Origin of the sequence: Lysinibacillus sp. JNUCC 51 (assembly GCF_015999525.1) — a bacterium.
GTDB lineage: Bacteria > Bacillota > Bacilli > Bacillales_A > Planococcaceae > Lysinibacillus > Lysinibacillus xylanilyticus.
This window is the reverse complement of sequence record NZ_CP065545.1, coordinates 974,909-1,032,579: the sequence shown is the minus strand read 5'-3', so window position 1 is coordinate 1,032,579 and position 57,671 is coordinate 974,909. Positions and strand designations below refer to the sequence as shown.

Here is a 57,671-nt window from a genome sequence, read left to right as displayed (position 1 = left end):
TAGTGCCGGGCTATGAGGCTCCTTGTTATGTGGCATGGTCTGCACAAAACCGTTCACCACTTATTCGAATCCCAGCTTCACGAGGACTATCAACTCGTATCGAGCTGCGTTCAGTCGATCCAGCTGCGAACCCTTATTTAGCGATGGCCGTTATTTTAGCATCTGGGCTCGATGGTATTCGTAAAGATCTAACACCACCGGATGCTGTAAATCGCAATATTTATAAAATGTCACGAGCTGAACGTGAATTGAATAGTATTGACAGCCTCCCATCGTCATTGGAATACGCACTCCTTGAATTGGAACTGGATCATATCGTACGTGAAGCGCTTGGAGATCATATCTTTGAAAAATTCACAGCTGCTAAAGAAATTGAATGGAATAAATACCGCACACGTGTCCATAACTGGGAGCGGGAAGAATATTTAAAAATGTATTAGAAGGAGAGTGTTGGGGCAGTAGTGCTCCGACACTTTTTTAATCCCAAATATGTGGAATTGAGTGTCAAAAAGAAGGCTATCCCTATTTTTCATTTATAGGGATAGCCATTTTTAGTTAGGAAGTTTACTTTGGATAATTAATTTGTACTTTTCATTTGGTAGTTCTTGGTCATAGATGTAAACACCATTTTCAGCTGAAAATCTATAATGTAATTCTAACAAACCATCCTCAACTAATAGATGATCCTTTATCTTAAATTTTTTATAGTATCCATTATCATTGAAATATAAAAATACTTGATTATTAAAATCAGTATTAAGTTCACTTACACTAACAATATCCGAAACAACTTCTTGCATATGATTGGTTGAAGCGTCATAAAAAATTAGCTTATCATCACCAGTTGATGGTTCGTCAAATGTTAGATAAACCCATTGTTGATCATTTAGAAGCCTTGCCCAACCAATAAATTCATATGAACTCTTAAATTCTTTTATTTCTTTAGTTTTTACATCATATAAATAGATATATCCAAAATGATTTTTTTCATCAGTAAATAATATTTTTCCATCCTTTGCAGACAAAGACATATTTCTGAATGTAAAGCTATTTAAATTAAATATACTTATTGTTTTGTCTGTTTTGAGATTCTTAAGCATTACTTCCGCTTTTTCATCTTTTCTATTCATTTTAATCCAAGCTGCGAAGTCTCCAATTAGTATGGGGAAATCATTAATAACATTTTCTTCATTTTCTTTTGTCAATGGCTGAATTTCTTGCGTCTTTAAATTCATAAAATATGGATTCAGATACCCTCCGTGTTCATCGGTATCTACCCATAATAACCAAGTATCATTTAATTCTACCCCTTGAACTGATGGTAATTTGAATTTACTGTTAAAAATGGTTGTGCATTTTTGAGTCTTGCGATTATATTGAACAATCTTATTGTCAAGAGAAGGACTCTTTTGATCTACGCTCATATAAATATAGTCAGCATTCCCTCTATATGAGTTAATACTAGTAAAAGGTACCTCTACTGTTTTATTGAAATCCTTATCGATTATTTGATAATAATTTGAACTTTGGGGTTTAATCAAAGATCTATTTGACTGTACACCATTGTATACGGCTTTAAAAACAATGAATAGGAATATAGTGGCACATGATAGAATTATTGTTCTTTCTATTATTTTCAAGTGAATCTCTCCATTTAAACTACGATATTTTTATAGACTGTGTTAATGTTGTTTTTTTATGATTCTAAGGGAAAGGGTTTCCTGATCATATTTCACCTTTAATGTAGTTCATAAATGCCGCTATATGGATAAATATTTTACATAATCTTCGAACTGAGATAAATAATTCTTTAAATTATTACCCACTTCTTTCAAATCACCATATATATTTTGGTCTGCTAAATAAAAAGCATCCGATAAGTAATTCATTTCAACCTCTATCCACTTATTACTTTCCTCTAACTGTAAATGGTCAATTAATCGAAATAACATTGAAAAAACTTCTGATACGTTGTTAGTTGAAAGAAAATATTCGTTCAGCAGTCCGAGTAATATCTTAGAAGGAAGGTCGTTATTATTTAAATCTCCATTGAACAATTTTAATTTTGAACAGACATCAATTGGTTTTTTCTGTGAAGACAATGATATTTCAATTACTACATACGGCAGATTATCAAGGTGTTCAATAACATTATCAGCCCATTTAATCACATCCTGAACAGTATAAAAATCTATTAAAATCCCTAATCTATATACTTCTGCCGTTACTTTAATATCCATACTAAAACTCCTTCTTTAGCAGACCAGCTAAACATTAAATTAAGACAGACGTAGAATTTTGAAGGTATCTGTCATTTCGAACAAAAAAGTTGTAAGCAATAACTCCTTAATATTGTGTTTTATACTTTCGTTACTACGAGTCTCGACATATAAGAACCAGTTATTAAGCTCCTTAATTGCAATACCTTTTAAATGAACTCGAGGGTTTCATCTTAATGCTGAACCTAAGAAGTTGCTCAGCTTCGCTCCAATCATCTCACGTTTAAAAAGGAATTTTAAGCATATATTACCAAATATTTCGTATAATATTCTCGTGGTCTATCTACTCCTATTACGTTCTCAGCTACAACCGAAAATATTTTGTTACAAATACTTCCTATTAATCTATGATTAGAAGAAAAGGGGGAAAATGTATGACACAAGCGACCCAAGTAGTAACGATTCAAAATAATGATATTGTACAATTTGAACATGATATTAATAACGCTCTATTAGATTTAAGCGAATATTTAATAGTGGATATTAAATACAATACGTTATATATAGGGGAACATACAGTTATACATTCAGCTTTAATTATTTATAAATAATTGATTCAAAGGGGGAAATATCTTGTCAAAAATATATTGGGTATCAATTGCTAAAAAAACAGATGAAACTTCGGTGGAGCAGAATGTCATTGAAAAAATTTTTGCGAAGAAATCTGAGTTGAAGAATTTTTTAGAACAAGAAGGCTATTGTAAAGCAGCGAAAAATCAGTATATTAAAATCGATAATGAATTGATATACGAAGCGGCCGTTGAAAAAGTGTAAAAATGAAATAATCATAGTATAAGTGTTTACCCGCGGGTGAAAGGGAAATACCCGCGGAAGAAACATAAATATCCGCGATTGAGATAATGCCAAGCACTAAGCTTCTCATCATTTATTGTGGTAGGTTTATTGAAATAATGATAATAGAAATTGTCTATCTTCAGGGAAAGTTAATGTTAAACCTAGTAAATCATCTTTTGATTTCCACGCGATTTCATAAATCAATTCATCGGGATCATGTATCATCATTTGACCACCTTTAATGCTTGTTTCGAAATAACGCACTTCTATTACATCATTATTTTTATGTAATACTTCTCTGACGATGTCTACTATATATCCGGTTTCTTCATACACTTCGCGGATACAACATGCCTCAAAATTCTCAGTAGTTTTTTTCCCGCCTGAGGGTACCGCCCATGTTTTTACTTCCTCTTTAGTACCTTGCAAAACCATTAATAATTGATTATTTTCATTTAAGCAAATTCCTGCAGCTCCTTGCCATTTACTCAAAATCAAAACCTCCAATCCAATTTTTTATACTAATTTTAACCTATATTATCCAAAAATAGGTATGACTTTTGTTGATTCTATACATATAGGTTGATTGGAGTGGAGACTGGGCGACTCCGTGGGGCTCATCGGACGCCCCTAGGAAAGCGACCAGTCGGAACGGAAAACAACACCCGCTATGGTGAAAATAAAGCTTTCTTTTTAACCAGTCCAAAGTTAGCATAAAAAGACAGGTATAACTATTTCTGATGTTTTAAGCTATAAACAAGGAGTGAGAGCAATTGAGTTGGATTGAGTCGATTCAAAAAGCAATTAATTATATCGAAGAGCATTTATTAGATGACATCACAATGGAGCAAATTGCACGAGAGGTTAATTCTTCAGTCTTTCATTTTCAACGGACTTTCTCGATTTTAACGGATATGTCTATTGCAGATTATATAAGACGTAGAAGGCTAACATTAGCTGCACAGGAGTTAATAAATACAGAGCAGAAAGTAATCGATCTCGCCTACAAATATGGCTACGACTCTCCTGAAGCTTTCACAAAAGCGTTTCGGAAGCAGCATCAACTAACGCCTAGTGAAGCAAGAAAGAAGCAAGGACAACTACAATCATACAATCGCCTGGTCATCCAGGTAAGCCTGAAAGGAGCAGAACCAATGAAGTATAAAATCGTAGAAAAAGAAAAGTTTCAAGTGGTAGGGGTAAAAAGAACATATAATTCTCAAAATGGTGAGAACTTGCAAGGCATTCCTCAATTTTGGAATGAGATGAATTCGAAAAACTTCGATCATCAACTTATCCAATTAAATAATGGAAGCATCAAAGGGACGCTAGGTGTTTGTGTACCAAATACAACCCAAGGACAAAATGGTTTCATTGATTACTGGATTGCTACGGATCATGTAGGAGAAGTGGGAGAAAATCTATTAGCGATGGAGGTACCTGCATCGAAGTGGGTTGTCTTTGAGGTACATGGCCCTATGCCAGATGCTATGCAAAATACTTGGAAACAGATTTATTCAGAGTGGTTCCCATCTAATCCGTATAAACCAGCAGGAACAGCTGAACTTGAAGTTTATCCTGATGAAGATGCATATAGCGCTGATTCATACTCTGAAATTTGGATTCCTATTCAATAAAGATAAAATGGATTTGGTAAACGATTAGTTTGCCAAATCCATTTTTGTAGTGATGTTTAGCGTAACCCAACATAGTAAACATCGTATCTTATATCTAAAAGTCTCCTTTAGAGAAATTTTTTAGTGTTTCTTAACATCCATATTTTGTATAATGTGATGAAGGAGGTTGTATATGGATATAGATAGCATAATTTTCGATTTGGATGGGACACTTTGGGATTCAAGAAAAACAGTAGCGCAATCATGGACGCACGTAGTTCAGGCCTCTCCTTTCGGTAAAGGAAAGATAACCGAAGAAGATTTATCTGGAACGATGGGGTTACAAATTAAAGAAATAGCCGCTGTATTATTTGATTATCTTGATGAAGAAAAGCAAATGGAGCTTATTTTAGCATGCTGCCAGCAAGAGCAAGATGATTTATTACGCAATGGCGGTATTTTATATCCGCAGTTAGAGGAAACTTTACTAGCTCTTTCAAAAAAATACCGTTTGTTCATTGTGAGCAATTGTCAGAAGGGCTACATTGAAACATTTTATGCTTATCATAAACTAGAGAGATATTTTCTCGACTTTGAAAATCCGGGGCGTACAGGCTTGTCAAAGGGTGAAAACATTCAATTAATTATGGAAAGAAACCATATAAAAAATGCTATATATGTGGGAGATACACAGGGAGATATGCTGGCCACTAAGTTTGTAGGAATTCCCTTTGTTTTTGCTTCATATGGTTTTGGTAAGCCAGAGGAGTATGACTATATCATCGAAAAGCCAATTGATTTATTGAATATATTTTAAATAGGTTATAGTGTCTGACGTTCTCTGTACTCTTATTTATATTAATAAGCATAGGTGATTGCTTATTTGTACATACGTACTCAGACGAAGTTCTCTTAAGTCTTGATCTTAATTCTGAAATTTGGATTCCGATTAAGTAACTGAAGCAGCCAAGAATGTTAATACGATAACATTCTTGGCTATTATAATTTTAACTTTTAATTAAAGAATAAACATTAATATCATAAGAAGATTCTTTTGATTCTTCATATTCTTTAAATGTTCCTTCAAAAGTAAAATTCAATTTCTCTACTACTTTTATAGAATTTATATTACCAGGCTCAATTTTTGCTTCAATTTTATTTATGTTTAAAGTGGTGAAAGCAAGATCAATCAAAGCCGAAATACTTTCTGGCGCATAGCCTTTTCCCCAATAAGCTTTAGCAAGATCATAGCCGATTTCTGCTGAGGCATTATCTACGTTAAATGAATTAAATCCACAAGAGCCGATTATCTCATTAGATTCCTTCTCAATAATGGTAAAGCGAATAGCTTTGCGCTCCTCAGTTAATTCATCAAAAAGTTCAATCATTTCCTTTGCTTGTTCTTCATGAGTGAAATTGGCGATATTCATAAACTTTGTCACATCGGGATCTGACCAAATATTAAATAGAATATGTGCATCAGCCTTCTTCATTTTTCTTAAATATAATCTTTTGGTGTTTATTTGTTCAATCAATACTTTTACCTCCAATTTTTTAACTTCTTTCAGCAAATCACTTTTGTACCGAAAGCGTAGCAGCAGGTACAGAAGTCTCCCACCTCTTTAGGTGGAGAGATGAATGCAGATTAAAGTTACTTTTCAGCGGGTGTTCAAACACCCGCTGAAAGAAGTTAAAGCCTCCGGCGGATGTCACGGAATCGGAAAGGAGTTCTTTGTGCAGGCACAAAGCCGATTCCGGACACAATTATGCCGAGGCATAATTGATTATATTTGGATGAAAAATATTGCTATCTGCGCATAATTCAGTCCCTTCAAATTTTATGTACTCATTATACAATATTAAATATTAAACAATAACCCCAATAATTTCTATCAACGCTATAATGTAGGAAGATGTATCAAAAGAATAGGGGAAATGATAATGATCATGGTAACTGCCGAGAATTATTCGATTATCAAAGAAACAATAGAAAAGGCGCCAACATTTGTCTATAGCATACTGGATCAGGTGATAGAAGGCACTGTCTACGCCGACAATGAAAGCTTTCATTCACTACTTTTTCATACCAAGTCAGGAATATACTATGTTTATGGAGATTCGTCCAGCGAGCAAATAGTAAATAAACTTAGATCTTTACTACAAGAATCTATTGAACAAAGTAAACGTTTTACATTGTTTTCTTACTCAGATGATTGGAACACAAAAATTGAACAAAGATTAGATGGTCTTGTGAAAAAACTAGAAAGATACACTTTTAGCTTTGCTATTAATGCTTATAACGAAAGAGAAAGGCGAGAGTCACATGACTATGAATTCATTAAAATCAAGCAACATCAAATTGAACATTGTTTAGAATTTAACAATCAATATTATGAGGAATATTGGGGTTCTACAAATAATTTCCTTGAAAATGGCTTTGGTTTTTGTCTGGAGGATGGAGACAAGATTATTAGCGAAGCTGTCTCTATTTTTAAATCAGATCATTTCGCAGAGATTGATATAGTAACTGATCCGAATTATAGAGGACAAGGATTAGCAAGTTTCATTGCAGAGAAATTCATAGATTATTGCCTTTTAAATGATATACAGCCTTGTTGGGATTGTGATATTCATAACCAAGCATCTTATCATTTAGGCATTAAGCTAGGTTTTACTAATCCGCAAAAATATGCAGTGTATACAAAATCTTGACTCATAAAAAATGCTCACGGTGTAAAAACAACATCGTGAGCTTTTTTTATTGTTTAAAAGAACCCGTTACGCAAATCAAAGATATTGTAAAACAATCTAGCATCTCTAGCCATTTTAGTATTAGCGTTCATTTGTGGTCGTAAGCAGTTTTGGAACATTTCATCGCAATATCTACATCTACCATATCGAGCATAACATTCGTCGTGTAATTTGCAGCATGAATCTACGGCATTGATAGGTCTACCTGGTCCTGAACATCCTGGTCCACAGTATTTATAACCAGGGTAACAAAAACCAAATTTGCGGTGTCTGTACATCATCTATTCTCCTTTTCTAAAAGAAATAATTGTTACTATAAAATATGAAATTTTTGCTTTTAGAAGGGGATTAAAAACTAATGTAAGTGAAAAAAGCAATAACGGATGAGACATTTCTATAAATGTAAGGTTTCTGTAAGCTTTTAAAAAAACTTTTGTAAGGATGGGAGGTTATGATAGCCATAGCGCAGTAAAGTATGAAAGATAAGGAGTTTTTAAGAATGAATCCGTCTGTTACTCAAAAAGAAAGAATCGTTTCATTAGATATTATTCGTGGGCTAGCGTTATTTGGAATTTTGTTTATAAATGTAGCGGCCTACCAAGTAATAGTAGAGGGAGGACCGATGCCTGACTATAGTGGAATTAATGGTATTATTGATACGCTTATTGATATTTTTATTGAGAAGAAATTCTTTTCGATTTTTTCATTCCTCTTTGGTGTAGGTTTTTATATTTTTGCTTCACGTGCAGAAGCGCGTGGCGATAAACCAAGATGGCGTTTTGCAAGACGTTTACTAGCTTTATTATTAATTGGTATTGTCCATTTGTTTATTTTTTGGGGTTCAATCCTCGCTATCTATGCAGTATTAGGTTTTTTACTAATTCCATTCTATAATGCAAAGGTTTCAACAATTAGTAACTGGCTATTTGCTATCATTACTGTTCATGTCCTAAGCATTCTCGGGCAAATATTTATGCCAAACCAAGGAGCCTTTTCAACTGTTTTTGGATTTTTAGGAAATGATGCAGTTACTATTTTTATTATGTTTTTAACTGGCCTTTTAGTAGCAAAAGCTGATTGGATTAGTCATGTAAGTGAATACTCAAAACAAATAAAATGGATTCAATTTGTGACATTCCCACTTTTTGTAGGTATCTCTCTTTGGATTTGGTTTGCTGCTCAAGGGGAAGATCAAAATCTACAATTCATTATTGGTTTAGGGGTAATTCCAACAACGTATTTTTATTTAACTTGTCTATTTGTTATATTAGAGAATAAGAAAATTGCGAAGCTTCTTAAACCAATTGGACGAGTTGGTCAGATGGCATTTACAAACTATTTAGCTCAAAGCTTTATAGGCCTAGCTATTATGTCTTTAATGGGGCTTGAAGTTGTTTCGCCTTCTGAAGTAGTGATCATTGCAATCCTAACTTTTGTCATTCAAATTATCTTTAGTGTCATCTGGTTTAAATTCTTTAAAATGGGGCCATTTGAAAAGTTATGGCGCTTCATGACATATGGAAGAAAAGCAGTGTCGAATAAATAAACAATTTTGTGCGAAACTCCCTGATGGTGAATGATTCAAATCCATTAGGGAGTTTTTAGTGCAATAATAATATGTATGAATTTGTAAAAAATGAAACCTAAAGAAGGAGATATCCGTAAAATAGATATCGACATAAAGGAGTAATGTGATATGGCAAAACAAATGAAAAATTATATTGCAGTTACAACAGCGTCATTTATGGCTATGCAATTAGCTGCATGTGGGAATACAGAAACGCGGACTGTTGAAGAGTCTCCTGCTACAACAAATAATGTAACGCAAGAAAATGATACTACAACAGCAGGGAACGGTTTACAAAGCGTCTATGATAGCGACATGGCAAATGCATGTGATAAATGGGAAGAAAGTGATGATGGTTCGTTCGAGTGTCTAGATGAGCATTCGCCTCAATATGCACATCATTTCTTTAATGGACTTATGTATGCAACTACCGGAGCAATGCTAGGAAGCGCTATTTATAAAAGCCGCAATCTAAGAAATGGTACAGATAGAGAATATAAAAACGGTGGTTCAGCAGTACCGCGTACAACGCATAGCAATACTACAAATTCAAATGGAATCACGACGAACGGCACACAAAAACCATCTGGTACAACATCTAGTAGTTCAAATAACTCAACAACAAATAGCTCAACAAAAAATAACTCAACAACAAATAGCTCAACAAAAAATAACTCAACAACAAATAGCTCAAATTCAAATACAGACGGTACCAAGTCTTATTCGAGTGGCAAGCGTTCTTACTCAAATAGTTCAGGTTCATCGACGAATAGTTCTAATTCTTATTCAAATAACTCATCATCCAGCACAGGGAAATCAGGCTTTGGCTCAGGTGGTGCCTCTCGAGGCGGCTCTTCATCTTCGTAAAAGGAGAAAACAATATGGATAATTATTTTCAACAACGCCAAGCATTTTATTCTCAATTCCCTAATTTCTTTCCTGACTTTGAGGATCTAGAGTATGCTTTATATGATGTTCTAGATTTACCTAAAGAGAAGATTGATGAAATCAACTATGCATCTACTATACTTTGGAAAATATTTTTAAAGGTTGGGAAACAATTTAAGCATTTATCGGATGAACAACTTTTAGCATTAGGCATTCGTTCTGAAATGCTCCCATATATTCAATTAGATTATTTACAGCAACAATCGATACTAGCTCGCTTCGATTTTATTTGTACAGAGGACGGACAAATAAAATGTCTTGAACTAAATGGTGAAACGCCATTTCTTGTCCAAGAAACCTTTGAAATCAATGAAGCGCTTTGTCAGCATTTAGAATTTGATAGTCCGAATGATGTTTCAGCATTACATAAAACCTTGTCTGGAGCACTTTTTGCGGCTATGCATTATTTAAATGATTTGAAAAAACCTAAAATCGTCATTACAGGGAAAACGGCTGCAGAAGATTATGAGGAATACTGTCAGGTACAGTTTTTAAAGAAATGTATACCTTTTGATGTAGAATATGTTCCTATACAAGAGCTCATTATTTTTTCTAGCAACACTGCTAATATAGCTCCTGGCCTTTATACGCCTACAATGGAGAAAATTGATATTTTGTATCGTCCTGCACACCCAGTAGAGTTTTTAATAGATGATGTGTCTTCCGACGGTGATCGTATAGGTCTACAATTACTGGAGCTTGTAAAAGATGGGCAGCTTGCTATTATTAACGCACCCGCTGCATATGTACTGCAATCGAAAATTTTATTATGGCTGATTTGGGAGCGAAAAGATGATCCTCTTCTTTTTAATGCAGAAGAGCGAACTGCTATTCAAAAATATATGTTGCCAACGTATCTTTCAGCGGAGCCATTTGTTCAGGAAAACTTGCCGTTTGTCAAGAAACCTGTCTATTCGCGAGAAGGGAATACTGTAGAAATTTATGCAGGGGATGGTACGAAAACGAATGCCTCTGCATATACCCATTATGATGATAATTTGTTTATTTATCAGAAGTATGTGGAAATGCCATCTATAACAATAAAGCTAAAGGATGGATTACAGACAAAGAAATGGTTACTCGGCTCATTTATCGCTGATAATCGTGCATGTGGTTTATCTTGTAGAGTAGGCAATCAAATTACAGAATGGGATTCTCACTGGTTAGCCGTTGGATATAGGGAAGAAACCTAAAAAAAATCGGCGAGACTTTATAAAGTTTCGCCGATAATTATTTTACTCGTTCCAGCCTTTACAGACGTCAACCCATTCTTGATATGGAGTATAGGTTTCTAGTTCAGAAATAGTAAGCTCAATAGCGGAGTTGCTACTACCGCATGCAGGGAATACTGTTGTGAAGCGTTTAAGTGATTCATCTAAATAAATAGCCACGCCTTCATTCACACCAAAAGGACAAACACCTCCTACCTCGTGTCCAATCTTTTCAAGCACTTCATCTTTTCCAAGCATCTTTGCCTTTGTACCAAAGACTGCTTTATATTTTGCATTGTCGACTTTGGCATCGCCTGCAGCAACAATTAATATCGCTCCATCGTTCACGAGAAACGATAAGGATTTCGCAATGCGTTCAGGCTCGCACCCGAGTGCCAGTGCCGCTAGTTCAACGGTCGCTGAGCTTTCGTTTAGCTCCTGTATTTTGTGTTCCACATTCCATTGCGCTAAATGTTTACGCACTTTTTCAATTGCCATATGTAATACCTCCTTACAATACTATGTTTCATTTTAACATAATTTTCTGAATACATAGTTGTGTTATCTTCCCGAAATAACCTATTATAAAAACAGTTGGTATAAAATTACACATTTGGAGGTGGAGCCACTGATTTTGAAAGTGCTACAGTCACTTTTTGTACTGATAGGATTATTATTTTTCACTGGAGTAGTTGCGCTGTATGTAATTATTAGTGGTGGGCTACATTTTTGGGGATTACTCTTAACTGTACCGATCTGTTTATTTGTCCTATTTGTTTGTTTAATTTTTAATTGGTTGACAACAAAAAAACGGAAGATATGGTCAGCTGGAATAATGGGCATTGCGTTGTTGATAGCCTCGATTAAACCTATTCAATATTACTATAAAATGAGTATTCCAACTGTTGATGCAGAAGTTAATGTGTTAGTCTATCAACCATTTACAGAGCAAAATAAAGTAGTGAAGTCAGATTCAAAGGCTTCATTGCAATTAGTTGAGTCACTACCACGCTTAGATGGGGCGACGGCGATGTATCCACTGTATGCTGCCTTTGTAGAAGCGACATATCCAAAGGGTAACTATCCATATGATAGAAGTAGAGTGATGGTGAGTCGTACACCCGAAGCTTATCAAAATTTGATTTCAGGAGATGTTGACCTGATTTTTGTAGCAGCACCATCTGAATCACAAAAGAGGCAAGCAGAGATGAAAGGTCTTACATTTGACATGACCCCTATTGGACGAGAGGCATTTGTCTTTTTCGTCAATCATAAGAACAGCGTAGAAAATTTATCACCGGAGCAGTTCAAACAAATATACGCTGGAAAAATTACGAATTGGCATGAGGTCGGTGGTGAAAATGCTGCGATTCGTGCCTTTCAACGTCCGGCAGATAGTGGAAGCCAAACAGCACTTGAAAGTATTATGGGAGATACACCAATCATGGAAGCACCTGCTGAAAATGTTGCAACTGGTATGGGTGGTATTATTCATGAGGTATCAGAATATCGTAATTATAAAAATGCCATTGGCTACACGTTTAGATTTTACTCAACAGAAATGGTGAATAACAAAGAAATTAAATTATTGTCCTTTGATGGGATCGCGCCCACAAAGGAAAATATTCGTAATGGTACATACCCACTCGTATCTGAATTTTATGCTGTTACAGCAGGAACAGATAACCCTAATGTAAAGAAGTTTATTGACTGGATTGTATCAGATGAGGGGCAAGCACTAGTTGAAAAAGTTGGTTATGAACGGGTAGAAAATGACTGAATAGTTTGCTATACTAGTATCACAATCAAATATGATAGTTTTCTAGGGTTCCGTAGCAAATGCTAGTCTGGTCCGAGAGAAAACCACAAATTGATTTTGTGACACGGAAGGATAAAAGCCTGGGAGGTACTGTTTACAGCAGTGCTCCATAGGCTTTTTTTTTGGGCAACAGAGGGAAGGAAGTTAAAGAAAAAGGACAATTCAAGGTTTAGGTTACCGAACACTGATTGAGGGTAGGTCACCGAAACTTCTCGGGTAAGCCGAAGAAGTGCTCAGGTAGGTCACCAAACTGATTAGGTATGTCTGGGACGACTCGCTTTACTCAAAGAGAACTGCTCATAAAAGTCATTCATCCGTGTCTAACAATAAAATGGAGGGATTCGCAATGAACAAACAATGGTTAAGTGTCATAATTGCCGCTTTTTTTGAAGTCGGCTGGGTTATTGGCTTAAAGCATGCAGAAAATGCACTCGAATGGACTGGTACAGCTATTGCAATTTTTGTTAGCTTTTATTTACTAATTAAGGCTGGAGAAAGCTTACCGGTCGGCACTGTTTATGCAGTATTCGTTGGCTTGGGAACAGCGGGTACTGTGTGTGCTGATAGCTTATTGTTCGGAGAGCCATGGAAGTTAGGCAAAATTTTATGTATCGTCGTTTTACTTGCGGGCGTCGTCGGTTTAAAGCTAGTGACAGGGGAGCCTAAAGAAAAAGAGGTGAATGAATAATGGCATGGTTTGCATTAGTAGTCGCGGGGCTATGTGAGATGATGGGTGTTTATATGATTAGTAAATATAATAATGCTAAAAGTATTAAAAATTTAGTGTTATTGATTTTTGCGTTTACATTGAGCTTTGCTGGTCTTGCATATGCCATGGAAACATTACCGATGGGTACAGCCTATGCAATTTGGACAGGAATTGGAGCGGCAGGTGGTGCATTACTTGGTATGTTGTTGTTCAATGAATCTAAGGATTGGAGACGTATTGTTTGCATTGTTCTTGTTTTAGGGGCAGCGATATTTTTGAAATTATTATCTTAGTTAATAGTCATCTGGCATCGGTAATCGTTGCGGGGTGACTTTTTTATTGACCGAAAAAAACGACAGACAACATTGTCAGTTGTCCGTCGTTTGTTGAAAATTATTTCTTTACATCCTTTGTCCATTCAGCAACTTTATCTGCATTGGCTTCTACCCAATCTTTAGCAGCTTCTTTTGGGTCTTTGCCGTCCATAATTTCTAGCATAACACTCTCTAAGTCTTCTGATGTCCAGTGGAAGTTATCAAGTACAGAATATACATCTGGTTGATCTTCTTTTAAACCTTTACGAGCGAATGTGTTAATCGTTTCTTCGCCACCATAAACGCCTTTTGGATCTTCCAAGTATTTAAGATCATATTTAGCGAATTTCCAGTGAGGAGACCAGCCTGTCACGACGATGTCTTCTTTATTTTTAATTGCTTTAGCAAGAGATGTTGTCATAGCACCAGATGAAGAAGTTAATAGATTCCAATCTGCTAAATTATCATATTCATCTAAAGCTTTTTCAGTAGCAGCTGTAATCCCTGCTCCAGGTTCAATACCTGTAATTGTGTGATCTGCTTGATTTTTTAAATCCTCAATCGAATTAACGTCCATATAGCTTGGTACAACTAGACCTATTTTGGCACCAGAAAGGTTTTCGCCTAGCTCATCAAGATCGTCCTTATATTTTTCGTACTGTGGGGCATGAGTATTTGGTAACCATGCAGCTACCATACCATCTGCTTCACCTTTTGAAACAGCCTCCCACATAATTGCATTATCAAGTGGTGTTAATGTTACATTGTAGCCTAAATCCTCTAGCACCTGACCAACTACATTAGTTGAAGCAATTTCTGTATCCCATTCAACGTAGGCTAGATTGACGTCCTTTGAGTTACCATCGCTCTTACTTGAATCATCACCACTACATGCGGCTAGCAAAAAGCCAAGCCCTAAAACCATTCCTAATTTAGTTAATGTTTTCAGTTTCATCGAATCTTCCTTTCGTATATTAATAGTTTTGTCCCAAACTATAAAATGTAAATCTCAGTTGTGAAAGTGAAGAACTAAGATTTGCGTTAATCAATTGTCTTTTTTTATACGGTTTTCTTATTATTAAAGCTTTGAGTTAAGCGGTCTATTATAATGGCGAAAATTACTAGACCTAAACCAGCAACAAAGCCATTTCCAACCTGTGTACGTTGTAGTGCAGTTAATACTTCGCGTCCTAGACCAGGTGCACCGATCATTGAGGCAGTAACAACCATTGACAGTGATAGCATAACAGTCTGGTTAATCCCCGCCATTATAGTTGATTTTGCAAGTGGGATTTCTACTTTAAATAGTTTTTGATTTGAAGTACTACCATATGAATCCGCAGCTTCTACTAATTCTTTTGGTACTTGGCGAATTCCAAGGTTCGTCATACGTACAGTTGGTGGTAAGGCAAAAATAACGGATGCAAATACGCCAGGTACGATACCAATACCAAAGAAGGCAACTGCAGGAATCAAGTACACGAAGCCAGGCATTGTTTGCATGAAATCGAGTATCGGCTTAATCACATTTTCTGCTACAGTTGACTTGGACATTAGAATGCCAAGAGGAATACCTAAAATAATTGAAATGATACTTGAAAAGAGCACGAGCGTAGTTGTTTCCATAAGATGTGTCCATAAGCCTTGATTATAAATAAATAACAAACCAATTAATGAAAACGTTGCGAGCCCGAATTTTTTGCCGGTAATGAAAAAGGCAAGAATGACAACAAGTAAAATTAGAATTATCGGAGGAATGCTCACTAACAAATCAGTGACCTGATTCATGAGTAGTTTTCCATTTTTTTGAATTAAGTTAAAAAACACTGAAAAATTACTCGTCAACCAGTCCATAACTGATTCTACCCATGGTCCCAATGGTATAGCTGGGATATTGTCTAAAAATTTATTCATGTGAAACTGCCTCCTCATCGCTAGTTGAAAGTGCTTCGATGACAACGCCCCGGATGAGAACGCCAAGTAAGCGCTCATCTTTTACAACTGCAATAGGAGTAGGAGAATTATAAATCATGCCTAGAATATCCTGTAAAAGCATATCTGGTGGAACGGTTAACATATCGGATTGAACAATTGAATGTACCGTTTGTTCTTGTTTTTTAGCTGCAGCCCTAGCGTCGTCAGCAGTAATATAGCCTTTTAAATGTCGGTTTTTGTCAACAGCCATTAGTAAACTAACTGTTTCTTCACGCATTCTTTTAAGTGCTACGGTCGGTCCATCTACATCTACATTGACATATATAGGTCGAACCATGGCATTTTCAGCAGTTAATACTTTAGAGCGATCGACGTCTTCTACGAAGGTTTTAACATAATCATTTGCAGGATTTGTTAAAATTTCTTCTCCTGTACCGATTTGAATGATTGAGCCATCTTTCATAATAGCGATACGATCACCGATACGTAATGCTTCATTCAAATCGTGGGTGATAAATAAAATTGTTTTTTTCAATGTGCTTTGTAAGTCAAGTAACTCATCTTGCATTTCTTTTCGAATTAATGGATCGAGTGCAGAAAAAGCCTCATCCATTAGTAATATTTCAGGGTCATTTGCAAGTGCCCTTGCTAATCCAACACGCTGTTGCATACCACCTGATAATTGACTTGGATATTGGTCCTTATAAGCAAGTAAGCCTGCATTTTCGAGAGCCTGCTCTGCTTTTGCTTGTCGTTCTTCCTTTGAGACGCCTCTTATTTCAAGACCATATTCAGTATTTTGAAGAAGTGTACGATGGGGGAATAAACCGAAGTTTTGAAAGACCATACTCATTTTGTTTCTTCTTACATTACGTAAACTCTCTTTGCCCATTTTAGAAATATTTTCTCCATCGATGTAAATATTTCCACTTGTAGGCTCTATGAGACGGTTTAAAAGTCGGATAAGTGTCGACTTCCCACTTCCTGATAACCCCATAATAACGAAAATTTCACCTTCATTTACGGTAAAACTTGCATCGTATACACCAACTGTTGCACCTGTTTCTTTTAAGATATCAGTCTTGCTTTTTTGTTGCTTGACGAGTTCTAATGCTTGGGGAATATGTTTCCCGAAAACTTTAGAAACATGTTCCACTTTTATTTTTTCCAATAGAACCACTCCTTTTGTAGATCAATTTCGCCTTGGCGTAAGGGTGTTACTACTTACGCACAGATAATTGCCACTGGACGTGGCATTCTTTAGGCTGAGTCCCTCTATTTCAGTAGGTGTTTGGACACACACTGAATGAAGATAAATACTATTTGAGGATAATGATACCCAAATATAAACAATTAACAACTTAACCCTAACAAAGAGTTGTTACTTTTGTCAAATCGACAAAATAGAAAAAATCCGCTTAAACGCTGTTATATCAGCGTTTAAGCGGATTTTAATTTGGGTATAAAAAGCTCTGAACTCGAGCGAAACTTTCGTCATTACCGATAAAGTATATAATATCTCCTTCTTCCAAGGACACATATGGACCAGGAGATAGTAATAATTCATTTTGACGACGAATTCCGACAATCGTACAAGATGTATTTTGCCAAAAATTCAATTCCTGTACTGTTTGGTGGATACAAGGGCTTTCAGCTGTCATCTCTAATTGATAAGGAATAAACGGATTGACGGATCTGAAATGTTCAGTTCGACTAATCAGTTGTTTAGTCTTTTCCTGTAGGTTTATTAATTCTTGGTGCTGCTTTTGGATGCTAGTCATAAGCTCATGTTGCAGTTCGTGGACTGATTGAACATCATGGAATTGGCGGACAAAATGTGCAGCCTTTTCATATGAGATGATAATAACTCCACTACCTTTAGTGGCCTCAACGATTTCCAAGTCCTGTAAGACAGCGATCGCTCTTCTTGCAGTTTCCGCAGATACATTGTATTGGCTTGCTAGAGATGATCTTGAGTAAATTCTATCGCCTATTCGATATTTTCTTTCCACGATTTTTGAGGCAAGATCGACAGCAATTTGCTGGTATTTTGGCTGTTTCACCTGCACATTTTTTTCTAATTGCATTCTAAACTTCCTTTCGTCATTACAGTTCCCTCAGCTTATTATAGACTAGCCTGCACAGAAAAAATAGCATCTCCATAAGCTATTAGTATATGATAAAAACGTAATATAGCAGTTTTTTGTTTCTATTCATTTTTTATATTGAATAGGAGCTATAGTTTGACAGGACTTAGTTATTATTATAAACTAAGTTACATTATGTAAGTGTTGTGAAAATACAAGTACTCAGTTAGAACGTTTAGCTAGCTGTTAACAATAGAAGGTTGGAGAAAATATGACAATTACTACTAAAGTTTTGGATATAGTGAAAGACAAAATGACGATCGTGAAGCAATCGGAAACTGAAAGTATTTGCTTAGTTGGTCCAGTAAAATTACCGGTAAAACAGGGTGAATTTTCAGCAACATTTCAATGGTATAACTGGTTAAAAGTGGGCGCAAATTCGTCAAAAGAGGAAATTATTGATGGATTAGCATCTGCAAACTTAGCCTTTTTACAACAGTCCTCAGTGCTTGTTTATGGAGATTTTGCACATGCAGAGGATGCTTTAATTCGTATGCATAGCATTTGTCATACAGGTGATATTTTCGGAAGCCAGCGCTGTGACTGTGGTTATCAATTACATGAATCGATGAAAATGATTGTAGAGCATGGCTGTGGTGCCATTTTCTATTTAGCAGATCATGAAGGTCGTGGCATCGGGTTATTCTCGAAATCTCTTGCTTATTTATTACAAGAAGAGGGGTTAGATACGGTTGAAGCAAACCATGCTTTAGGCTTCCCTGACGATACTCGTTCTTATGAAGATGCCATTACTGTTTTAGCTGCACTTCGTTCAAAGCCAGTTACACTGATTACTAACAATCCTAAGAAGCTTGCCGCATTACAGGCACATGGTTTAGCAGCGGAAGGACATGTCCCACTATGGGGAGGATTAACGGAGACAAACCGTTTTTATTTAGACACAAAAGTAGAGAAATCTGGACATTTGCGCGAAGAGAAGTGAGTGGAGGAACGAAGATGACAATAGATGAAAAATATATGCAGTTAGCACTTGATTTAGCCGCTAGTGCAAAAGGAAATACGAATCCTAACCCACTAGTAGGGGCTGTAATCGTCAAAGACGGTGTCATTGTTGGAACAGGTTTACACAGAAAAGCAGGTGAACCACATGCGGAGGTGCATGCATTCCGTATGGCTGGAGAACATGCTAAGGGTGCGACACTTTATGTAACTCTTGAGCCGTGTTCGCATTATGGAAAAACACCTCCTTGTGCAAATTTAGTGAAGGAATTAGCAGTTAGTCGTGTAGTTGTAGCTATGCAAGATCCAAATCCTGCTGTTGCTGGACGTGGTATTCAACTGTTACGAGATGCGGGCATTGAGGTAGAGGTTGGTATTTTAGAAGCTCAAGCTCGCCGTTTAAATGAACGTTTTATTCACAATATGCTAACAAAACGACCATTTATTATTTCAAAATATGCGATGACATTAGATGGGAAAATAGCTGCCCATACAGGACATTCCAAGTGGATAACTGGTGAGGCAGCGCGTGAGGATGTTCACCATATTCGTCATGAGGTGGATGGTATTTTAGTTGGTGTTGGTACTGTTTTAGCTGACAATCCATCCTTAACGACAAGATTAAAAGAAGGTTACGGAAAAAATCCAGTGCGCATCATTATGGATAGCTCCCTTCGTACACCTGCTCATGCCAATGTTCTGAATGTAGAAGAAGCGAAAACAATTATTGTATGTAGTGAGAATGCCAGCCAAGAAAAAATAACAGCATTTGAGGAAAAAGGCGTGACTGTATTGCCAGTTCGACATGAATCTGAGGGGCTTGTTGTTGATGATATGCTTGAAAAACTATATCAATATGGTATTACGGATATTTTAGTAGAGGGTGGAAGTACAATCAACTCTTCATTTTTACAGCAAGGTGCTATTAACAAATATGTGATATACATAGCGCCAAAAATTCTCGGTGGTCGTTTGTCATTGACACCTATTGCTGGTCACAATCCATCTACTATGGATGAAGCATGGGATGTAGAATTTGCTTCGTTTGAGCAAGTAGGGCAAGATTTACGTATTATTGCTTATCCAAAGCTAGGTGAAGAAAAGTGAAATATCAAGCAGATGTTTGTATCGTAGGGGCTGGGCCAGGTGGAGCACTTCTTTCGCACTTACTTGCGAAAAAAGGACTTTCCGTGATTCTACTGGAACAAAACGCAGCACTTGGGCAGGCATTTCGTGGTGAGCATTTAAACGAAGAGGGTGAGGCTGTTTTAAAAAGTCACCAGCTTTTTAAAGCAGTTGAAGCACTCGGTATATTACGTATGGGAAAGCTTGAATATTACGCAGACGGTAGAGCAATAAAAACTATTCTTCCTGATGATGCTGTAGGGCATTTGGGAATTCATGTTCCTCAAGCAAATCTATTAAAGGGAATCTTACTAGAAACGCAGAATTTTCCGCACTTTTCTTGTTTCCTAAATACGAAGGTGACGACGCTCATAATTGATTCTTTGGGCAGATATACGGGTGTCATTGCATTAAGGGATGGGGAAACCATTGAAATTAGTAGTCAGTTAATTATCGGTGCTGACGGTCGTTACTCTACTATTCGAAAGAAAGCGCACATTGAAATTCAAAAGCATAAACATGGCTTTGATTTATTGTGGGCAAAAATTCCTGCCCCTCGGGGATGGGAGCCATCGATTAAAATGGCATTAATAGGTGATAAACAGCTATCCTTATTTACACAGGTAGGTGGGTTCATTCAAATTGGCTGGAATATTGAACAAGGCAGTTTTCCTCAGCTCAGAAAAAAAGCATTTACTCCATTTATCCAACAGCTTTCAGATCAATTTCCGGAACTATCTTATACTGTAAACGAACATATCAGATCTTGGCAAGATTTTGTCGTGCTTGATGTATTCAGTAGTCATTGTGACTGCTGGGGGACAAAGGGGCTTGTGCTATTAGGAGATGCTGTTCACACGATGACACCAACTGGAGCATTTGGGCTAAACAGTGCACTTAAGGATGCAGATTGTCTTGCGTCATTATTAAATAAAGATACGCTTGTTCATTTTAACGTACAAGATTTTCAACAAATGCGCGAGCAAGCCATTGAAGAAGTATTGGCGAAACAAATTGAAAAAGAGCAAACATTTGCGGCTAACTTCATCAACAAGGCTTCTTGAAGGGAAGAAAAACAACATGAAATTTGGCTTTGATATAGATGACACACTCATAGATTTACGAGCACATGCCTTTGCGCTCTATAATAAAAAACTTGGCAAAAATGTTGAGCTAGAAGTATTTCAAGCTTTGCAAAGAATTGAAATTCACGAACCTTTTGGATTAACAGATGCAGAAGGAGCGGCGATGTGGAATAGTTCATTAGAGGAAATTTATTTTACGGATTGTCCTTCTTTTGAGAGAGCTTTAGAGACGCTTCAAGATTTGGCACAGCAAGGACATGACATTTATTATATTACTTCACGTCCTAAACAATATTGTGAGCAAACACAAGCATGGATGAAAGCACAAGGATTTCCAATCACTGAAGGTCACTTTTTCTGCGGAATGCAGGATACAGAGAAAGTGGCGATCATCAAAGAACTAGCTTTAGATGTTTATGTAGATGATAAACCAGCTGTTTTAGAAACATTACAAGATGTGAATACAAAAGTGATTTTAAAAAATCAATCCTATAACAAGCATGTTGTACTGCCACGCTTAAATCATTGGCAAGACTTCTTAGGATTAGTAAATAATTAACTTTGCACTATAACGTGTAGTTGATTTCTGTTCCGACTGCGCTTTGTTGTTGTTGCTGTCGCTTCGCTTTCGCACAGATAAAACATTTGTTGCTGTCGCTTCGCTTTCGCACAGAGCAAAGCTTCCTGGGGGCGTTCAGTCTCCACTCAAATCAACTAATATCAAGGGTGTATTTTTAACAAATGTCATCCACAACTTTTGATGATAGCTAAATAATTAAAGCAATAAACCCGAATAGAAAGCACTTAAAAAGTGAATCTATTCGGGTTTATTCTTTTTATCAATACAATTGTTTTTCGATTTCTAATGCAACGCTTTGAATAGTTTCAATTAATAACTTTTCATCGTAGTCACTGTAGCGTACTTCTGGTATAACCAGCGTCACTGAAGCGATGATTTGTTGAGATGCATTTAAAATCGGTGCAGATACAGAGCATGCTCCACGCACACGTTCGCTATTACTTTTCGCAAACCGTTGAATATAGATATCCTTTAATTCCGTTAACAGCTGTTCTTTTGAAAGTATTGTCTTATCAGTGATACGTTCAAGACTTATATTCTCTACATATTCTTCAACATTTGGCATAAATGCGAGCAATATTTTAGATGATGCACCTGCATAAAGGGGAGAGGTGTCACCTACAAACATTTTCGTTGAAAGTGGATATGTTGAATCGTAGTTTAAAATACATCGTCTCTCCAATCCATCAATAATATTCATGGAAACACTTTCGCCGATTTCTTGGTTTAACTTTTTTAAAATAGGCTCTGCGACAATAATAAGACTTGATTCTTCTTTTACTAAATTGCCTAGATACAGAAGTGAATGACCTAGTTGATAGCGTTTAGTACGTTCATCTTTGTGTAGAAAGCCTTCGTACACAAAGGTAGAAACGAAGCGCTGTAAACTGGAAATGCTAATCCCTGTTTTTTTACTTAACTCAGTTAGGGAAAGGCTAGGTTCATCTTTTGAGAAAGCTTTTAACACTTTAATAGCTTTGTGCAGCGATGACATTGTATAGTTTTTTTCGAAAATCTCCTGATTCATCCCGTCACCTACGTAATAAAATTTTCTTCGACATCTGCCGGAGGATTTATCTTCAGATATACATGCTGTTATGCTTTTGCCAATAACAGCATTTATAAAATGAAGATAAACTGGCTAATCACCATAACGTGGGGTTGATTTCCGTTCCGACTGGGCGCTTTTATCGCTGCCGCTTCGCTTTCGCGCAGAGCAAAGCTTCCTGGGGGCGTCCGATGAGCCGCTTCACTCGCGTTGCTCGCTCCAGGGTCTCATCTGTGACGCTAATCCCCAAGGAGTCGCCCAGTCTCCACTCCAATCAACTTATCCACATGACATACTTTTTAATAAAATGTCATGCCAAACTATCAGTGATGAACCATTAAAGTACTTCTATTATAGCGTAATTTTATTTTGGTAGAGAGGACTTTTGGAATTCATTTGTATGTTCTCCAAGTATCGGTGGTGCTAATTTATATTGAATATCTAAATCAGAAAACTTTAACGGGCTTTTGATGAATCTGACTGTACCATATTGTTCGTGTTCTATCTCACCAATCATGTCGCGTGCCATAAATTGTGGTTGTTCTAGTGCTTCAGCAATCGTGTTCACACGTCCACCTGGAATTTTGTATTGTTGCAATAAGGTAATCCATTCATCCCGTGTTTTTGTCATTGTAATGTCAGTAATCATCCGAACTAGCTCCGCTTCATGTTGCTTGCGCATCGTATTTGTTATAAAGCGAGGATCATTGGCCCATTCCTCACGCTTCAACATCGTGCAAAACTTTTTAAATTGTCCATCTGTACCAACGCAAATCATTAAGGGGCCATCCCCACAGTTAAATACTTGATATGGCGCAACATTGTTATGACGATTACCTAGACGTTCTGAGATAAAGCCTGTATTTAAATAAGCACTTGCTACATTTGCTAGGCTACTCATCTGAACGTCTAATAAAGCTAAATCAATAAATTGCCCTGTATTTGATTGATCGCGCATTCGTAAAGCGGCTAAAATACTAATGACGACATAATTTGAGGTTAAAATATCTGCAATAGGGACACCAACTTTTGTCGCTTCTCCTTCAGTTGAGCCAGTAACATGCATTAAACCACTCATCGCTTGAATAACTGGATCGAAGCCTGGTTCGTGCGCAAGAGGACCAGTTTGACCGAATCCTGTAACTGCACAATATATGATTCTAGGATTCACTTTACTTAATTCCTCATAGCTGAGCCCCATACGCTCCATGTCTCCCGTTTTAAAATTTTCGAGGACAACATCAGCATCTTGGACAAGTTCTTTAAATTTTTCTCTGCCAGCTATTGTCTTTAAATCTAATGTGATCGATTTTTTATTGCGATTGGCACATAAATAATACGTACTTTGACCATTCACAAATGGCCCCCAATCACGCATACTATCAGAGCCATCTGGATGTTCTATGCGAATTACTTCTGCCCCTAAATCGGCCAACATCATGGAGCCAGCAGGAGCAGCATAAACGCGAGATAAATCTAATACTCGAATATTTTCAAGAGGTTGCATTGTTCGTCCTCCTAAACTCGTCATTTATAAACAGGCTTACGTTTTTCTACTACTGCATTTACACCCTCTTTAAAATCATCTAGCTCTGTTACAATAGCCATTTGTGACGAAATATAATCAAGGGCAGTACGTAAATCCATTCGTTGACTTTGATAAACAGCACGCTTTATGAATTGCAATGTCGTAGTCGGACGACTTGCTAATTCCTTTGCATAATTCAATGTGTATTCTTCAAGCTCATGGTCTTCTACAACAAATGTCACAACACCTTTGTCTTTTGCTTCATCAGCAGTTAATACACGAGCTGTCCAGAACATGTCCAATGCTTGATCGATACCGATTAATTTTGGTAAATAATAAGCGCCACCGTCGCCCGGCACGATCGCAACATTAATATAGCTTTCGGAAATTTTCGTAGATTTTGCAGCAATCCGTATATCGCACATTAAGGCCATATCAAGTCCTGCGCCCATTGCAAACCCATGCACCTGTGCAATAACGGGCTTATCAATCTCTTCAAGGAGAAGGGGAATACGCTGAATCTTTTTCCAAAGAGAATTTTTTCGTGCTAAACCTGTAGAAGAGATATCGTCCTCACTTTGGAAAAATCCTTCACCAGCTTGCATCGCCTTAATATCCCCGCCAGCGCAAAATGATTTTCCATTACCTTTTACGATGACAACACGTATATCCTCTGAATCACGAACAGTTTCAAGGGCTTCAATCCATTTAGCAATCATTTCTTCACTAAAAGCATTGTACGCTTTAGGTCTATTTAATGTAATTGTGGCAACATGGTCTTGCACTTCAAAAAGTAAAACAGTCATTGATAACACTCCTTATCATTCCATTAGTGGTTTGTCACAAATTAATTAATTATCCTTCCACATTGAGAAGTGGCGAGCTTCTGGTCAATTATGCCTCGGCGTAATTGCGTCCGAGGCATTAGGCCAACACGATGTTGGTCACTCAGTCGTTGCCACAGGACGTGGCGTTCTTAGACTGAGTTCCTCTATTTCAGCAGGTGTTTGGACACCCGCTGAAAAGTAACTTAAACCCTCATTCATCTCATCATCTATAGAGGTGGGGGACTTCTGTATCTGTCGCTTCGCTTTCGATACAAAAGACATCTGTACCTGCCGCTTCGCTTTCGATACAAAAGACATCTGTACCTGCCGCTTCGCTTTCGATACAAAAGACATCTGTACCTGCCGCTACACTTTCGGTACAAAAGTGATTTGCTGAAAGAAGTTAGATGAAGTTAAATATTCCCATAGACTATCGCCGCTATTTTCTAATAGTTGAGTTGCGACGAAATTAGTCCAATAAGAGGTGCTGGCACCTTCATCGCGCCACGACCAAAGTCTACGTGTAAATTGATGCAAACTATGCTCATGTGTTGTACCAATTGCAGCGTGCACTTGATGCGCAATTGTTGTCACAGCTTGAATAACTTCCTCGAAGCGAATGCAGGCATATGCAACTTCACTATTTTGATTGTTCATCTGAAGGGCTTCGGTTACATTATTAAATGCTGCAAGAGCGACTGCCGTTTCACCTGCTAAATGTACAATATGCTGCTGGACGAGCTGGAAGCGATGAATCGGTCGCCCGAACTGCTCACGTTCTTTCGTGTATTGAACAGTTAAATCATTTATTTTATCGACGGCTCCGGTCATCAGTGCTAATTGAAAGGCAGAATTGAGTGTTGTTATAGCATGTATCTCGTCAGGAGATAAGGTAGCAGATACTTGTGAAACTGTAGCATCATGGAATATCACGGTATCACGTGGCTCGCCTGCTAAATTAGTACCTAACTTAATTTCAGCTTGGCTTAAATCTATTTCTACAAGATGAGTACCCTCCGTGCTATAGGCAAGTGTCACTAGGTGTTTTGTATGACGTGCCCAAGGAATTTGAATTGCTTCTCCAGTTAATTTGCCATTCACTAACGCAAAGGCTTGGTTAGGGCAGAGCAAATACGTCGCCAAATCCTCAATTACTTGTAAGCTAGTAAACTCTAATAAATAATTTGCAAATGTTGTTTCTGCAAATGGAATCGGTGCAGCGTATTTTCCAGTTAAACGAACAATATTCAATAAATCCTCTATGTCGCCACCTGCACCGCCATTTTCTTCTGAAATGGCTACAGCTGTCATACCGCTTTCTTTAAACAGATCCCATAGTTCTGGTGCCCAATGACCTTGTTCCACTGTATCGACTAACTCTTTATCGACTTTTTCTTTTAACATGCGCTCTACAACATCAACGATCATATCTTTCATTTCACTCATTGAGCTACAACCCCTTTCGCTACAACGCCATACAGTACTTCTGAAGTACCTCCTCGAATAGTGAAACCCGGTGCATGCAAAATGGATTCAGCCATAAAGCGATCGATTTTACGATGCGCATCAAGTGTTGGATAAGTCTGTACGATTAAGCGTGTGATTTCAGGAATACTTTGCTCAAATTTCGTACCGAGTGCCTTCACAAGTGCTGCCGGAATAGATACGTCTTCACCATTACCAGATTCTAAAAGCTGAGCTACTCCAATTGACAAATTACGTAGACCCCAAAGACGAGCTACTATTTTTGACGCTTGCTTTAAACCTTCTAAATTGTTTTGGCGCTTTAACTCTTGAATGAGCTCATCGATTAATGGGAATGTACTCATTATTCGCTCTGGACCACTACGCTCAAAGGCAAGCTCTGCTAATCCTTGAGCCCAACCATTACCGATTTCTCCAACAACCATATTGTCAGGTACAAAAACATTATCAAAGAACACTTCGTTGTAATGATGTTCACCAGTTAAAAATTTGATCGGAACAACAGTTATACCTTCTGCATGTAAATCGACAATCAACTGACTGAGCCCTGCATGTTTACTTTTCCCATCAAAAGGACTTGTACGTACTAAAGTCACCATATAGTGGCAAAGATGTGCGTTACTCGTCCATATTTTTTGTCCGTTGACAATCCATCCTCCCTCTACTTTTTCAGCGCGTGTGCTAACCGAAGCTAAGTCAGAGCCACTATTTGGTTCACTTAAACCTATGCCGAAGTAGCATTCACCTTTCACAATTTTCGGTAAGAAATATTCACGCTGTTCTTCCGTTCCATACCGTAAAAGAAGTGGTCCTGTTTGGCGATCAGCAAACCAATGTGCTGCAACTGGAGCTCCAACGGCTAAAAATTCCTCTGTTAAAATATATCGATCAATGGTACTCCTCTCTTGACCGCCATATCTTTTAGGCCAAGTTAAGCCAATCCAACCTTTTTGACCAATTAATTTAGAGAATTCAGGGTCATCTCCACTTAGCCAAGAGTCACATTTAGGCGTGAAAGTTCCTTTTGCTAATTCATCCTTTAGAAACGTTCGAACATCTAAGCGAAATTGCTCCTGCTCTTGTGTAAATTGCACAGTTGGTAAATGAAACATATGATCACTCCTTAAATTTTACCGTAATGTGGTAACTGTTATTGTATATGTGTATTTTATTATTGGTAATAACTGTAGTCAATTACTTTTTGGAATTATTAGAAAATTTTTGTTGGTGGAGTGATGAACTAAGTGTTGAAAATAAAAAATCGTTGAAAAAATGGAAAAATGCAGAATAAACATGTTACTATGTAGAAAATTCTGTTATGGAGGTGTGGGCATGCAATTAGCTATCAAAACTTCCCAAAAATTAATGCAAGTTTTATCACCACAATTAGTACAGCATTTAGAAATACTGCAATATTCAACAAATGAGTTAGAACAGTATATTTATGAAAAGGCTACTGAAAATCCATTGTTAGTTGTCACGGATGCGACGGTAAAAATGCAATATGAGGAAATTATGCAATTAGCAAGCTATTCCGATAAGAGTTATTCCGCGCAAGCACCGCAAATTCATTCATTTAACCCCATTGAGATGAAGTTTGCTGTAAAAGAAAGCTATGAGCAGTATTTATTGGAACAAGTACCTATGCATAAAAATCTATCTTCTGTCGATTTAAAAATCTTAACGTTTTTAATTCAATCGTTAGATGAACGTCTATTTTTAGATGTTGATGTAGAAATTGTCGCAAATAAATATAATACAAATGTTTTGCATGTGGAGGCACTATTGGACTTACTTCAAACTTTCGAGCCAGTAGGAGTAGGGGCGCGTAATTATAAGGAGTATTTACTTATTCAGGTAGATAGTGATGCGCTTGCACCGAAATTAGCCTCTCGATTTATCGAAGCGGATTTAGAGCTAGTAGCAGCGCAAGCTATTAAACAATTAAGTAAAAAGTATAAGACGTCTCTATATAACGTGAAGAAAACTGTCGACTATATAAAAAGTTTAAAACCAGTGACGACAGGAGATAAATTCGAAGCGATCCCATTTGTCATTCCAGAAGTCGAAGTAGAAAGATTAGGAGAGGAATGGCTGATTAAATTAAATCGTGGATATTTACCAAACGTCACTATCGATAAACAATATGTTGAAATGCTAAAGAATGATCCGAACTGTAAAACATATTTTAACGACACAATGAAAGATGCTCTTTTATTATTACAAGGAATCGAACAGCGTGATAAAACATTGTACGAATTAGCTAGATTGCTAGTGGAATTGCAAGAGGATTTTTTCCATAAAGGCATTCAGTCATTAAAGCCTATGCGGTTAAAAGATATTGCAGATATTTTAAGTCTACATGTTTCAACGATTAGTCGAGCTGTTCGTGGAAAATATATTAAAACCGCCCATGGTGTATATGCTTTACAATCGTTATTTACAAAAGGAGTAATGAATATTTCTGGGAAAATGGATTCTATTATGTATATTAAAAAACGGCTCAAACAGTTGATTGAGACAGAGGATAAACAAAAGCCGTTAACTGATCAACAGCTTACAAATACGTTAAGTGCTGAAGGTATCCAAATATCTAGGCGGACAGTAGCAAAGTACAGGGAAGAGATGAATATTATGAGTTCATTTAATCGTGTATATGGATAGGGTCGATGATGTAAATAAACTGTTAATGATGTATTTTTGCATCAAAATTTAAAAATTGCATATGGAAGATTCATAGTTGCCGCTTCGCATTCGTCAGAAAACATTTGTTGCTGAAAAATATTATCAAAAATTTAGGGTTAAGGATGTTTGGCTCCCCGCTGAAAAAATCTTAAAACGTTTACCAAGTAAAAGTTGATTGTAGTGGAGACTGGGCGACTCCTTGGGGATCAGCGTCACAGATGAGACCCTGCAGCGTAGCGAAGCGGCTCATCGGACGCCCCCAGGAAGCTCTGCTCTGCGCGAAAGCGAAGCGTCAGCGATAAAAGCGCCCAGTCGGAACGAAAATCAACCACACGCTATGTTGATAATCCTTGAAATTACTGTGATAGAAAAATCTACTAACGATAGATGTACAGATTAATAATTTTTTTGAAATTTTTAACAATTGAGTAAGTTTGGCATCAGAATTGCTGATTAAACGGTAGACATTGATGTAGAGGAAGGGGCTAGTGAATGTCTACATAAAACACATAAGGGGTGGTTTAATGGGGGCTTTGCAAAAATCACTGAAAACACGGCATATTACAATGATTTCCATTGGAGGGGTTATTGGAACAGGACTCTTCGTCGGGACAGGAAAAAATATTTTAAGTACCGGTCCGGCAGCGGTGATTTCATATGCAATTGCATGCTTACTCATAGTTTTGATCATGCAAATGGTTGGGGAAATGGCATCTGGAGAAATAGTATTAGGAAAGAAATCTGGAGGTTCAGCAGAGCTAGGGTCATTTGCTTCTTATGCAGGGAAGTATATCGGCCCATGGGCAGGTTTTACAGTTGGCTGGCTTTATTGGGCGAGCTGGGTATTTATTGTAGGGTTAGAAGCAGCGCTCATAGGGGGGATGCTACATAATTGGTTCCCGATGATCCCAACATGGCTCGGAAGCGTAGGCATAACATTATTGATGACAATTGTTAATATTTATTCAGTAAAATCATTTGGTGAATTCGAATATTGGCTGTCCTTCGTTAAAGTTACGGCAATTATTGTATTTTTAGTTGTTGGTATAGCTATGATTTTAGGGATTTGGCCAAATTACGAACCAAAGGGGTTAGGGATTTTATCGGAATTCGGTGGATTTGCACCAAATGGCATTGTACCAATTTTAACAGCAATTGTCTTTGTTATATTCTCCATTTGTGGTGCTGAGGTTGCAGCCATCGCGGCAGCAGAGTCTGAAAATCCAGCTAAAAATATTGTCCGCGCCATTCGCAACGTTGTTTTTCGATTAGGGTTATTTTTTGTAGGTTCAGTAGCTATTATGGTTTTAATTATCCCTTGGAATGATTCAAAAATGTTGGCAGCACCTTATGCAAATATTTTAACGATGGCAGGGCTTCCGATTGCTGCTCAACTTATTCAAATAGTCATTTTTATTTCTCTAATCTCTGTGTTAAATTCTGCTCTTTATACAAGTTCACGTATGTTACTTGAAATGTCCCGACAAGGTGATGCACCAAAAATATTCTCACAAATTAAAAATCGTCGAGGTGTACCCGTACCAGCAGTTATTGGTAGTACAGTAGTAGCGTATATTTGTGCGATGTTATACTTCATTTCACCTGAAGTCATTTTCTACTTTTTAGGTAATTGCGTTGGAGGATTAATGATTGCAGTTTATATTTTCATTGCTATTTCACAAATTCGTTTCCGGCGTTATTATGACAAAGTTTCAGATGAGCCATTATCGATTAGAATGTGGTTATTTCCATATTTGTCGTATGTCACAATTGGTATTTTAACAGTCGTTTATTTATGCCAAGCCCTCATCGAATCTTTACGTTCACAATTCTATTTAAGTACATTTGTATTAATTGGCTCAGTTGTGTTGTTCATGATTATGCGAAAGCTATCGACAAGACCGGCGGAGCAAATAGAGGAAAAGCTAGCGTCAGAATAGAATATTACTGAATACAAAAAAATTCGCAATATTTCTGCGAGATATCAAGCCATGAAAGAACTTAAAGGATACTTTAAACCTTTTAGGCTTCCAGATGCCCCGTAGAAAGAGCGGATTTTTTTGTATGAAAAAGTTCTTTAAGTTCAAGAGGGAGTGATCTAGATGTCGATAACTCAACTACATAAAGATGAGCATTTTTTTATTGTAAAAAATGATGAGGTAATGATTAAAAGTGATATCCAAATAGAGCTTCTTGAAAAAATAATTAAAAATTATAGTAAAGGAATAGAAACCTTTGAGGTAGAAGGCTATTTTATTCATGTATTAGATACTTCGCAAGGTAACTTATTTTATGTCAAACCAATTATGCAATATAGCTATATAGACTTTATGAACCCATTATCAATTAAAGTGTTAAACTCCATATCCGATGGTGTTACAGTATGTGATTGCGATGGCAAAATTTTATTTCAAAATGATAATGATATTGAAATTGTTGGCTTTGATTTAATGGGGAAATATGCAAAAGACGCAATCGCTGAAGGAATAATGAGTGATTCTATTTCGATGAAAGTAATTGAGTCAAAAGAAAAAGTAACTATTTTGCAGACGTTCATAAATGGCAAATGCTTTTTAGTTTCAGGTAAGCCAATATTTGATGAATACGGTGAATTACAATATGTAGTTGCTATTACTCGTGATATGACACAATTAAAACTGTTAGAGAAAGAAGTAAAAAAATTAGAAGTTCAAAACGAGAATTTTAAAAATAAGCTACATGCCTTACATAATAAAGAAAACACAAAAAGTAGTTTAATAGCTGTATCTTCAGCAATGATGCAGGTTGTAGAGCGTGTTATGAGAGTTGCAGTGGTAGACTCAACTGTATTAATCGGTGGTGAATCGGGCGTTGGTAAAGAGGAAATTACAAAGCTTATTCATGCAAATAGCCGACGTCACAATAGGCAAATTTTAACGATTAACTGTAGTGCAATCCCTGAGAATTTATTGGAATCTGAACTTTTCGGCTATGAGGCAGGAGCATTTACTGGAGCTTCAAGAGGTGGAAAGGCTGGGTTATTTGAAATTGCGTCAGGAGGTACAGTGTTTTTAGATGAAATTGGGGAGATGCCATTACTACTACAGGCGAAATTATTGCGTGTTCTCCAAGAATCAGAGGTTCAGCGTCTAGGTAGTGGAAAACCTATTCCTATCGATGTTCGCATAATCGCTGCGACAAACAGAAATTTAGCAGAGATGGTGAGGCAAGGTAAATTCCGTGAGGATTTATATTATCGTTTAAATATTATTCCGATTGAAATTCCTCCTTTAAGACATCGTCGCCAAGATATCATCCCACTAATCAATCACTTTTTAGCTGTTGTTGAAGAAAAATATAGTATCCATCGGACAATTGAGTCATCTGCAATGAAAATATTAGAATCTTATGATTGGCCAGGCAATGTCCGTCAACTTAAAAATATGGTGGAGCGTATTTGCTTACTAGCAACACAGCCAGAAATAACAGCATATATTGTGCAGCAAGAGTTAGATAGTAACCCAATTAGTACACGTAATCTAGAAGATCCTGTAGAAATACAAAGAATCCAGGAACCAGTTGTAACCCCAAAGTTTAGTGGTACTTTAAAGGAGCAAATAGCCTCGTTCGAAAAGCAAATTATTAAAGAAGCTTTATCTAAATATCCAAGTATTAGGCAGGCTGCCAAATCACTTGGTTGTGATCAGTCGACATTAGTGCGTAAAATACAAAAGTTCCAATTAACGAAACAAATTTCATATAAGGACTAGTGATGTATTTTTGCATCAAAATTTCATCTATGCACAATACGTTGTGATATCGCAATACTCACTAATAAATACAAAGAAAATGATGGAATGCATCATTAATATTGTTAATAGATTTAGAAGAAAAGAGGCATTTTCCACAAAGAAAGCGTCTCTTTTTAATTTTGTAGCAGTTTTGTGAAGCAACTGATGAAAAAAATATTGCTACTTTCTCATAACGTGGGGTTGATTTCCGTTCCGGCTGGGCGCTTTCCTGGGGGCGTCCGATGAGCCGCTTCACTCGCTTTGCTCGCTCCAGGGTCTCATCTGCGACGCTGATCCCCAAGGAGTCGCCCAGCCTCCACTCCAATCAACTATATTATTGGCATACATTTCACCAAAATTATTCCTATCTTTTGGTGATGAGTGAAAAAATTACAACGCATTAAATAATTTTTCCCATCAGTTGGCATGAGAATTGCTACTAAAAAGATGTATGAAATTTTAAACGAAAAGAGGTTGGCATTTATGACAATTCAACTAAAAGAAGAGCTAAAAACGTTAGATCAAAAACATTTTCTACACCCGACAACGTCAATTGAACAACAGCAAACACAAGGTCCAGCAGCCATTTTTACAGAGGGCAATGGCATTTATTTAAAAGATATAGAAGGAAATATCTACATTGATGGGATGTCTTCATTATGGAATGTAAATATTGGGCATGGTCGTAAAGAAATTGCTGAAGTGGCGAAGGAGCAAATATCTAAATTAGCATTTAGTTCCTGTTTCGCATCGTTTAGCAATGAACCAGCTATTCGTTTAGCGACGAAAATTGCATCTTTAACTCCGGGAGACTTAAATACTGTATTTTTCACTTCAGGCGGCTCAGAGTCGAACGATACAGCGATTAAATTAGCACGACATTACTGGTTACTCAAAGGACAGCCAGAGCGCCAAAAGATCATTTCACGTACCCATTCATACCATGGTGTAGCTATGGGTGCAACAAGTGCGACAGGCTTACAAGCGTTTCGTGACTTTACTAATTCACACGCTCCTGATTTCCACTATGTATACAGCGAATCCGTACGCAATTTACGTGAAACTATTGAAGCGTTAGGCCCTGAGACTGTAGCTGCATTTATTTCTGAGCCTGTGCAAGGTGCAGGTGGGGTTAATATCCCACAAAAAGATTACTTTAAAGAGGTACGAAAAATTTGTGATGAGTACGGTATTTTATTCATTGCAGATGAAGTCATTACCGGGTTTGGTCGTACAGGTAAATTTTTCGGTATGGAACATTATGGCGTAGTGCCAGATATGATGTCATTCGCTAAAGGAGTATCGAGTGGCTATGTTCAGCTTGGTGGTGTGGCGATATCCGAAAAGCTTCATCAAGATTATTGCGAACTTTCTAAAGGAACATTAATGCACGGATATACTTACAGCGGTCATGCGCTCGCATGTCAGGTTGGGTTGAAGAATATAGAAATCCTTGAGCATGAAAATCTCGTTGAAAATGCTGCAAAGATGGGGGATGCCATGTTAGAAGGCTTCCGAGCACTGCAAGAAAAATATAGCTTTATCGGACGCGTGCGTACTCTTGGATTACTTGGAGCTATTGAATTAGTAAAAAGCCGTGAGACGGGTGAATTGTTTGAGTCTCCTCTTAGTCCAATTTTTGTACAAGAAACGATGAAACGAGGATTGATTTTACGAACAGTTACGTATGATCAAGATACAGTTGTTTTTTCTCCACCTCTCATTCTATCAAAAGTAGAGCTAGATGAAATGTTACGTATTTTAGACGAGACATTTGAGCATATACGTAAAACAATTGTTGAAAAAGAGTAGGGTCAACAATAACGATCATTATTTGAAGGAGGAGTTTTATGACAACTATCGTTAGAGAAATACGAGAACAATTTAATCCTGCAAAGCCATCTCAATGTATAGGCCAAGTAGAGCTTTTGACAATAGATGAAACGAAAGACGTTATCGTTGCAGCTCAGGAAGCATTTGAAGGGTGGAAAAATACATCATCTGTTGCACGTGGAGAAATATTACGCGTGACAGCAGACTTGCTTGAGAAAAATATTGATAAAGTAGCAGAAATAGCTTCGAGTGAAATGGGTAAAACGAAAAATGAAATGATTGGTGAAGTTAAACGTGGTGCTTCCATTTTACGTTATTTTGCACAAGAAGGGCTGCGGGCAACAGGTGAGGTGTTACCTTCTGCCAATGAAGCGAAATTATTGTACACAATGCGGGTGCCACTTGGTGTCGTTGCTGCCATAACTCCCTGGAATTTCCCTGTCGCAATTCCTCTATGGAAAATTGCGCCTGCATTAGTGTACGGCAATACTGTTGTCTGGAAGCCGTCTATTGAAACAGCTTTAACTGGAAAATTAATAGGGGAATTATTTCAACAGGCAGGCTTACCAGAAAACGTGTTAAATGTTGTGCAAGGCCGTGGTTCAAAGGTAGGTCAGGTTTTATTGGAGGCACCTGAAGTAAAGGCGATTACATTTACAGGTTCGAATAATGTGGGGCAAAGTATTTTAGATACTGCTGGATCAACTAATAAAAAAATTCAGCTCGAACTTGGCGGCAAAAATGCAGCTATTATTTTAGCTGATGCCAATATCAATCAAGCTGCAAAATTAACGATTGAAGGTGCGATGAAGCAGACTGGTCAGCGTTGTACAGCAACTAGTCGAGTTTACATCGAGGAAGCGGTTTATGAAAAGGTATTAGAGCAGTTAATTGCAGAAGCTAAAAAAATTGAAGTTGGTGTCACGATGGGACCTGTTTCCTCCAGGGGACAGTATGATTCTATTTTAGCTGCTATTGAAAACGCAAAACTAGATGGAGCTGAACTTGTGTTTGGTGGTGGTGCAACTCAAGGGATGCAAGAGGGATATTATATCGATCCAACCATTTTTACGAATGTAACACATGACATGGCGATTGCCCGTGAAGAGATTTTTGGACCAGTTTTAGCCGTCATAAAGGTAAAGGATTATGAAGAAGCGCTCCGGTTATCGAATGACTCTGAGTTTGGATTGAGTGCTTCTATTTATACAACTAACATTCCGAAAGCATTTGATTTTATTAACCGTAGTGAAGTTGGACTTGTACAGGTTAACGATGAAACGGGTGGAGCGGAGCCTCAAGCACCGTTTGGAGGAATGAAAAACTCAAGTACCGGTGCCCGTGAGCAGGGGCAGGCAGCAAAAGAGTTCTTTACAACATTTAAAACAATTACGATTAGCACAAAAAGTGAGTAAAAAATTTAACATGAAAGAAATTTAAAAAAGAAGACAAAAAAATAAATGTCACATATGCCTCGGTGTAATGGCTCAGATTTTTCTTGAATTGTACGCAATAACTAAAAAAATCTAGGCATTCGCTTGAGGCATTAACTATATACAAAAAATTTGGGGTTATAAATTAAACGAAAGAAGGTAGAGCTATGGCACAAAGTCGTTTAGCAATCGATGTCGGTGGAACGTTTACGGATGTATTTGTTTTTAATGAAGAGACGGGGGAAGTATTCGTTACAAAAACGTCGTCTACACCTTCAAATCCGGAGCAAGGAATTTTAAACGGAGTAGAAAAAGCAGCATTAAATGGTAAGGATATTAAAATTTTCTCTCATGGCACAACAGTTGGAACGAATGCGTTAATTGAGCGCAAGCTGCCAAAAACAGCTCTTATAACGACAAAAGGTTTTAGAGATGTCATCGAAATTCGCCGGGGAACGAAAGAAGATATTTGGGACACATACAAAGATACTGCGAGGCCTTATATTCAACGACGAGATCGATTTGAAGTGACAGAAAGAATAGATTATGAGGGAAATATTCTTCAAGCAATTGATGAAGAGGAAATTCGTTTATTAGCTCAAAAATTAAAACGTCGCGGTACAGAATCCATTGCCGTTTGTTTCATCAATGCTTATGTGAACGGGGAAAATGAGGCGAAAGTTAAAGAAATTATAAAAGAGGAATTACCGGATGTCTATGTTTGTATTTCAAGCGAGGTGCTTCCAGAAATTTTTGAGCATGAGCGTATGAGTACAACTATTATAAATGCAGTTCTTGGACCAATTATGAGTAATTACATTAGTAAGTTAAGCACTGAAATGCAGAAAAAAGGTTATGACGATGAAATATTAGTTTTACACTCTGGTGGCGGTGTTATGACTTCAAGTACAGTGCCCCGCTATGCTGCTAGATTGGCAAGTTCGGGTATAGCTGCTGGAGCAATTGCAAGTAAACATATCGCAAAGTTGTGCGGATTTGAAAATGCAATCGGCTTAGATATGGGTGGTACAAGTACTGATATTTCACTGATGTATAAGGGCGATATACGAATTACAAAGGACTGGTCGATAGAATATGGCTATCCAATTGGTTTCCCGAGCATAGAAATATTAACAATAGGGGCCGGTGGAGGTAGCCTCGCCTGGAAAGATGAAGGCGGTTCCTTACGAAATGGACCACAAAGTGCAGGGGCAGTGCCAGGTCCAGCTTGCTATGGGCGAGGAGGCATTGAGCCAACTAATTCAGATGCAAATTTAGTGTTAGGACGTCTAGGTGTGGATTTGTTAGATGGGACGATGCAGTTAAACAAGGAAGCAGCTAGAGATGCTGTGAAAAAAATAGCAAATGCATTCGATCAAACGATTGAGGAAGCGGCAAGTGCCATTATAGAAGTTGCGAATGCCAATATGAGTGATGCAGTTCGGTTAATATCGGTGCGGAGAGGCTATGATCCCCGTGATTTCGCGCTTGTAGCTTTTGGTGGTGCTGGTCCTTTACACGGTGCCTACTTGGCAAAAGATTTAAACATCCCAAAAGTCATTATTCCTACGCATCCAGGTGTAGCAGCGGCAATGGGATGCCTACTTGTAGATGTCCGTCATGATATTTCTAAAACGTATGTGAAAAAATTAGATGAAGTAAGTGCAGAGGAACTGACAAATCAGTTTAGTGAATTACGAGAAGAGGCAAGAGAGTTATTAGAAGAGGAAGGAATTGCAGAAAATACATCAACATTAACAAATTATATTGACCTTCGTTATAAGGGACAATGGCGATCTCTAGCTGTTCCCATATCCGATCAAATAACTTCCTTAGACGCTATTTTGGAAGCATTTCATAAAGAACATGAACGAGAATTTGCATTTTCTGATAAGGATCAGACCGTAGAAATATTTGGCCTACGTGTAACAGCTATAGGCACTGTACCAAAGCCTAATTTCCCGCAATATGTTTCTGAAGGCTCTCTGGAAGACGCTTTTAAAGAAACGCGTCCTGTTTATTTTGAGGGTAAATATATTGAAACCAACGTATATAATCGCGATAAAATACCTGTTTATACACAATTTACAGGTCCAGCCATTATCGATCAGCTTGATACGACGACTGTTATTCCACCAGGATTTACTGCTGAAGTAGATGCCTATAAAAATATTATTATTACGGTGAACTAATACGGAGTAAGGAGGAATTGGCTATGAGTACAACGAAATTGGAGACAAATCAAAAGGTCCAAAATTTAGACCCAGTAACATTTGAAGTGTTAAAAAACGGCTTTGTGAATTTAGTAGATCAAATGGCTGAACAAATGCTGCGTACATGCTACTCGTTTGTTATTTATAATCGAGACTTCAGCTGTGCATTATGCGATGCACAGGGGAATACCGTTATGCAAGGTACGCAAGATATTTCTGTACATGTAGGGACATTGCATTTAACTGCAAAAGCTGTCTTAGAGGATTTCGCTGATGACATTCATCCGGGTGATGTGTTTTTAGTAAATGATCCTTATCGTGGAGGGACACATTTCAGTGATGTACGTGTAATTTTACCAGTGTTCCATTATGACAAACTAATTGCACTTATGCAAACAAATGGTCACTGGGCAGATGTTGGTGGCTCTAACCCAGGTTCCTTTGATATTACAGCTAAGGAACATTACGGAGAAGGCCTACGTATCCCACCTGTCCGCATTTATAGTAAAGGTAAATATTTAACAGATGTTGTGAAGATTATTGTCATGAATATGCGTATCCCGGAAGAACGTATTGGAGATTTACGTTCTCAAGTGGAAGCTGCTAAAGTAGGAGAGAAGCAGCTCCAGGAAATGATAGAAAAGTACGGCATAAATACAGTGTTAGAAGCTTTTGAGGAAGTCCAAAACTATGTAGAGCGATTAATGCGAGCGAAAATTAAAGCTTTACCAAAAGGACAGTGGGAAACGGTGGACTATATCGATATGGATCCACAATTAGGAGATGGCCTCATCCCAATTCGTGTGAAAATGACCATTACGGAGGATGAAATAGTTTATGATTTAAGCGATTCACATCCTTATATTAGCTGTTTCTTAAATGCGGGCTTTGGCTCAGCGCTTTCTGGTACTTATGCAGGAACCAAAACATTTTTCCCGGATATTCCGCTGAACTCGGGGTTTTATCGTGTTGTGAAAATATTTCTTCCTGAAAACTCTGTCGTCAACGCACCTAGCCCAGTAGCTGTCTCTGGCTATTGTTCAGGCGCGTTTGAAAAAATTATGAATGCATGCTTCGAATTATGGTCGAACATTATGCCTGAACGCGCTATCGCATGTTCATTTAATTTAGAGTATTTATTAATAGGTGGGTATGATGAGCGGAGAGATAGTAGTGAATATTTTATGTGGTATGACTGGATGGCTGGTGGTCATGGTGGACGTATTGACCGGGATGGTGCGAATACTACCTCACCAGTGTTCGGGGTAGGTTTGAGTGTTCAACCATGCGAGGGGCAAGAGCGTTTGTCTCCAGTTGTTACAACAAAGCATGAAATAATAATAGATTCTGCTGGCCCAGGTAAATACCGTGGCGGCTGTGGTGTAGAAAAGGGCGGCGTTTTAACGAATGTAAAACAAACAGTGATGTCCTATTGCTGTGATCGTTCTCGCTCCATTACATGGGGGATTATGGGTGGCTTACCTTCCATCGCACAGGGGGCTATTTTAAATCCCCAAAAAGAGGATGAAAAATTTTTAGGTACGATCTTCTCCAATGTTGAATTGAAGAAAGGAGATTCCTTTACACGTCCCTCGGCAGGAGGCGGTGGTTTAGGTGATCCATTAGCACGAGATGTAAATGCCGTTTTAGAGGACGTTATTGATGAATATGTTTCGATTGAGCGTGCAAAGCTTGATTATGGCGTAGTTATCAATGAAATTGACCGCGATATAGATGCCTTCGAAATTGATGTGGTTGCAACATTAAAAGAACGTGATTATATTCGCAAAAATCGCCATAGATGGCTGGAAACAGATCCAATAGAAGTTGAGCGGATGTATGGCAAAGGTGAAATTAATCAAATGGATGTTGTTCGTAAATATGGTGTCATTATGGATTATGAAACAAATAAAGCATTGCCAGTTTCAACAGAGCAATACCGAGAAGCGATGAAGAAACGTTCTTTGGCATATTGGGGATAGACATAACGTTCTAGCATATTGGATCAAGTATCAACTAACTTTAATTATAAATAAGAGAGTAGTTCACACTACTCTCTCTGCGAAATGAGGGTTTACAAATATATCAAGTAATGCGAACTACATAAAACTTGAAGAGTATGCTGACTACTGCCCAACCAAATATAATCAGCAAGCATATTTTAAATAGTGTTAACCAAAGCTTTCGGCAAGAATAACGAATAAGGGTTGATTTATAACATCTTTAGTGTAAAATTACACCAAAGATGTTATTTTATTTGTGAGACCGAAATTTAAGGACATCGATAAAACAGTCTTACTTGATCGAGTTATGCTTTTTGGGAGGGAATGAAATGACATTTTTACGTTCTTTGCATGTCAATGTTATGATGGCATGTATAGTTGCGTTTATAGTAGCGGTAATTGGTATTAATCTATTTGATCTTTATCAACTAGGAATGCTTGGTATACTTGCTATTATTGTGTTTCCAATTACGGTGATTTTAGCTGGAAGACGCTTTGCTCCAGCGCCATTTAATAATTTCACTACGTGGATTGTTATCATAATGATTGGTATTTGCATCTTACATTGGATAGGTCAAGATGATAAGGGACTATTGATGACGCTTTTCACATTAGACTATGTATTTATGTGGCTGATCTATCATGACACAGTACGAGAGTATATGGTTGCAAATGATTTTACTTACTTTAGCTATATCGTTCGCATTGTGCTTGGTTTTTTATACGGTGTTTTGTTGGATGTATTCGTCTATTTCGTAAAAAAAATAATGAAACGATAAGTTTACTTAAACAGCAGAAGACTGCCTTTATGGCAGTCTTCTCGCAGTAATCCGACACAGTAGTAAGGGCATCAGTTTTTACTAAATCTACTAAGCTTAAAGAGTGATAAATCCTGCTTACTTTTTCCTATTAGCGTTAAATCCGCTAGTACTTCACCAACAGCACTACTAAATTTAAAGCCATGACCTGAAAAACCTGCTGCAATAACAATATTTTGATGCTCAGGTAAAAAGTCAATAATGAAATCTTCATCTGGAGTCATCGAATATTTACATGGTTTTCCGAATTTCAATGCACCGTGTTGAGGCATAAAACGATTGATGAAGTTTTGTAAATCTATTGCATCCTGTTCGTCGAATGGGCGTAGCGGATCGTTTGGGTTAATACCATCACCGCCATCATGTCTGCCAAGCTTTAGGCCAGCTCCATCAATACTTGGAAAACCATAGTATGCGGAATCAGCAAATTCAAAACAATAGGCCGGGAAAATATCTTCACGATAAAGTTGCTCATCAGCTTCAAACCATGCAAAGGTTTTTCTCGTTGGTGTAACGGGGATGGTGATGTCCACTGTTTGTAGTAACTCAGTTGCCCAAGCACCAGCTGTCACAACTAAATGTTTAGCTTCATATATATTATTTGCTGTTTGGACACGGATAATTTCTCCCGCTTTGATGTTCTGTACTTTTTCATTTGTATGTAAGCTTGCCCCTGCTTCAAGAGCTAATTTTTTATAAGCGCGAATGCAGGCTTCTACGCGAAGGACACCAGCAGTAGGCTCAAAGCAAGCAACAAAGTTTTCAGGTAAGGATAATCCAGGCCATTTCTTCATTGCTTCAGCCGCAGAATATTGCTCTAATGCTAAATCATAGAGCCTAGCACTTTTTTTCACATTTTGAATGAAAGAGTGGGTCTCTGCACCGACATTTAATACCCCTGTTTGTAAAAATAAAGCTTCATCCGTTAACGCTTCAAGCTCTTTCCATAATTCACCTGCTCTTTTGACAAATGGTACATAGCTAGCTCCTTCACCATACGCAAAGCGAATAATTCTTGTTTCCCCATGATGACTACCTTCTTCGTGAGGAGGATTAAAGGCATCAAGCATCAAGACATTTTTTCCTGCCTTTGCTAAATTATAGCCCGTTGCCATCCCCATCGATCCTGCACCAATTACAATCACATCGTAAATCATTTTAATCCCTACTTTTTTGCTCTAGTATAACAAAATGAAAGAAAAACGGACAGAAATTTCTGAAAAATATCCCGAGTAAGAAAAATGCACAATCTCTTAGGGATAGGAGATTGCGCATAGACTTTAAAAGTGGTAATACTTTATTTAACAATATGGCTACTATAGCAGCTGTTGCTATTGGAGAGCCGAATAAGTATTGAACTGTTGTTGGTAATGAGTATAAGAAATCTTTAGGAAGTAATGTTAAGGCTAATGTTAAAATCACTGGTACAGCGATTACATACATTTCCTTTTCACCGATGCTTTCATTTTTCATTACTTGTAAACCACTGATTGCAATAATGCCACATACGATGACGAATACACCACCGATAACCGCTGAAGGGATGGCAGAAATAAGAGCAGCTAGTTTACCAGAGAAGCCGAATAAAATAAACCAAAAACCTGCAGCAATAAAAACACGACGACTTGCAATACCTGTGATCGATATCACACCTGCATTTGTAGAATAGCCAGTGACAGGAGTTGAACCTAGTAATGATGCGATGAAGCAACCAATTCCTTCGCCGATCACCCCGCGATTAATTTGTTTATCAGTTAATGGTTTATCGATGACATTGCTCACTGCAAACCATGTACCTGTTGTTTCTGCCATTAAGACGATATAAATAATCACCATTGTAATGATAGCTGAAAAATTAAACGTGAAGCTAAAATCTGCAAATGGAATTTGAGGCATACTAAACCATTTTGCTTGTGACACTGCTGATAAATTTAAAACACCCATAATATTTGCAGCAATACAACCTACGATTAATGCGATGATTACTGAAGCTATACGAAATACGCGTCCTTTTTTATTAAAGACAGAACCTAGCATAACGCAAAGGATTAGAACGATAGCCGAAGTTAAAGCTAAATAGATGTTTTGGTTAATAGATGCACCTGCCGCATTATAAATGTTATCACTCAAACCTACAGGCATTAATGAAAGACCGACCACAAAGATAATTGTCCCTCCGACAATTGGCGGAATGAAAGTTTTCACGATTTTATTGAATACACCTGTAAAACCTAAAATAATAACTAAGATGGCGCCGACTAAACTTGCTCCTAGCACAGTACTCCAACCAAGATCTCCACTACCACTTGCTGCATAAATACCTACGATGGCCCCGATTGGAACATATGAAGGACCTTGAGCTATCGGTAACTTCATGCAAAAGTGAGTTTGAATAATCGTAGCAATCCCGACCGCAATGAAAGTCGATTGAATCAATGCACTTGATTGACCTGATTGAAAACCGATTAACATGGCAATTAAGAAAGGCACTACGTAGACATCCATTGCCATTACATGCTGTAAACCAAGTAGGGCGGATTGGCCGAATGATACCTTCTCATCTGGTAAAACTGTTAATTGCTGAGTTTTCATTTTATCGTTAGCTAATTTGTTATGTTGCGTTTCCACTAAGATGTACACCTCAAAATTGTAAATTTAGAATTTTTATTTATGCTCTAGCGTGAACCTTATTTCCTTGTACCCAAACTTCACGGATATTTTCAGGGCGCACAAGATACATGATCTTTTGGAAGATATCTTGTAAATCTTCCTTACTATCGAAAATAGGAAGTTTTGCAGAAGGTATGTTAGTATCGATGATTTGTACATCCCACGTGTAGTTTTCTTGTAATCTACCAATGGGTAGGCTCAAGCTTTCTCCGCCACCTGCTGTCGCTAAATAAAATGCTTCATTAATCGTAATACGTGAATTTGGGACACCACGTTTTTCAGCAGAAAGAGCTGTATCGACACCATCTTCTAACATTCTAGATGACATGACTGCTTGTCTAGCATTATCGAATAGGCTTGGTGAGAAACCGCCAGAAATATCTGACCCTAATCCGATATCAACGCCTTTTGCATGGAAGCGGGCAATTGGAATGACGCTATTTGCAAAATAAGCATTAGAAATTGGACAATGACCTATCGCTGTGCCTGTTTCAGCAAATAACTGTGCATCATCATCATTTAAGAAATTGCAATGTGCCATTACAGATTTATCGCCTAATAGACCAAAATCATGTAAGGCGAAGGCATCATTTTTCTTAAAGCGTTCTTTTACGTAGCCATGCTCCCAATCGCTTTCACTACAATGTGACTGGATATGTGTATCGTATTTAGCTGCTAATTCTCCCAAACCTTTTAGAGCATCGTCTGTACAGCTTGGAATAAAGCGTGGTGTTACAACTGGATAAACTCCTTGCTTCGTTGATTTGGCTAATTCCTTAACAGCTAATATAAATTCTTCTGTATCTTTTAGTGCAGTTTGAGTATTTGCATCTCGATAATAGTCTGGATTTTGTTCAGGATCATCCATTACAACTTTCCCAACTAAACCTCGTTGCCCTTTTTCAGCACAAATTTTCGCTAATAGCACACTTGCTTCTTTATGGACAGTTGCAAAATAGAGCGATGTAGTCGTTCCATTTGCAAGGAGATTACTTACCAAATCTTCATAGACCTCTTGTGCAAACTCTAAATCGGAGAATTTGGATTCGATAGGGAAGGTGTATGTGTTCAGCCAGTCATAAAGTGGAATATCTAATGCAGTTCCAGCTTGTGCCCATTGCGGTGCATGTACATGCAAATCAATAAAACCAGGGAAGAAATATTGTCCATTGGCTAATTGATGAAAATTCTCTTTGTTTTGATATGTAGTTAGTAGATTTTGATATTCTGCATGCTCAGGAGCTACTGTTTTCGCAATCATCCCGTCAGCATTAATGAAGAATAAATAATCCTTTAAAATTTGTACTTCAGTAGGAGACTTACTTGAAAAAGCTGTGCCTTTAAAAATTAACGTATATTCTGACATGAAAACCACCTTAATGTTCGTGTATTGACGAATTCATGGATTATTATAGGTCATTTAAACTGTTTCGTCTATAAAAAAACGAATATCAATGGAATTAACGTAGGTTTTTGAACATATTCCACTATTTTTTTACAGCTTTTCAAGGCGTTAAGATGAATTATTGCTAAATATTTGTAATGCGTATGTCATGCTGTTGATTGGAGTGAAGGCTGGGCGATTTCTTGGGGATTAGCAATAGAGGAAAGAAGAACAATAGCATCACGTACTGTTATAACGCTTTCGTGACCAACATCTTGCCGCTGACGCTACGCTTTCGCGCAAAAAACATCTTGCCGCTGCCGCTACGCTTTCGCGCAAAAAACATCTTGCCGCTGACGCTACGCTTTCGCGCAAAAAACATCTTGCCGCTGCCGCTACGCTTTCGCGCAAAAAACATCCTGCCGCTGCCGCTACGCTTTCGCGCAAAAAACATCTGTCGCCACGACGCTCTCAGGAAAGAGCTTGGCCCGAGCGGATACCAATCCTATAGAGATGAGATTATGGGATATAGTACAATTTTTTAAAATAAAAAAAAACTACACATCAATTCGTTATTGCACAAATTTTGTGTAGTTCAAGTTTTAGAAATTAATGGTTATGAAATTGAGTCATTAATGATGTTAATAAAAGTATTAAAGGTCGAAGAGGTATTTTGTTCATTTTTTCGTGTGCAAAGATAAATAGGTCGCTGGATATCGATTTCTTTTATAAAAACTCGCGCTACTTGCTGTCGTTGAATAAAACTAGAAGCTGCGATGGATGGAGCTAACATCGTACCATATCCAGCCGCAATAGCGTGAATGGATTCATTGATGCCGTCCAGTTGTAGTCCTACTCTTGGTGGCGGGATCTTATGCACCTTACATAAAGCGTTTAAATATTCTTTCGTAGAGCTACCATCTTCTCGTGAAACGAATGGCTGCTGCATTAATTCGGCTAATGTCACTTTCTGCTCTGCCAGTGGATGACCAAATGGGACGATAAACCAATAATCGAGATTCATGAGAAATTGATAATTTATATCTGGATGATGACCATCCTCTTTTACGATAAAAGCCATATCACCCTTATAGTGTAGTAACTCTTCAATAACCTGCTGAGAATTAGCGGTTTTTATATGGATATTAGTTGTTGGATAGGCTTGTTTATACTTTGCGAGCCATTTTGGTAATAAAAAATGCGATGGGACATGGGTAGAAGCGATTTGTAATTCTTCATTACCTGTATTTTTTAATTGCTCTAGTTTGTTTTCAATATCCAACTCCAAATCAAATAAGCGCTGAGCCTGTTTAAATAAAAATTCCCCATTTTGTGTTAATGTAATTCCTCGACCTTTTGATTCTAAAAGAGTTAAGCCTACTTCTTTTTCCAAATTTCTAATTTGAATGGTAACGGCAGGTTGACTAATCATTAGAGCTTGCGCTGCCTTAGAAACACTATTGAGCTCTGCTACTTTTGTGAATAATCTAAGAGCATGTAAATTCATTATGTATCCCACCTCTTATAAAAATTTTTTATCCTTTTATATAAATTATATATTAGATTTATTAATTTTCACTCTGTATCCTTTTAATTACAAAAGGTTTTTAGGGGGTGGGGACATGATGAATCGACAGCACATCGGAATTTTATTTGGTGGAGTGCTATTACTTGTAGTGGCAATGGGGATTAGCAGGTTTGCATTCACACCAATTTTGCCATTTATGCGTCATGATGTCGGGTTTTCGTTTGAAGTTGCAGGGTTTTTAGCATCAAGTAATTATATTGGCTATTTCATTGGCGCTTTGTGGGCAGGATTTATCAATCGCCAAAAGAAGAACTTTTTATTGTTAAGTGTTGTTTTCAATGTCCTTTCTGTTGTTCTTATGGGAATCATTGAAATATATAGTGTTTGGCTTGTGCTTCGTCTGATTGCGGGCATTTCAGGGGGACTTATTTTTGTATTAACATGTAGTATTATTATGGATTATTTAGCAAAGCATGCACTTACACGATGGTCAGGCTATTTATTTGGTGGTATCGGATTAGGAATTGCTATTTCAGGTTTATTAGTCCCTGCTATCGAAGCACGTTTTGCTTGGCAAGGTACATGGATAGGCTTAGGGATTTTATCTGCTGTTTTTTTAGTGATAACATTTATACTTTGGAGAGGTTTGCATGTACAAGATAGTGAGAAAACCGCAAAATCCTCTGATGCAAAAATGACAAAGGGCTTTATGCCATGGCTAATTGTCGCATATGGTTTTGAGGGGTTAGGCTATATTATCACTGGTACTTTTTTAGTTGATATCATTCATAATATTCCTTCACTACAAGCATACTCTTCGTATAGCTGGGTTATTGTCGGGGTAGCGGCTATCCCATCAGCACCTGTTTGGACAGTATTATTAGAAAAATTCTCTGCCATCAAAATTTTGTTTGTTGCATATGTATTGCAAGTATTAGGTATCTTATTACCAGTCTTTTCACAAACAGTATGGAGCGTATTATTATCGTCATTTTTATTTGGCTTAACATTTGTAGGAATTGTAACGTTAACAACCTCCTATGCACGTCAGCTTTTCCCAACACAAAGCGGTCCAGTCGTATCATTGTTAACAACGTTTTATGCTTTTGGACAAATTATCGGGCCAATTATCGCGGGCCAGCTTGTGGCGGCTTATAGTAGCTATAAGGCAGCGCTTGTATTTGCAGGAGTCATTGTATTTTTTGCGTTGATTGTCATGTTATGTGGAAGATGGATCACTGTTAAACGACAGGCCACTTTAGACAATGTATTGCCTATCAAAACCCAATCCAGTCCTTAAATTAAAAAAGCCAGAAATCCGTTTGGGGATTTCTGGCTTGTGTTTTTACTTAAAGATGCCGTGCCTCAATCTAAATGATATAAAAAAATAAAATATAAGTCTATATCTTTTTTTTCGTTTATGGAAAAATATGAATGTGCACAAAGGACGTAACGTTACGATTCTATACAGAAATGAGTGATAGTATGGAGAGAACAATAACGACAGAAGAAGCAATTAAACGCTGGGATCAACACGCAGAAAGCTTTACTGCAGACTATGATGCACACGGTGGCATACACCGTGAAGTATTATTAAATCCAGCCATTTTTTCATTATTAGAAGAGGTGAAAGGAAAAAGGCTACTAGACGCAGGGTGCGGAGAAGGCTATTTAAGTAGAATACTTGCTCAAAAAGGGGCTATTGTTACAGCAGTTGATTATTCAGAAAAGATGCTAGAAATTGCTAGAGAAAGAACACATAAGGATATTCCTATACAATATAAACATGGAAATTGCGAAAAACTAGATTTTTTAGTAGATGAACAGTTCGATGGTATTGTTTCCAATATGGTCCTTCAAGATTTAGAAGATTATAAGGCGGCTTTGAGTGAAATGTATCGTCTTTTAAAACCTAATAGTACATTCATCTTTTCAATTCTTCACCCTTGCTTTGTTACACCTAATAGTGGATGGATCAGAAATGAAAAACTTGACCAACAGTATTGGAGAGTTCAGCGCTATTTTTATGAAGGTGTATATGATCAAAGGTTTCCGCTAGATTCTGATGAAAAAATTGTCTTTTATCATCGAACATTAACGAGCTATATGAAAGCAATTATTCAAGCAGGATTTACGATAGAAGACGTTATCGAACCGATGCCTTCAAAAGAGATGCTGACAAAGTATCCTCAATTCGAGGAAGATTTGCATTGTGCAGATTTCATAGTCTTCAAATTAAGAAAATAAAGGAGGGAAACATGTGCGTATATATCATGTCAGTGAGGAAAGTGATATTACAGTTTTTCATCCACGATTACCGGATCGACTAGATTTAGATCCGGAAAAAGGTCTAGTATGGGCAATCAACGATAAATGCTTGCCTAATTTCTTAACACCTAGGAATTGTCCCCGAGTTTGCTACCATATTGGTGCCGATACAACTGAACAGGATAAACATGACTATATAACATTGGCATCATGTGGACATGTCGTCGTGATTGAAAGCAAGTGGTTTGAGACGATGAAAAATACGAAACTCTACTTATATGAGTTTGATATCCAAGGGTTTACAATACAGGATCAAAATGCTGGTTATTATACAAGTGAAACAACGCAATATCCTATTGCTAAATTTGAAATAGCAAATTTATATGAGGAACTGTTTAAACGTAATATTGAATTACGGGTAGTCGATAGCCTGTGGAACATCTATGATGAAATTCAAAAAACAACATTGAATTGGTCGATGTGCAGAATGCAATTTGCGCAACCAAGAAAATAATTAGCCAAGCCCCGTAAACGATACTGTTACGTTTACGGGGCTTGTAATATTTAGATAGTAAGTACTAATGGGGTACTCTTAACATCAATTAATTTATTATTTTTATATGTAAATATGTATTCATAGTTGGCTGTTTCATCCAGCATTTTCGGTAAATAATATTTTAAATCTGCTATACCTACATTTTTAGGATGGAAAATCCATGATAGATCTTTCCAATCTAAAATGCCTTCTGCAACTTTAATCGGTGTCACATAATGATAGGATTCTGGTAATTCAGCAATAAAAGCATACATACAACCAAAGTCGGTTGATCCATCGGTCCATGTTATTTTCCCTTTGTATGTAATATCCTGCAGTACAATGCCCGTTTCTTCCTTAATTTCTCTTAATGCTCCAACCAGTGGAGTTTCATCTTTCTCAATCTTTCCTCCTACACCATTCCAAGCCCCCATCCATTTGGGAAATCCCTATTTAGCAGTAATATTTGGTCACCCTTCATAAGAAAACAAATTGTAAATTCAACCAAGTCTTGTCGCTCCTTTTAAATGATAAAACGAATTCAAATATAGATAATAAAATAGTAGCACAAATGAGTGAAATGGTTGTCCTACAAATAATAAAAAATGGTGTGAATAAATCAATATTACTCATTAAAAAGAGAATTAAGTAGGTCAAGGAAGTAATTTAAGGTCATAGTAAGGGCTGTTGACGGAATTTTCAAATGAGCTATAGTTGTGATTATACGAAATGGATAAAAATGAGGTGCGCATATGATTTTAATAAGCTCCTGCTTAGCGGGGTTAAAGGTACGTTATAACGGAACAGATAGTTTAGATGAAAGAATTCAACGGCTTGTGTTAGAAAATAAGGCGGTAACTGTATGTCCTGAACTTATGGGAGGCTTTTCGACGCCTCGTGAGCCCGCTGAAATTGTTGGAGGAGATGGTGAAGACGTTCTTGCTGGAAAAGCAAGAGTGGTAGAAAAATCTGGCCGTGATGTCACGGAGCTTTATATTAAGGGCGCATATGCAACATTACAGAAAGCACTCGAACTAGGCGCGACTAAAGTTATTTTAAAAGAGTATAGTCCATCTTGCGGCAGTGCGGTGATTTACAATGGGAATTTCAATGGGACGAAATTAGTTGGGGTAGGCGTAACTACTGCATTGCTAAGAAGAAATAATATTGGTGTTTTTTCTGAAGAAGTTTTTACGGATTTATTAATGCAAATTTGATCGGGAATGAGATTATTTTCGTTGATAACCAGCAACCAAGACAAGCGGCTATACAGCAGTAGGGGACGAAGAATATCCCACTGATTAAAGTTTCACTATATAGTTTAAAGAAAAAATAAGCTTTGGATATAAGATGATGTCCAAAGCTCTTTTCATAAAATTATAATGTGTTCACTTGCTCAATTTTTAATCCGAAAATTTGAGGCGGTTCAATCTTGTTCATTTGTAAATATGTAGAGATTTGTCCACGATGATGGATTTCATGTTCGGGAATTGACATAAGTATTCTCCAAGCACTAACTTCATGACCATGAAGGGTTAAAACCTTTTTTGATAACACATCGTTGCCAATTTTCAATAGACCCTTTGTTAATTTGATTTGACATGACTCTAAGTAATTTGAAATATCCTCAAGAGAAGCCCCTTTACTAGTATCATGTCCTGCGTACGTCCAAGAACCATTTTCAAATATACCAAGAAACATCAAACGAGCTGATGCAATATGTCGCAATAAATCACCTATAGAAAACTTATCTTCAGAAGGCTTCCAATTTAAAAGTTCATCAGGTATTGCCTTCAAATATTGCATAGTTCGTTTATGAACACCATCTAAATATTTTACATATTCCTCTATGTCATGAATCATGCCTTCACTCTCCCTTTTTTTCTGACCTCCATTACTTATATTCTTAATTTTTCGAAATTATCCTCTTGTAAATTTAAATAGTAGAAAGAGTTAACGTATAACGTATATGTTGTTTCTACATTTTGCTTACGTTTAAATGTAATAGAATCATTATGCTCTTCCATAATATGCTTACAAATAGACAATCCGAGGCCTGCTCCTTCATTTTTCACAGCAGTCTCACATTTAGCTTGAATACCTCTGAACCATAAGAACGCTCCTTCTTTAGAAATTTATCTCCTTTTTCGATTCGATAGGAGGAAAAACAACAGGACGACTAAGGATGAGTAGACGAAAATCCAAATAAATCGCCAATAAAAAATGTTCGGAATTGAAGCTATTGAATCTTCCGAACCCATCATTTCCAATGAAAGACGTACAGGTGGAAGCAGCCAAATTAGTCCCTTGATCTGAAGAATTGTCTCTTTTAAAGTTGCGATAACAACAGAAACAATTAAGATACCAATTACACCCCACCAAGTATTTTGCTTGTTTTTGACAAGTTCTCTAGTAAAAATAGCTGAAAGAGCAATAGCTAGTACAGATAAACTAAAATGAGAGAGGAATCCTAGTAATTGATGTATAAATCTTGGTTTTTCTCCAAAGGCACCAATTAGGGTTGGATAGATTACTGATATGCAACTTAAGAATAAACCAATTAGTACACAGATCATAAAAATTCCTAAATTGTATTGTGTTCGACTTTTTGCATGTAGTGTTGTAATTACTTTTTGCCCTTCATCTTCTGCGTGAAATAGTGTAACCGTAAACCATCCCATTAGAAAAAAGAGAATGATAGCTGTAAACGAATAGCTATCTAATATTGGATTCGGTATAAAAGTATAGTTAACAACAAGACATAAAACGAAAATCGAAAAAGGTGGAACATATTTATAGGTCCTTAAATAATTGATAAATTGATAGCGTAATAAACTAGTCATTGCTGCGTTTATTCCTCCTTAAAAATGGGTATAAAATTGTTCCTCCTTCTGATTGACTTGGATTAATTGGTTAATAGAGGCTTTTTTCTGTAGGAGATCCAATAATACTTGATCTGTATTTTCCGTCTTAATAACTGCAATTACCTTATGACAACCATTATTTAAAAGGGTTTGTTGTTGAATATCAAGAAGAGGTAATAGGTTATCTAATAATTTCAAGCTTGGAATTTCAAACATTAATTTATTTTTCGGTATATCATTGTTATTTAATGAATCAGCTTGAAGGATTTTATTATTGTGAATAACAAGTACTGTATCAACAAGATTGTGCAGTAATTTTGTTTCGTGACATGTTAAAACGATACTTAAGCCTTTGTCCTTTAATATAGAAAGGGTTTCTTCTAAATCGCTTTGGGCCTTAGGATCGAGTCCTGATAATGGTTCATCTAAGATTAGCAGATCTGTGTCTTCAAGCATTGCCTGCATAATCATAACTTTTTGCTTCATACCCTTAGAAAAGTTAACAATCCGAATGTTCCGAGCTTCCTCTAAATGAAATAATTCAAGTAAATTATTTATTTTTTGCTGTAGTTGTTTTTTTGCCATACCTCGAATACTGCCCATATGATAAAGATATTCTTCAGGTGTAAATAAAATATGAGAAGGGGTCACTTCTGGCACATAACCAATTTTTAAAGATTGCCGATGTTTTACAATAGAACCACTGTCGGCATCGACTAATTCTGCAATAATTTTAAGAAGGGTACTCTTACCTGATCCATTCTTTCCTACTAGAGCGATAATTTGATTAGCACAAATAGAAAATGTAGCGTTCTCTATAATTTTCTTACCTCTATACTGTTTAGAAATGTTCTGTATTTCCATAATCGTATTCATAATGACACACCTTTATTTTTAGGTTTTTAACCATTAACTGTAAGTTTAGTATAGATGAATATTAGTTCCTTTGCTAATATAGGTTATTTTTTCCTGGATGTATTTTCAGTAGGAGCTTTCTTGTATGCTGTTACTTTTGTTATAAATATTATAACTGGAGCTTCTTTTTTTAATTAAATAACCCCTAGATAAAAGAATCTAGGGGTTAAGTATGAATTATATTAGATCAAAATAAACGGCTAAAACGTCGTCATAGTAAACTTCGTCAATTCCGCTACTTCCGTATTTAGAGGTAGTTTTTTGTACCAATATCTTTTGGTTATAATGATCGATACTTTTTTAGACTTACAATATTTAATGTAATAAATACTAAAGCGAAGCAAGCAAGAACCGCTAAGTCGGCTAGAATTTCACTAAAGGTATATCCCTTATACATTACCCCGTTCAACGCGTCAGCGGCATAGTATAATGGCATAATACGACCAATATTTTGCAGCCACTCCACCATATTATCAAGTGGGAAAATACCTGAAAAGAAAATTTGCGGTACAATGACTAGCGGAATAAATTGCATCATTTGAAATTCTGAAGAGGCAAAACTTGATAAAAGAGCTCCTAATGATAATGAAACAAGTGCAACGATAATATTGATTAGTAGCACAAGCCAGATGGAGCCGACATGTACGATATCAAGGACATAAACCCCGAATAGAACAATAATAGTCGTTTGAATTAATGCAAACAATCCATAACCAATCATATAACCAGCAACAATTTCAGAACGTTTAATCGGCGTCGCTAGTAAGCGTTCCAAAGTCCCTGAAGTTCGTTCTTTTAACAACGCAATGCCTGTAATTAAAAAGACGAAAAAGAACACAAAGAAGCCTGTCAGCATTGGGCTAAAAATATCAAAAATAGCGGTATTTTCATCGCCATATACATAATCAGTTGTCAACTTCATCATGTCAGATTGTTCAGGCTGTAAAATTTGAGAAAGTTTCATCTTTAAAGCCTTGGCTGTCGACGGATCATCATTTAATAATGTGAGCTTCAATTGAGTTTCATGAAAAGCTAACCAGCCATCATACTTCTCATCTTTTAAACTGGCAATAGTGAAATCATTTTTTTCGATAACATCAAAATCCGCCTCTTCAAGCTTTTCAATTATTGATGTAGGACCATTTGATACGACTAGTGTCATTTCAGGTTCGTTACTATTAAAAACAAAATACATTAACGAAAGCACAAGAAGAGGTGCAAAAAATAATAAGGCGAGTGTACGTTTATCGCGTATCATTTGCTGCATAATTCTTGTAACAATTGCGCCGATTCTCATAGTGCTTCACCTCCAGCCTTTAAAAACACTTCATCAAAGTCCTTAGCCTGATAATGAGCTTTCAAATCATGTGGTGTTCCATGCGCGATAATATGACCATTACGTAGCATAGCTAACTGGTCACAGCGCTCGGCTTCATCCATTGCATGTGTCGTTACTAAAATTGTTTTATGCTCATCGTTTTTTAAACGAATTAACTCCTGCCAAATTTCCTTTTTCAATACTGGATCAATACCCACAGTTGGCTCATCTAAAATCAACAACTTTGGATTTTGGATAAGGGCAATTGCAAGGGATAATCTCCGTTTCATCCCTCCAGAATAATTCAACACCTTAATATTTAAATCATCCGTTAAATGAACAAGGCTTGCAGCATAATTGACACGCTCATCACGTTCTTTTTTTGATAATCGATAAAGCTTTGCAAAAAATTGAAGGTTCTCTTCACCAGTTAAATCCAAATACAGTGCATCAGATTGTGCCATATAGCCGATATCCGTCAGTAATTGCTTATGGGGGACTGTATGATTTAACACTTGAATACTACCATTATCAGGCTTGATCATTCCCATAATCATTTTAATTAAAGTCGTTTTCCCACAGCCTGAAGGACCAAGTAAGCCAATAAGCTGTCCCTTAGGAATTTCTAAGGAAAGCGGGGCAATTACTTGTTTTTGTTGAAACTTTTTTTCTATGGAGTTTAATGAAATTGCATTGTTTCCCATATATCCATCTCTCCTTTACTAAACACAGTGTTGATACCTGAAATTTTAAGGCAGTGTATTCGGAATTACAATAAACAGATAACCAAAAAGTGTTAAGTGATTTTTGTTTTTCACATTTTGAGTTAGGTGAAATCAGACTTATTAGGTCAAAAGACTTACTAATACCCTAGAAATCAATATAAATAGTAAAATGTTAACAAAAATTTCATGAATAACCATTTACTGAATTAGATTGATGAAAAAAATAATGAGGAACCGATAAATAAGGTAATACTGTAACTACAATCACTATTTGACCTTGTTGAGATCATTTAGATAACCATATAACTTCTTTCAGCACCTTATGAAAAAAGTTAAAACCTCCGGCGGATGTCATGGACTCGGAAAAGTGTTCACATAAGATGTTAGCCTAAAGTCATCGCATCCATGCGATAAAGGCTAACTGACCTGCATCGGTAATAATGTCACATCCTATGACATTACCGAAATGACCGACATCGTGTCAGCCCTCGTGCAGCCCTAAGCACAAATCCAATTCCAAATCCAGACACATTGTTTATCTGTGCGAAAGCGAAGCGACAGCAACAAATATACCGAGGCATAATTGATCAACATCGCTAAATACTAATAGGAATAAAATGATAATACAAAGGGAGGGCCAAATGTCTATTCACGATATTATGAATTTTGAAACAAAACGAGCTATAAAAAATGCATTACTTATACAGACAGAGGAAGTAGGTTTTGATAGAGTAACGGTAAAAAACCTAGCTACTACTGCAAACATAAATCGAGGAACTTTCTATTTACATTATAAAGATAAATTTGAAGTGATGGAGGATTTGCAGCAGGAATTATTAAATGAACTAGAAAGCTATGTAAAAAACGTTCAACCACTAGAAGCCTTTCACACGGTAAAAATAGGTCAACTTTATCAGCCGTTTATAGCAGTGTTTAAATATATTAAAGAGCATGCAACAGCCTTTCGAGTTATTTTAGGGGAGCAGGGGAGCCCCGCCTTTAGTAAGAGGATGAAGAAAGTTTTTAGTAATCATATATTGGACAGAATCTCTGTTATTCGAGAAGAAGGACTTGACCCAGAGTTTCAACAATATTTTGAAGCTTTTTTAACATCTGCGATTTTAGGTGTTATACAAGAATGGCTAAACAATGGAGATGAGGATTTAAACGTAGAGGAGTTAGCGATGATTCATTTTCGGTTATTGCGCTTCCTTGGTGATTTGGCATCTATGCAGCAATGATTTTTTATTAAAGAATCTGCCTACTACAAGATAGTAAGCAGATTCTGACAGATATAGCATTATAAATACAAATCACGTTTAACAAAAACGCGAATAGCTAGCATGTAGCATAGCAGCCCAATTAAAAATAATGCTCCTAGCATCCAAAGAGACGAACTATCTTGAGTCATTAATTTCTCAGGTGCAAATAATGAGTAAATCGTGAAGTACTTAAGCTTTTCTAAAGAACCACCCATATTACTAAGCGCTTGAATTAAATAAAAAAGAATTGGAATTCCTGTACTATATGCATAAGAGGTTCTTAAATCCTTGCTACTGCAGGATACAAAAAAGCAGTAGCCACTAATGGCAAAGTGTAAGAAAAAAAGACCGATATTTAATGTTAAAAAAGCACTTATATCCAATTCATTCGGAAAGAGAATCTTTGAAAATAAGATTGCAACCAAAGTTGTAATTGAGAGCAATATAAAGATGCTAGCGACTAAAAAAAATGCTTGCGTAAAAACAATTTTAAAACGTGTATTCGGTGTCGCGATTAGGTATGCCATGGAGCCATTATCGATATAGCCCATAATTAGTTTATTTGCCGACATAATGATGAAAACTAACGGCAGAATGAGTAATAAAAATCCATACAAATAGGTTGATAGAAATTCAATTAACGTATTACCTATGTTACTCATACCAAATGCTGACATTAATTCAGGCATTGTTTCGGTAAGCTTGTTAAGAGTATTGC

The 57,671-nt window shown here is 37.0% G+C and carries 57 protein-coding genes, 3 pseudogenes and 1 riboswitch (2 of these 61 running past the window's edge); of the genes and pseudogenes, 31 read left to right on the top strand and 29 right to left on the bottom strand.

Annotated elements, in window-relative coordinates:
• Nucleotides 1-440: the final stretch of a type I glutamate--ammonia ligase gene (gene glnA / locus JNUCC51_RS05345; RefSeq protein WP_049668642.1), read on the top strand. 895 nt of this gene lie to the left of the window's left edge; only the last 440 of its 1,335 coding nucleotides appear in the window; its start codon lies off the left edge, out of view; its stop codon occupies nucleotides 438-440.
• Nucleotides 441-551: 111 nt separating this feature from the next.
• Here glnA and JNUCC51_RS05340 read toward each other — a convergent pair whose 3' ends face one another.
• From JNUCC51_RS05340 to JNUCC51_RS05330, 3 genes and pseudogenes are all read right to left on the bottom strand, one after another.
• Entirely contained in the window at nucleotides 552-1,640 is a 1,089-nt protein-coding gene (locus JNUCC51_RS05340) for a hypothetical protein (protein ID WP_337991158.1), read from the bottom strand.
• A gap of 120 nt (nucleotides 1,641-1,760) precedes the next feature.
• Nucleotides 1,761-2,240, bottom strand: a complete 480-nt coding sequence (locus tag JNUCC51_RS05335; protein WP_337991157.1) for a hypothetical protein — start codon at nucleotides 2,238-2,240, stop codon at nucleotides 1,761-1,763.
• 39 nt (nucleotides 2,241-2,279) lie between these two features.
• Nucleotides 2,280-2,429, bottom strand: a pseudogene (locus JNUCC51_RS05330) (IS1595 family transposase); the annotation flags it as partial.
• A gap of 224 nt (nucleotides 2,430-2,653) precedes the next feature.
• On the opposite strand from JNUCC51_RS05330, the gene JNUCC51_RS05325 reads away from it, so the two are divergent.
• Nucleotides 2,654-2,830 (top strand): sporulation protein Cse60, encoded by a 177-nt coding sequence (locus tag JNUCC51_RS05325; RefSeq protein WP_156304561.1) that lies wholly within the window; start codon nucleotides 2,654-2,656, stop codon nucleotides 2,828-2,830.
• Between the two features lie 22 nt (nucleotides 2,831-2,852).
• Nucleotides 2,853-3,053 (top strand): hypothetical protein, encoded by a 201-nt coding sequence (locus tag JNUCC51_RS05320; RefSeq protein ID WP_337991156.1) that lies wholly within the window; start codon nucleotides 2,853-2,855, stop codon nucleotides 3,051-3,053.
• 126 nt (nucleotides 3,054-3,179) lie between these two features.
• Here JNUCC51_RS05320 and JNUCC51_RS05315 read toward each other — a convergent pair whose 3' ends face one another.
• On the bottom strand, nucleotides 3,180-3,566 hold the full coding sequence (locus JNUCC51_RS05315) for an NUDIX hydrolase (RefSeq protein ID WP_337991155.1): 387 nt from the start codon (nucleotides 3,564-3,566) through the stop codon (nucleotides 3,180-3,182).
• A 281-nt stretch (nucleotides 3,567-3,847) separates the two neighbouring features.
• Between JNUCC51_RS05315 and JNUCC51_RS05310 the strand changes: the two genes are divergently transcribed.
• Together JNUCC51_RS05310 and JNUCC51_RS05305 are read left to right on the top strand one after the other, a co-directional pair.
• A complete protein-coding gene (locus JNUCC51_RS05310) occupies nucleotides 3,848-4,711 on the top strand; it encodes an AraC family transcriptional regulator (RefSeq protein ID WP_337991154.1) in 864 nt (287 codons plus the stop codon).
• A 172-nt stretch (nucleotides 4,712-4,883) separates the two neighbouring features.
• Nucleotides 4,884-5,507, top strand: a complete 624-nt coding sequence (locus tag JNUCC51_RS05305) for an HAD family hydrolase (protein ID WP_337991153.1) — start codon at nucleotides 4,884-4,886, stop codon at nucleotides 5,505-5,507.
• Between the two features lie 190 nt (nucleotides 5,508-5,697).
• Here the strand turns inward: JNUCC51_RS05305 and JNUCC51_RS05300 are convergent, their stop codons facing one another.
• On the bottom strand, nucleotides 5,698-6,225 hold the full coding sequence (locus JNUCC51_RS05300; RefSeq protein ID WP_337991152.1) for a GNAT family N-acetyltransferase: 528 nt from the start codon (nucleotides 6,223-6,225) through the stop codon (nucleotides 5,698-5,700).
• A 103-nt stretch (nucleotides 6,226-6,328) separates the two neighbouring features.
• Here JNUCC51_RS05300 and JNUCC51_RS05295 point away from each other — a divergent pair, with 103 nt between their 5' ends.
• Both JNUCC51_RS05295 and JNUCC51_RS05290 read left to right on the top strand, forming a co-directional pair.
• A complete protein-coding gene (locus tag JNUCC51_RS05295; RefSeq protein WP_337991151.1) occupies nucleotides 6,329-6,511 on the top strand; it encodes a hypothetical protein in 183 nt (60 codons plus the stop codon).
• A 120-nt stretch (nucleotides 6,512-6,631) separates the two neighbouring features.
• Entirely contained in the window at nucleotides 6,632-7,402 is a 771-nt protein-coding gene (locus JNUCC51_RS05290) for a GNAT family N-acetyltransferase (RefSeq protein ID WP_337991150.1), read from the top strand.
• Between the two features lie 53 nt (nucleotides 7,403-7,455).
• On the opposite strand, the gene JNUCC51_RS05285 is transcribed toward JNUCC51_RS05290, so the two are convergent.
• Entirely contained in the window at nucleotides 7,456-7,719 is a 264-nt protein-coding gene (locus JNUCC51_RS05285) for a Parvovirus coat protein VP1-like protein (protein WP_337992188.1), read from the bottom strand.
• A 221-nt stretch (nucleotides 7,720-7,940) separates the two neighbouring features.
• Between JNUCC51_RS05285 and JNUCC51_RS05280 the strand changes: the two genes are divergently transcribed.
• From JNUCC51_RS05280 to JNUCC51_RS05270, 3 genes are all read left to right on the top strand, one after another.
• Nucleotides 7,941-8,987, top strand: coding sequence for a DUF418 domain-containing protein (locus tag JNUCC51_RS05280; RefSeq protein WP_337991149.1), 1,047 nt, complete (start codon nucleotides 7,941-7,943; stop codon nucleotides 8,985-8,987).
• Between the two features lie 150 nt (nucleotides 8,988-9,137).
• Entirely contained in the window at nucleotides 9,138-9,875 is a 738-nt protein-coding gene (locus tag JNUCC51_RS05275) for a hypothetical protein (protein WP_337991148.1), read from the top strand.
• A gap of 14 nt (nucleotides 9,876-9,889) precedes the next feature.
• Nucleotides 9,890-11,149 carry a glutathionylspermidine synthase family protein gene (locus tag JNUCC51_RS05270; protein ID WP_337991147.1) on the top strand — a complete coding sequence of 420 codons (1,260 nt, stop codon included), beginning with the start codon at nucleotides 9,890-9,892 and terminating at the stop codon, nucleotides 11,147-11,149.
• A 42-nt stretch (nucleotides 11,150-11,191) separates the two neighbouring features.
• On the opposite strand, the gene JNUCC51_RS05265 is transcribed toward JNUCC51_RS05270, so the two are convergent.
• Nucleotides 11,192-11,665, bottom strand: a complete 474-nt coding sequence (locus JNUCC51_RS05265) for a YbaK/EbsC family protein (protein WP_337991146.1) — start codon at nucleotides 11,663-11,665, stop codon at nucleotides 11,192-11,194.
• 133 nt (nucleotides 11,666-11,798) lie between these two features.
• On the opposite strand from JNUCC51_RS05265, the gene JNUCC51_RS05260 reads away from it, so the two are divergent.
• The 3 genes from JNUCC51_RS05260 (at nucleotide 11,799) to JNUCC51_RS05250 (ending at nucleotide 13,988) form a co-directional block, all read left to right on the top strand.
• Complete coding sequence (locus JNUCC51_RS05260) at nucleotides 11,799-12,947, top strand: PstS family phosphate ABC transporter substrate-binding protein (protein ID WP_443136995.1); 1,149 nt, start codon at nucleotides 11,799-11,801, stop codon at nucleotides 12,945-12,947.
• Between the two features lie 31 nt (nucleotides 12,948-12,978).
• Nucleotides 12,979-13,075, top strand: a riboswitch (guanidine-I (ykkC/yxkD leader).
• A 257-nt stretch (nucleotides 13,076-13,332) separates the two neighbouring features.
• Nucleotides 13,333-13,674 (top strand): DMT family transporter, encoded by a 342-nt coding sequence (locus tag JNUCC51_RS05255; RefSeq protein WP_100544768.1) that lies wholly within the window; start codon nucleotides 13,333-13,335, stop codon nucleotides 13,672-13,674.
• Nucleotides 13,674-13,988 carry a DMT family transporter gene (locus JNUCC51_RS05250; RefSeq protein ID WP_049668658.1) on the top strand — a complete coding sequence of 105 codons (315 nt, stop codon included), beginning with the start codon at nucleotides 13,674-13,676 and terminating at the stop codon, nucleotides 13,986-13,988. The genes JNUCC51_RS05255 and JNUCC51_RS05250 overlap by 1 nt, the downstream gene beginning before the upstream one ends.
• Before the next feature lie 100 nt (nucleotides 13,989-14,088).
• Here the strand turns inward: JNUCC51_RS05250 and JNUCC51_RS05245 are convergent, their stop codons facing one another.
• The 4 genes from JNUCC51_RS05245 to JNUCC51_RS05230 form a co-directional block, all read right to left on the bottom strand.
• Nucleotides 14,089-14,964, bottom strand: a complete 876-nt coding sequence (locus JNUCC51_RS05245; protein ID WP_337991145.1) for a glycine betaine ABC transporter substrate-binding protein — start codon at nucleotides 14,962-14,964, stop codon at nucleotides 14,089-14,091.
• 104 nt (nucleotides 14,965-15,068) lie between these two features.
• Nucleotides 15,069-15,923, bottom strand: coding sequence for an ABC transporter permease (locus tag JNUCC51_RS05240; protein ID WP_337991144.1), 855 nt, complete (start codon nucleotides 15,921-15,923; stop codon nucleotides 15,069-15,071).
• The gene (locus tag JNUCC51_RS05235) at nucleotides 15,916-17,115 is read right to left on the bottom strand and encodes a quaternary amine ABC transporter ATP-binding protein (RefSeq protein WP_337991143.1); all 1,200 of its coding nucleotides are present in this window, start codon (nucleotides 17,113-17,115) and stop codon (nucleotides 15,916-15,918) included. Before JNUCC51_RS05235 ends, JNUCC51_RS05240 begins: the two co-directional genes overlap by 8 nt.
• A gap of 280 nt (nucleotides 17,116-17,395) precedes the next feature.
• On the bottom strand, nucleotides 17,396-18,031 hold the full coding sequence (locus JNUCC51_RS05230; protein WP_337991142.1) for a GntR family transcriptional regulator: 636 nt from the start codon (nucleotides 18,029-18,031) through the stop codon (nucleotides 17,396-17,398).
• A gap of 271 nt (nucleotides 18,032-18,302) precedes the next feature.
• Between JNUCC51_RS05230 and JNUCC51_RS05225 the strand changes: the two genes are divergently transcribed.
• Genes JNUCC51_RS05225 through JNUCC51_RS05210 form a run of 4 tightly spaced genes read left to right on the top strand, consistent with a single transcriptional unit; the run spans nucleotide 18,303 to nucleotide 21,820 of the window.
• Entirely contained in the window at nucleotides 18,303-19,034 is a 732-nt protein-coding gene (locus tag JNUCC51_RS05225; RefSeq protein WP_337991141.1) for a GTP cyclohydrolase II, read from the top strand.
• Nucleotides 19,035-19,048: 14 nt separating this feature from the next.
• The gene (ribD, locus tag JNUCC51_RS05220; RefSeq protein WP_337991140.1) at nucleotides 19,049-20,158 is read left to right on the top strand and encodes a bifunctional diaminohydroxyphosphoribosylaminopyrimidine deaminase/5-amino-6-(5-phosphoribosylamino)uracil reductase RibD; all 1,110 of its coding nucleotides are present in this window, start codon (nucleotides 19,049-19,051) and stop codon (nucleotides 20,156-20,158) included.
• The gene (locus tag JNUCC51_RS05215; RefSeq protein ID WP_337991139.1) at nucleotides 20,155-21,240 is read left to right on the top strand and encodes an FAD-dependent monooxygenase; all 1,086 of its coding nucleotides are present in this window, start codon (nucleotides 20,155-20,157) and stop codon (nucleotides 21,238-21,240) included. Before ribD ends, JNUCC51_RS05215 begins: the two co-directional genes overlap by 4 nt.
• Before the next feature lie 16 nt (nucleotides 21,241-21,256).
• The gene (locus JNUCC51_RS05210) at nucleotides 21,257-21,820 is read left to right on the top strand and encodes a 5' nucleotidase, NT5C type (RefSeq protein WP_337991138.1); all 564 of its coding nucleotides are present in this window, start codon (nucleotides 21,257-21,259) and stop codon (nucleotides 21,818-21,820) included.
• Nucleotides 21,821-22,100: 280 nt separating this feature from the next.
• Here JNUCC51_RS05210 and JNUCC51_RS05205 read toward each other — a convergent pair whose 3' ends face one another.
• From JNUCC51_RS05205 to JNUCC51_RS05180, 6 genes are all read right to left on the bottom strand, one after another.
• Entirely contained in the window at nucleotides 22,101-22,868 is a 768-nt protein-coding gene (locus JNUCC51_RS05205) for an IclR family transcriptional regulator (protein WP_337991137.1), read from the bottom strand.
• A gap of 385 nt (nucleotides 22,869-23,253) precedes the next feature.
• Nucleotides 23,254-24,396 (bottom strand): CaiB/BaiF CoA transferase family protein, encoded by a 1,143-nt coding sequence (locus JNUCC51_RS05200; protein WP_337991136.1) that lies wholly within the window; start codon nucleotides 24,394-24,396, stop codon nucleotides 23,254-23,256.
• Between the two features lie 20 nt (nucleotides 24,397-24,416).
• Entirely contained in the window at nucleotides 24,417-25,223 is an 807-nt protein-coding gene (locus JNUCC51_RS05195) for an enoyl-CoA hydratase/isomerase family protein (RefSeq protein WP_337991135.1), read from the bottom strand.
• 138 nt (nucleotides 25,224-25,361) lie between these two features.
• Nucleotides 25,362-25,598: a hypothetical protein gene (locus tag JNUCC51_RS05190; RefSeq protein WP_337991134.1), complete on the bottom strand. Its 237-nt coding sequence runs from the start codon at nucleotides 25,596-25,598 to the stop codon at nucleotides 25,362-25,364.
• A 12-nt stretch (nucleotides 25,599-25,610) separates the two neighbouring features.
• The gene (locus JNUCC51_RS05185) at nucleotides 25,611-26,690 is read right to left on the bottom strand and encodes an acyl-CoA dehydrogenase family protein (protein ID WP_337991133.1); all 1,080 of its coding nucleotides are present in this window, start codon (nucleotides 26,688-26,690) and stop codon (nucleotides 25,611-25,613) included.
• Nucleotides 26,687-27,841 carry an acyl-CoA dehydrogenase family protein gene (locus tag JNUCC51_RS05180; protein ID WP_337991132.1) on the bottom strand — a complete coding sequence of 385 codons (1,155 nt, stop codon included), beginning with the start codon at nucleotides 27,839-27,841 and terminating at the stop codon, nucleotides 26,687-26,689. The genes JNUCC51_RS05185 and JNUCC51_RS05180 overlap by 4 nt, the downstream gene beginning before the upstream one ends.
• 220 nt (nucleotides 27,842-28,061) lie before the next feature.
• On the opposite strand from JNUCC51_RS05180, the gene rpoN reads away from it, so the two are divergent.
• From rpoN to JNUCC51_RS05140, 8 genes are all read left to right on the top strand, one after another.
• A complete protein-coding gene (gene rpoN / locus JNUCC51_RS05175) occupies nucleotides 28,062-29,393 on the top strand; it encodes an RNA polymerase factor sigma-54 (RefSeq protein ID WP_337991131.1) in 1,332 nt (443 codons plus the stop codon).
• Between the two features lie 545 nt (nucleotides 29,394-29,938).
• Nucleotides 29,939-31,354 carry an amino acid permease gene (locus JNUCC51_RS05170; RefSeq protein WP_337991130.1) on the top strand — a complete coding sequence of 472 codons (1,416 nt, stop codon included), beginning with the start codon at nucleotides 29,939-29,941 and terminating at the stop codon, nucleotides 31,352-31,354.
• Nucleotides 31,355-31,516: 162 nt separating this feature from the next.
• Nucleotides 31,517-33,163: a sigma-54 interaction domain-containing protein gene (locus tag JNUCC51_RS05165; RefSeq protein WP_337991129.1), complete on the top strand. Its 1,647-nt coding sequence runs from the start codon at nucleotides 31,517-31,519 to the stop codon at nucleotides 33,161-33,163.
• Between the two features lie 504 nt (nucleotides 33,164-33,667).
• Nucleotides 33,668-34,996, top strand: coding sequence for an aminotransferase family protein (locus JNUCC51_RS05160; RefSeq protein WP_337991128.1), 1,329 nt, complete (start codon nucleotides 33,668-33,670; stop codon nucleotides 34,994-34,996).
• Nucleotides 34,997-35,034: 38 nt separating this feature from the next.
• A complete protein-coding gene (locus JNUCC51_RS05155; protein WP_337991127.1) occupies nucleotides 35,035-36,432 on the top strand; it encodes an aldehyde dehydrogenase family protein in 1,398 nt (465 codons plus the stop codon).
• 185 nt (nucleotides 36,433-36,617) lie between these two features.
• Entirely contained in the window at nucleotides 36,618-38,642 is a 2,025-nt protein-coding gene (locus JNUCC51_RS05150; RefSeq protein ID WP_337991126.1) for a hydantoinase/oxoprolinase family protein, read from the top strand.
• Nucleotides 38,643-38,665: 23 nt separating this feature from the next.
• A complete protein-coding gene (locus JNUCC51_RS05145; protein ID WP_337991125.1) occupies nucleotides 38,666-40,645 on the top strand; it encodes a hydantoinase B/oxoprolinase family protein in 1,980 nt (659 codons plus the stop codon).
• 350 nt (nucleotides 40,646-40,995) lie between these two features.
• Complete coding sequence (locus JNUCC51_RS05140) at nucleotides 40,996-41,445, top strand: hypothetical protein (protein WP_337991124.1); 450 nt, start codon at nucleotides 40,996-40,998, stop codon at nucleotides 41,443-41,445.
• Between the two features lie 71 nt (nucleotides 41,446-41,516).
• Here the strand turns inward: JNUCC51_RS05140 and solA are convergent, their stop codons facing one another.
• The 3 genes from solA to guaD are packed head-to-tail and all read right to left on the bottom strand — an operon-like array spanning nucleotide 41,517 to nucleotide 45,520.
• Nucleotides 41,517-42,641: an N-methyl-L-tryptophan oxidase gene (gene solA, locus JNUCC51_RS05135; protein ID WP_337991123.1), complete on the bottom strand. Its 1,125-nt coding sequence runs from the start codon at nucleotides 42,639-42,641 to the stop codon at nucleotides 41,517-41,519.
• Nucleotide 42,642: 1 nt separating this feature from the next.
• Nucleotides 42,643-44,112, bottom strand: coding sequence for a uracil-xanthine permease family protein (locus JNUCC51_RS05130; protein WP_337991122.1), 1,470 nt, complete (start codon nucleotides 44,110-44,112; stop codon nucleotides 42,643-42,645).
• 40 nt (nucleotides 44,113-44,152) lie between these two features.
• A complete protein-coding gene (gene guaD, locus JNUCC51_RS05125; protein WP_337991121.1) occupies nucleotides 44,153-45,520 on the bottom strand; it encodes a guanine deaminase in 1,368 nt (455 codons plus the stop codon).
• Nucleotides 45,521-45,741: 221 nt separating this feature from the next.
• Here guaD and JNUCC51_RS05120 point away from each other — a divergent pair, with 221 nt between their 5' ends.
• Nucleotides 45,742-46,083 carry a hypothetical protein gene (locus JNUCC51_RS05120; RefSeq protein WP_337991120.1) on the top strand — a complete coding sequence of 114 codons (342 nt, stop codon included), beginning with the start codon at nucleotides 45,742-45,744 and terminating at the stop codon, nucleotides 46,081-46,083.
• A 71-nt stretch (nucleotides 46,084-46,154) separates the two neighbouring features.
• Here JNUCC51_RS05120 and JNUCC51_RS05115 read toward each other — a convergent pair whose 3' ends face one another.
• Nucleotides 46,155-47,045: a LysR family transcriptional regulator gene (locus JNUCC51_RS05115; RefSeq protein ID WP_337991119.1), complete on the bottom strand. Its 891-nt coding sequence runs from the start codon at nucleotides 47,043-47,045 to the stop codon at nucleotides 46,155-46,157.
• A gap of 118 nt (nucleotides 47,046-47,163) precedes the next feature.
• Here JNUCC51_RS05115 and JNUCC51_RS05110 point away from each other — a divergent pair, with 118 nt between their 5' ends.
• The 3 genes from JNUCC51_RS05110 to JNUCC51_RS05100 all read left to right on the top strand — a co-directional run bounded on the left by JNUCC51_RS05110 (nucleotide 47,164) and on the right by JNUCC51_RS05100 (nucleotide 49,848).
• On the top strand, nucleotides 47,164-48,366 hold the full coding sequence (locus JNUCC51_RS05110; RefSeq protein ID WP_337992186.1) for a YbfB/YjiJ family MFS transporter: 1,203 nt from the start codon (nucleotides 47,164-47,166) through the stop codon (nucleotides 48,364-48,366).
• 185 nt (nucleotides 48,367-48,551) lie between these two features.
• A complete protein-coding gene (locus JNUCC51_RS05105; protein WP_337991118.1) occupies nucleotides 48,552-49,313 on the top strand; it encodes a class I SAM-dependent methyltransferase in 762 nt (253 codons plus the stop codon).
• Nucleotides 49,314-49,326: 13 nt separating this feature from the next.
• Entirely contained in the window at nucleotides 49,327-49,848 is a 522-nt protein-coding gene (locus tag JNUCC51_RS05100) for a DUF6886 family protein (RefSeq protein WP_337991117.1), read from the top strand.
• A gap of 50 nt (nucleotides 49,849-49,898) precedes the next feature.
• Here the strand turns inward: JNUCC51_RS05100 and JNUCC51_RS05095 are convergent.
• Nucleotides 49,899-50,377, bottom strand: a pseudogene (locus JNUCC51_RS05095) (NUDIX hydrolase).
• A 244-nt stretch (nucleotides 50,378-50,621) separates the two neighbouring features.
• Here JNUCC51_RS05095 and JNUCC51_RS05090 point away from each other — a divergent pair.
• The gene (locus JNUCC51_RS05090; protein ID WP_337991116.1) at nucleotides 50,622-51,086 is read left to right on the top strand and encodes a 2-thiouracil desulfurase family protein; all 465 of its coding nucleotides are present in this window, start codon (nucleotides 50,622-50,624) and stop codon (nucleotides 51,084-51,086) included.
• A 160-nt stretch (nucleotides 51,087-51,246) separates the two neighbouring features.
• Here JNUCC51_RS05090 and JNUCC51_RS05085 read toward each other — a convergent pair whose 3' ends face one another.
• From JNUCC51_RS05085 to JNUCC51_RS05060, 6 genes and pseudogenes are all read right to left on the bottom strand, one after another.
• Nucleotides 51,247-51,732: a DinB family protein gene (locus JNUCC51_RS05085; protein WP_337991115.1), complete on the bottom strand. Its 486-nt coding sequence runs from the start codon at nucleotides 51,730-51,732 to the stop codon at nucleotides 51,247-51,249.
• A gap of 35 nt (nucleotides 51,733-51,767) precedes the next feature.
• Nucleotides 51,768-51,944 (bottom strand): ATP-binding protein, encoded by a 177-nt coding sequence (locus tag JNUCC51_RS05080; RefSeq protein ID WP_337991114.1) that lies wholly within the window; start codon nucleotides 51,942-51,944, stop codon nucleotides 51,768-51,770.
• A 60-nt stretch (nucleotides 51,945-52,004) separates the two neighbouring features.
• Entirely contained in the window at nucleotides 52,005-52,712 is a 708-nt protein-coding gene (locus JNUCC51_RS05075) for an ABC transporter permease (protein WP_337991113.1), read from the bottom strand.
• An 18-nt stretch (nucleotides 52,713-52,730) separates the two neighbouring features.
• Nucleotides 52,731-53,519 (bottom strand): annotated as a pseudogene (locus JNUCC51_RS05070) (ATP-binding cassette domain-containing protein); the annotation flags it as partial.
• Between the two features lie 409 nt (nucleotides 53,520-53,928).
• Nucleotides 53,929-54,945 carry an ABC transporter permease gene (locus JNUCC51_RS05065; protein ID WP_337991111.1) on the bottom strand — a complete coding sequence of 339 codons (1,017 nt, stop codon included), beginning with the start codon at nucleotides 54,943-54,945 and terminating at the stop codon, nucleotides 53,929-53,931.
• Complete coding sequence (locus tag JNUCC51_RS05060; RefSeq protein WP_337991110.1) at nucleotides 54,942-55,670, bottom strand: ABC transporter ATP-binding protein; 729 nt, start codon at nucleotides 55,668-55,670, stop codon at nucleotides 54,942-54,944. The genes JNUCC51_RS05065 and JNUCC51_RS05060 overlap by 4 nt, the downstream gene beginning before the upstream one ends.
• Before the next feature lie 662 nt (nucleotides 55,671-56,332).
• On the opposite strand from JNUCC51_RS05060, the gene JNUCC51_RS05055 reads away from it, so the two are divergent.
• Nucleotides 56,333-56,932, top strand: a complete 600-nt coding sequence (locus tag JNUCC51_RS05055) for a TetR/AcrR family transcriptional regulator (protein WP_337991109.1) — start codon at nucleotides 56,333-56,335, stop codon at nucleotides 56,930-56,932.
• 59 nt (nucleotides 56,933-56,991) lie between these two features.
• Here JNUCC51_RS05055 and JNUCC51_RS05050 read toward each other — a convergent pair whose 3' ends face one another.
• Nucleotides 56,992-57,671, bottom strand: the 3' portion of a protein-coding gene (locus tag JNUCC51_RS05050) for an ABC transporter permease subunit (protein ID WP_337991108.1). Its footprint extends 118 nt past the window's final position; 680 of the gene's 798 nt are visible here — the last part of the coding sequence; its start codon lies off the right edge, out of view; the stop codon is at nucleotides 56,992-56,994.

Excerpts from the sequence above, each read along its gene's own strand:
- JNUCC51_RS05240 (WP_337991144.1), bottom strand. The coding sequence starts at position 15,923 with ATGAATAAATTTTTAGACAATATCCCAGCTATACCATTGGGACCATGG.
- JNUCC51_RS05205 (WP_337991137.1), bottom strand. The coding sequence starts at position 22,868 with ATGAATCAGGAGATTTTCGAAAAAAACTATACAATGTCATCGCTGCAC.
- JNUCC51_RS05115 (WP_337991119.1), bottom strand. The coding sequence starts at position 47,045 with ATGAATTTACATGCTCTTAGATTATTCACAAAAGTAGCAGAGCTCAAT.
- JNUCC51_RS05090 (WP_337991116.1), top strand. The coding sequence starts at position 50,622 with ATGATTTTAATAAGCTCCTGCTTAGCGGGGTTAAAGGTACGTTATAAC.
- JNUCC51_RS05195 (WP_337991135.1), bottom strand. The coding sequence starts at position 25,223 with ATGACTGTTTTACTTTTTGAAGTGCAAGACCATGTTGCCACAATTACA.
- JNUCC51_RS05295 (WP_337991151.1), top strand. The coding sequence starts at position 6,329 with ATGCAGATTAAAGTTACTTTTCAGCGGGTGTTCAAACACCCGCTGAAA.
- JNUCC51_RS05305 (WP_337991153.1), top strand. The coding sequence starts at position 4,884 with ATGGATATAGATAGCATAATTTTCGATTTGGATGGGACACTTTGGGAT.
- JNUCC51_RS05085 (WP_337991115.1), bottom strand. The coding sequence starts at position 51,732 with ATGATTCATGACATAGAGGAATATGTAAAATATTTAGATGGTGTTCAT.
- JNUCC51_RS05255 (WP_100544768.1), top strand. The coding sequence starts at position 13,333 with ATGAACAAACAATGGTTAAGTGTCATAATTGCCGCTTTTTTTGAAGTC.
- rpoN (WP_337991131.1), top strand. The coding sequence starts at position 28,062 with ATGCAATTAGCTATCAAAACTTCCCAAAAATTAATGCAAGTTTTATCA.
- JNUCC51_RS05185 (WP_337991133.1), bottom strand. The coding sequence starts at position 26,690 with ATGAGTGAAATGAAAGATATGATCGTTGATGTTGTAGAGCGCATGTTA.
- JNUCC51_RS05230 (WP_337991142.1), bottom strand. The coding sequence starts at position 18,031 with ATGCAATTAGAAAAAAATGTGCAGGTGAAACAGCCAAAATACCAGCAA.
- JNUCC51_RS05265 (WP_337991146.1), bottom strand. The coding sequence starts at position 11,665 with ATGGCAATTGAAAAAGTGCGTAAACATTTAGCGCAATGGAATGTGGAA.
- JNUCC51_RS05275 (WP_337991148.1), top strand. The coding sequence starts at position 9,138 with ATGGCAAAACAAATGAAAAATTATATTGCAGTTACAACAGCGTCATTT.
- JNUCC51_RS05290 (WP_337991150.1), top strand. The coding sequence starts at position 6,632 with ATGATCATGGTAACTGCCGAGAATTATTCGATTATCAAAGAAACAATA.
- JNUCC51_RS05155 (WP_337991127.1), top strand. The coding sequence starts at position 35,035 with ATGACAACTATCGTTAGAGAAATACGAGAACAATTTAATCCTGCAAAG.
- solA (WP_337991123.1), bottom strand. The coding sequence starts at position 42,641 with ATGATTTACGATGTGATTGTAATTGGTGCAGGATCGATGGGGATGGCA.
- JNUCC51_RS05145 (WP_337991125.1), top strand. The coding sequence starts at position 38,666 with ATGAGTACAACGAAATTGGAGACAAATCAAAAGGTCCAAAATTTAGAC.
- JNUCC51_RS05335 (WP_337991157.1), bottom strand. The coding sequence starts at position 2,240 with ATGGATATTAAAGTAACGGCAGAAGTATATAGATTAGGGATTTTAATA.
- JNUCC51_RS05075 (WP_337991113.1), bottom strand. The coding sequence starts at position 52,712 with ATGACTAGTTTATTACGCTATCAATTTATCAATTATTTAAGGACCTAT.
- JNUCC51_RS05325 (WP_156304561.1), top strand. The coding sequence starts at position 2,654 with ATGACACAAGCGACCCAAGTAGTAACGATTCAAAATAATGATATTGTA.
- JNUCC51_RS05110 (WP_337992186.1), top strand. The coding sequence starts at position 47,164 with ATGAATCGACAGCACATCGGAATTTTATTTGGTGGAGTGCTATTACTT.
- JNUCC51_RS05250 (WP_049668658.1), top strand. The coding sequence starts at position 13,674 with ATGGCATGGTTTGCATTAGTAGTCGCGGGGCTATGTGAGATGATGGGT.
- JNUCC51_RS05060 (WP_337991110.1), bottom strand. The coding sequence starts at position 55,670 with ATGGGAAACAATGCAATTTCATTAAACTCCATAGAAAAAAAGTTTCAA.
- JNUCC51_RS05140 (WP_337991124.1), top strand. The coding sequence starts at position 40,996 with ATGACATTTTTACGTTCTTTGCATGTCAATGTTATGATGGCATGTATA.
- JNUCC51_RS05165 (WP_337991129.1), top strand. The coding sequence starts at position 31,517 with ATGTCGATAACTCAACTACATAAAGATGAGCATTTTTTTATTGTAAAA.
- JNUCC51_RS05200 (WP_337991136.1), bottom strand. The coding sequence starts at position 24,396 with ATGCAACCTCTTGAAAATATTCGAGTATTAGATTTATCTCGCGTTTAT.
- JNUCC51_RS05180 (WP_337991132.1), bottom strand. The coding sequence starts at position 27,841 with ATGTTTCATTTACCAACTGTGCAATTTACACAAGAGCAGGAGCAATTT.
- JNUCC51_RS05160 (WP_337991128.1), top strand. The coding sequence starts at position 33,668 with ATGACAATTCAACTAAAAGAAGAGCTAAAAACGTTAGATCAAAAACAT.
- JNUCC51_RS05065 (WP_337991111.1), bottom strand. The coding sequence starts at position 54,945 with ATGAGAATCGGCGCAATTGTTACAAGAATTATGCAGCAAATGATACGC.
- JNUCC51_RS05245 (WP_337991145.1), bottom strand. The coding sequence starts at position 14,964 with ATGAAACTGAAAACATTAACTAAATTAGGAATGGTTTTAGGGCTTGGC.
- JNUCC51_RS05055 (WP_337991109.1), top strand. The coding sequence starts at position 56,333 with ATGTCTATTCACGATATTATGAATTTTGAAACAAAACGAGCTATAAAA.
- JNUCC51_RS05150 (WP_337991126.1), top strand. The coding sequence starts at position 36,618 with ATGGCACAAAGTCGTTTAGCAATCGATGTCGGTGGAACGTTTACGGAT.
- JNUCC51_RS05190 (WP_337991134.1), bottom strand. The coding sequence starts at position 25,598 with ATGTCTTTTGTATCGAAAGCGAAGCGGCAGGTACAGATGTCTTTTGTA.
- guaD (WP_337991121.1), bottom strand. The coding sequence starts at position 45,520 with ATGTCAGAATATACGTTAATTTTTAAAGGCACAGCTTTTTCAAGTAAG.
- JNUCC51_RS05105 (WP_337991118.1), top strand. The coding sequence starts at position 48,552 with ATGGAGAGAACAATAACGACAGAAGAAGCAATTAAACGCTGGGATCAA.
- ribD (WP_337991140.1), top strand. The coding sequence starts at position 19,049 with ATGACAATAGATGAAAAATATATGCAGTTAGCACTTGATTTAGCCGCT.
- JNUCC51_RS05270 (WP_337991147.1), top strand. The coding sequence starts at position 9,890 with ATGGATAATTATTTTCAACAACGCCAAGCATTTTATTCTCAATTCCCT.
- JNUCC51_RS05170 (WP_337991130.1), top strand. The coding sequence starts at position 29,939 with ATGGGGGCTTTGCAAAAATCACTGAAAACACGGCATATTACAATGATT.
- JNUCC51_RS05210 (WP_337991138.1), top strand. The coding sequence starts at position 21,257 with ATGAAATTTGGCTTTGATATAGATGACACACTCATAGATTTACGAGCA.
- JNUCC51_RS05280 (WP_337991149.1), top strand. The coding sequence starts at position 7,941 with ATGAATCCGTCTGTTACTCAAAAAGAAAGAATCGTTTCATTAGATATT.
- JNUCC51_RS05225 (WP_337991141.1), top strand. The coding sequence starts at position 18,303 with ATGACAATTACTACTAAAGTTTTGGATATAGTGAAAGACAAAATGACG.
- JNUCC51_RS05285 (WP_337992188.1), bottom strand. The coding sequence starts at position 7,719 with ATGTACAGACACCGCAAATTTGGTTTTTGTTACCCTGGTTATAAATAC.